This window comes from Lacibacter sp., from assembly GCF_057361365.1.
The window spans coordinates 1-57,671 of sequence record NZ_JBMQSG010000010.1; the positions used below are offsets into that span (position 1 = coordinate 1).

Annotated in this window: 34 protein-coding genes (1 of these 34 running past the window's edge); 30 read left to right on the plus strand and 4 right to left on the minus strand. The window is 40.7% G+C overall.

Annotated elements, in window-relative coordinates; translation table 11 throughout:
- The 12 genes from ACO1QW_RS08575 to ACO1QW_RS08630 all read left to right on the plus strand — a co-directional run.
- Nucleotides 1-1,200, plus strand: a 1,200-nt coding sequence (locus ACO1QW_RS08575) for an exo-alpha-sialidase (protein ID WP_486257561.1), incomplete at its 5' end; no start/stop codon positions are given.
- A 104-nt stretch (nucleotides 1,201-1,304) separates the two neighbouring features.
- Nucleotides 1,305-2,807 (plus strand): MGH1-like glycoside hydrolase domain-containing protein, encoded by a 1,503-nt coding sequence (locus ACO1QW_RS08580; protein WP_486257563.1) that lies wholly within the window; start codon nucleotides 1,305-1,307, stop codon nucleotides 2,805-2,807.
- 52 nt (nucleotides 2,808-2,859) lie between these two features.
- On the plus strand, nucleotides 2,860-5,637 hold the full coding sequence (locus ACO1QW_RS08585; RefSeq protein WP_486257565.1) for a glycoside hydrolase family 2 protein: 2,778 nt from the start codon (nucleotides 2,860-2,862) through the stop codon (nucleotides 5,635-5,637).
- Between the two features lie 2 nt (nucleotides 5,638-5,639).
- On the plus strand, nucleotides 5,640-9,431 hold the full coding sequence (locus ACO1QW_RS08590) for a family 78 glycoside hydrolase catalytic domain (RefSeq protein WP_486257567.1): 3,792 nt from the start codon (nucleotides 5,640-5,642) through the stop codon (nucleotides 9,429-9,431).
- Between the two features lie 159 nt (nucleotides 9,432-9,590).
- Nucleotides 9,591-11,147 carry a sodium:solute symporter family protein gene (locus tag ACO1QW_RS08595; RefSeq protein ID WP_486257569.1) on the plus strand — a complete coding sequence of 519 codons (1,557 nt, stop codon included), beginning with the start codon at nucleotides 9,591-9,593 and terminating at the stop codon, nucleotides 11,145-11,147.
- Between the two features lie 82 nt (nucleotides 11,148-11,229).
- Nucleotides 11,230-12,207: a dihydrodipicolinate synthase family protein gene (locus ACO1QW_RS08600; RefSeq protein ID WP_486257571.1), complete on the plus strand. Its 978-nt coding sequence runs from the start codon at nucleotides 11,230-11,232 to the stop codon at nucleotides 12,205-12,207.
- Nucleotides 12,208-12,217: 10 nt separating this feature from the next.
- Nucleotides 12,218-13,369: an iron-containing alcohol dehydrogenase gene (locus ACO1QW_RS08605; RefSeq protein WP_486257573.1), complete on the plus strand. Its 1,152-nt coding sequence runs from the start codon at nucleotides 12,218-12,220 to the stop codon at nucleotides 13,367-13,369.
- On the plus strand, nucleotides 13,369-14,271 hold the full coding sequence (locus tag ACO1QW_RS08610; RefSeq protein WP_486257575.1) for a dihydrodipicolinate synthase family protein: 903 nt from the start codon (nucleotides 13,369-13,371) through the stop codon (nucleotides 14,269-14,271). The genes ACO1QW_RS08605 and ACO1QW_RS08610 overlap by 1 nt, the downstream gene beginning before the upstream one ends.
- Before the next feature lie 5 nt (nucleotides 14,272-14,276).
- Nucleotides 14,277-15,305 carry a 4-hydroxythreonine-4-phosphate dehydrogenase PdxA gene (gene pdxA / locus ACO1QW_RS08615; protein ID WP_486257577.1) on the plus strand — a complete coding sequence of 343 codons (1,029 nt, stop codon included), beginning with the start codon at nucleotides 14,277-14,279 and terminating at the stop codon, nucleotides 15,303-15,305.
- A gap of 6 nt (nucleotides 15,306-15,311) precedes the next feature.
- Nucleotides 15,312-16,487, plus strand: a complete 1,176-nt coding sequence (locus ACO1QW_RS08620) for a four-carbon acid sugar kinase family protein (RefSeq protein WP_486257579.1) — start codon at nucleotides 15,312-15,314, stop codon at nucleotides 16,485-16,487.
- A 54-nt stretch (nucleotides 16,488-16,541) separates the two neighbouring features.
- On the plus strand, nucleotides 16,542-18,083 hold the full coding sequence (locus ACO1QW_RS08625; protein WP_486257580.1) for a sodium:solute symporter family protein: 1,542 nt from the start codon (nucleotides 16,542-16,544) through the stop codon (nucleotides 18,081-18,083).
- Between the two features lie 10 nt (nucleotides 18,084-18,093).
- Complete coding sequence (locus ACO1QW_RS08630; RefSeq protein ID WP_486257582.1) at nucleotides 18,094-20,436, plus strand: TIM barrel protein; 2,343 nt, start codon at nucleotides 18,094-18,096, stop codon at nucleotides 20,434-20,436.
- Nucleotides 20,437-20,463: 27 nt separating this feature from the next.
- Here the strand turns inward: ACO1QW_RS08630 and ACO1QW_RS08635 are convergent, their stop codons facing one another.
- Together ACO1QW_RS08635 and ACO1QW_RS08640 are read right to left on the minus strand one after the other, a co-directional pair.
- Nucleotides 20,464-21,405, minus strand: coding sequence for a hypothetical protein (locus ACO1QW_RS08635; protein WP_486257584.1), 942 nt, complete (start codon nucleotides 21,403-21,405; stop codon nucleotides 20,464-20,466).
- Nucleotides 21,392-21,670, minus strand: coding sequence for a hypothetical protein (locus tag ACO1QW_RS08640; protein ID WP_486257585.1), 279 nt, complete (start codon nucleotides 21,668-21,670; stop codon nucleotides 21,392-21,394). Before ACO1QW_RS08640 ends, ACO1QW_RS08635 begins: the two co-directional genes overlap by 14 nt.
- A 181-nt stretch (nucleotides 21,671-21,851) precedes the next feature.
- Here ACO1QW_RS08640 and ACO1QW_RS08645 point away from each other — a divergent pair, with 181 nt between their 5' ends.
- From ACO1QW_RS08645 to ACO1QW_RS08715, 15 genes are all read left to right on the plus strand, one after another.
- On the plus strand, nucleotides 21,852-24,365 hold the full coding sequence (locus tag ACO1QW_RS08645) for an L-rhamnose mutarotase (RefSeq protein ID WP_486257586.1): 2,514 nt from the start codon (nucleotides 21,852-21,854) through the stop codon (nucleotides 24,363-24,365).
- 35 nt (nucleotides 24,366-24,400) lie between these two features.
- Complete coding sequence (locus ACO1QW_RS08650) at nucleotides 24,401-25,480, plus strand: Gfo/Idh/MocA family protein (protein ID WP_486257588.1); 1,080 nt, start codon at nucleotides 24,401-24,403, stop codon at nucleotides 25,478-25,480.
- Between the two features lie 133 nt (nucleotides 25,481-25,613).
- Nucleotides 25,614-27,203, plus strand: a complete 1,590-nt coding sequence (locus ACO1QW_RS08655) for a sodium:solute symporter family transporter (protein WP_486257590.1) — start codon at nucleotides 25,614-25,616, stop codon at nucleotides 27,201-27,203.
- Between the two features lie 8 nt (nucleotides 27,204-27,211).
- Nucleotides 27,212-28,579 carry an MFS transporter gene (locus ACO1QW_RS08660; RefSeq protein WP_486257592.1) on the plus strand — a complete coding sequence of 456 codons (1,368 nt, stop codon included), beginning with the start codon at nucleotides 27,212-27,214 and terminating at the stop codon, nucleotides 28,577-28,579.
- A 63-nt stretch (nucleotides 28,580-28,642) separates the two neighbouring features.
- Entirely contained in the window at nucleotides 28,643-30,775 is a 2,133-nt protein-coding gene (locus ACO1QW_RS08665; protein ID WP_486257594.1) for an alpha-L-rhamnosidase-related protein, read from the plus strand.
- Between the two features lies 1 nt (nucleotide 30,776).
- A complete protein-coding gene (locus tag ACO1QW_RS08670) occupies nucleotides 30,777-32,783 on the plus strand; it encodes an aceric acid hydrolase (protein ID WP_486257595.1) in 2,007 nt (668 codons plus the stop codon).
- 86 nt (nucleotides 32,784-32,869) lie between these two features.
- Complete coding sequence (locus ACO1QW_RS08675) at nucleotides 32,870-34,114, plus strand: ribulose-bisphosphate carboxylase large subunit family protein (protein WP_486257597.1); 1,245 nt, start codon at nucleotides 32,870-32,872, stop codon at nucleotides 34,112-34,114.
- Entirely contained in the window at nucleotides 34,114-35,403 is a 1,290-nt protein-coding gene (locus ACO1QW_RS08680; RefSeq protein WP_486257598.1) for a four-carbon acid sugar kinase family protein, read from the plus strand. Before ACO1QW_RS08675 ends, ACO1QW_RS08680 begins: the two co-directional genes overlap by 1 nt.
- Nucleotides 35,404-35,587: 184 nt before the next feature.
- On the plus strand, nucleotides 35,588-36,247 hold the full coding sequence (locus ACO1QW_RS08685; RefSeq protein WP_486257600.1) for an aspartate/glutamate racemase family protein: 660 nt from the start codon (nucleotides 35,588-35,590) through the stop codon (nucleotides 36,245-36,247).
- 18 nt (nucleotides 36,248-36,265) lie between these two features.
- The gene (locus tag ACO1QW_RS08690) at nucleotides 36,266-37,561 is read left to right on the plus strand and encodes a bile acid:sodium symporter family protein (protein ID WP_486257602.1); all 1,296 of its coding nucleotides are present in this window, start codon (nucleotides 36,266-36,268) and stop codon (nucleotides 37,559-37,561) included.
- A gap of 11 nt (nucleotides 37,562-37,572) precedes the next feature.
- The gene (locus ACO1QW_RS08695) at nucleotides 37,573-38,784 is read left to right on the plus strand and encodes a glycoside hydrolase family 88/105 protein (RefSeq protein WP_486257604.1); all 1,212 of its coding nucleotides are present in this window, start codon (nucleotides 37,573-37,575) and stop codon (nucleotides 38,782-38,784) included.
- A gap of 1 nt (nucleotide 38,785) precedes the next feature.
- Nucleotides 38,786-42,139 carry a glycoside hydrolase family 2 TIM barrel-domain containing protein gene (locus ACO1QW_RS08700; RefSeq protein WP_486257605.1) on the plus strand — a complete coding sequence of 1,118 codons (3,354 nt, stop codon included), beginning with the start codon at nucleotides 38,786-38,788 and terminating at the stop codon, nucleotides 42,137-42,139.
- The gene (locus ACO1QW_RS08705) at nucleotides 42,093-43,256 is read left to right on the plus strand and encodes a glycoside hydrolase family protein (RefSeq protein WP_486257607.1); all 1,164 of its coding nucleotides are present in this window, start codon (nucleotides 42,093-42,095) and stop codon (nucleotides 43,254-43,256) included. Before ACO1QW_RS08700 ends, ACO1QW_RS08705 begins: the two co-directional genes overlap by 47 nt.
- Nucleotides 43,257-43,274: 18 nt before the next feature.
- A complete protein-coding gene (locus ACO1QW_RS08710; protein ID WP_486257609.1) occupies nucleotides 43,275-46,571 on the plus strand; it encodes a glycosyl hydrolase in 3,297 nt (1,098 codons plus the stop codon).
- Nucleotides 46,572-46,580: 9 nt separating this feature from the next.
- Nucleotides 46,581-48,866, plus strand: a complete 2,286-nt coding sequence (locus ACO1QW_RS08715) for a DUF5703 domain-containing protein (protein WP_486257611.1) — start codon at nucleotides 46,581-46,583, stop codon at nucleotides 48,864-48,866.
- 147 nt (nucleotides 48,867-49,013) lie between these two features.
- Here the strand turns inward: ACO1QW_RS08715 and ACO1QW_RS08720 are convergent, their stop codons facing one another.
- The gene (locus tag ACO1QW_RS08720) at nucleotides 49,014-50,447 is read right to left on the minus strand and encodes a sialate O-acetylesterase (RefSeq protein WP_486257612.1); all 1,434 of its coding nucleotides are present in this window, start codon (nucleotides 50,445-50,447) and stop codon (nucleotides 49,014-49,016) included.
- A 141-nt stretch (nucleotides 50,448-50,588) separates the two neighbouring features.
- Between ACO1QW_RS08720 and ACO1QW_RS08725 the strand changes: the two genes are divergently transcribed.
- Nucleotides 50,589-51,512, plus strand: coding sequence for an AraC family transcriptional regulator (locus ACO1QW_RS08725; protein ID WP_486257614.1), 924 nt, complete (start codon nucleotides 50,589-50,591; stop codon nucleotides 51,510-51,512).
- A gap of 5 nt (nucleotides 51,513-51,517) precedes the next feature.
- Here the strand turns inward: ACO1QW_RS08725 and recN are convergent, their stop codons facing one another.
- On the minus strand, nucleotides 51,518-53,170 hold the full coding sequence (gene recN / locus ACO1QW_RS08730; protein ID WP_486257616.1) for a DNA repair protein RecN: 1,653 nt from the start codon (nucleotides 53,168-53,170) through the stop codon (nucleotides 51,518-51,520).
- Between the two features lie 568 nt (nucleotides 53,171-53,738).
- Between recN and ACO1QW_RS08735 the strand changes: the two genes are divergently transcribed.
- Complete coding sequence (locus ACO1QW_RS08735) at nucleotides 53,739-56,663, plus strand: SusC/RagA family TonB-linked outer membrane protein (protein ID WP_486257618.1); 2,925 nt, start codon at nucleotides 53,739-53,741, stop codon at nucleotides 56,661-56,663.
- A gap of 41 nt (nucleotides 56,664-56,704) precedes the next feature.
- Nucleotides 56,705-57,671, plus strand: the 5' portion of a protein-coding gene (locus ACO1QW_RS08740) for a RagB/SusD family nutrient uptake outer membrane protein (RefSeq protein WP_486257620.1). It continues 602 nt past the right edge of the window; 967 of the gene's 1,569 nt are visible here — the first part of the coding sequence; its start codon is at nucleotides 56,705-56,707; its stop codon lies beyond the right edge, outside the window.

Consider the following 57,671-nt stretch of genomic DNA (forward strand, 5'->3'; position numbering starts at 1 on the left):
CCATTTTACAAATCATCAAAAGACAAAGGCTTTGTGGCAGCTTGCGAAGAAATTCTCAGCACTCCATTACTGATGATGCAAACAGTGGAAGAAGCTGATCGTAATGATCCGTTGATCCCTTTACAAAAAGATTTCAAAGCATTCAACTATTATCATCTGCCCAATGGCAATGTAGTGGGGCTTTGGAAGTCCGCATTAACAAGTATTTCAAAAGATGAAGGAAAAACCTGGCAATACAATCCAACAAGAGCGCCGGGCTTTGTGAACTCCAATGCAAAGATCTGGGGACAGAGAACCAGCGATGGAAAATATGCAACAGTATACAATCCTTCTGAATTTCGCTGGCCTTTGGCCGTTAGCGTAAGTGATGATGGATTAAAGTATAAAAATCTTTTGCTGGTAAATGGCGAGATCACTTCGATGCGTTATGGCGGTGCGTATAAAAGTTATGGCCCGCAATATGTACGTGGTATACAGGAAATGGATGGTAAGCCTGCAGATAATAACATGTGGGTGACCTATAGCATGAACAAAGAAGATATGTGGGTGAGTCGTGTTCCTGTTCCAGTAAATAATAAAGTAACTGCACATGTAAATGATGTCTTCAACAACATGGCTGCAGGCAAAGAATTAAATGAATGGAATATTTATAGTCCGTTATGGTGCCGAGTGAACGTGGAAACAGTGAACAATCAAAAAGTAATAGCCTTGCACGACAGCGATCCATTCGATTATGCAAAAGTGGAACGCATTTTTCCTGAATCAAAGAACCTGGTAGTTGAGTTTACAATATCAGCTCAACAAACAAATACAGGTAACCTTGAAATTGAATTGCTCGATAAAAAAGGAACCGCTACGCTTCGTGTAATGCTCGATTCAACCGGAAGTATTTTAACCAAGCAAGGTTATCGGAATAAGAGCATTGGTAAATACAATGCGGGTGAACAAATTGCTATCAAAATTGAACTAAACACAACAACCCGTTTCTATACTGTTACGATCAATAATGGTAAACCTAACCTCAATCTATTTTTCCAGCCGGTTGAATCGGTAGAACGTTTGTTGTTCCGTACAGGTGTTACACGTCGCTTTCCTGATGCTGATACACCTACCGACCAGGATTATGATTTGCCGAATGCAAATTCAAGAGCGAAGGAAGCGGTTTATTTTATTCATTCAGTAAAAACAAAAAATCTGTGACGAATAGAATGAATAGGACATTCACTGTAAGTAATTTTTTTTTGAACCACCAAGGCACTAAGGCACGAAGGTTCACAAAGGCTTTGTGCGTCTTAGCGTTCTCTATGTCTTTGTGGTACAATGCTTCTGCTCAATTAAAACCTTTAGTACTTAAACAGGATCAATTCAAACACTACGTTGATTATTTCAACACAATGGAAGAGCCGAATATTGAGCAAGCCATTCCCAATGCAAAAAGCTGGGAGTGGATGAAGAAAAATATTCCGTTGTTCGAATGTCCCCAGCAAAATTTCGAAGAGATCTTTTACTATCGCTGGTGGACGTTACGTAAGCACATCAAGAAAACAGAAAAGGGATTTGTGTTTACTGAATTTTTGATCCAGCGGAGTTATGCTGATAAATACAATCTCATTTCAAGTGGTCTTGGTCATCATATTTATGAATCAAGATGGTTGCATGATAAAACCTACATGGATAACAACCTGCATGTATGGTATCGGGGTAATGATGGCAAGCCATTGAAGCGTTTACGTTTTTACAGCAGTTGGAATATTGATGCGATCTATAACCGTTACCTCGTAAATGCTGATAAACAGTTTTTGTTGAACATGCTTCCTGATCTGAAAGAAGATTATGCAGCATGGGAACAGGAAAAGAAAGCTGCCAATGGTTTGTTCTGGCAATTTGATGTGCGTGATGCAATGGAAGAAACGATCAGTGGTGGAAGAACCGAAAAGAATCCACGCCCTTCTATTAATGGTTATATGTTTGGCAATGCAAAAGCCTTGTCTGCAATTGCACAATTAAACGGCGATCAAAGTACTGGACAATTATACAATCGCAAAGCAGATTCTATTAAACAACTTTCACAACAACTGCTCTGGCATCCGCAGCACCAGTTCTTCGAAGTAAAAAAAGAGAAAGGAGATACACTGTCGAATGTAAAAGAAGAGATCGGTTTTATTCCCTGGTATTTTAATATGCCCGATAATACGTACAATGTTGCATGGAGAAGCTTGATGGATACAAAAACATTTTGTGCGCCATTCGGGATTACGACAGCAGATCGCAGTCATCCGGAGTTTCGTACACATGGTTGTTGCAAATGTGAGTGGGATGGTGCGGTATGGCCATTTGCCACTGCACAAACATTAACAGGCATGGCCAACCTGTTGAATAATTACAAACAGGATTATGTAGCTGACAGTAATTACTTCAGCTTGTTGAATACTTATGTTGAATCGCAATACTATCGTGGCCGTCCTTACATTGGTGAATACCTTGATGAGAAGACGGGCTTTTGGTTGAAAGGTGATGAAGAACGCAGCCGTTATTATAATCACTCAACATTCAATGATCTTATCATCAGCGGGCTTGTTGGTTTACGACCAAGAGCAGATAATACAGTTGAAGTAAATCCATTGTTACCGGAGAATAAGTGGAACTGGTTCTGTCTGGATAATGTGTTGTATCATGGAAAGATCGTTACCATCATTTGGGATAAAGACGGGTTGAAATATAAAAAAGGAAAAGGATTGAGTGTGTGGGTGAATGGAAAGAAAGTGGCTTCGTCGTTGAAGCTTGAAAAAATTACTGGTAAAATGTGAATGGTCAATGGTCAATTGTGAATTATATACAAGCAACTTTACAAGAAGCAAGATGTTTAAATACATTCTTGTTTTTGCGTTTTTCATTCACCATTCACTATTAACCATTCACCTCTCTGCGCAAACAACAGAAAAACTTTATCTCTCCGGAACAGGCAGCGATCAAACCGTGCAATGGGATTTCTTTTGTACGGGAGGCATGAATGCCAACAAGTGGACAAAGATCGCTGTGCCGAGTTGCTGGGAGTTGCAGGGCTTTGGCAAATACGATTATGGTTTTGCAAAGGATAGTGTACGTGGAAAAGAAAAAGGTTTGTACAAACACCGTTTCAACGCACCTGCCAACTGGAAAGGCAAAGTCATCAACATTGTATTTGAAGGAGTGATGACAGATGCAGAAGTGAAAGTAAACGGCAAGTCTGCAGGTGCAATTCATCAGGGAGCTTTTTATGCATTCAAATATGATATTAGCAAGTTGCTTAATTATGGAAGAGAAAATGTACTTGAAGTAACTGTTGCCAAACATTCAGCCAATCAATCGGTGAATGAAGCAGAACGAAAGGCAGACTTCTGGATATTTGGTGGCATCTTTCGTCCGGTGTGGCTGGAAGTACTACCTGCTGTGCATATTGAACAGGTAGCGATTGATGCAAAAGCAAATGGAAACTTTACTGCAAACATCAAAACAAATGCAGCTCCAGAATCTGTATCGGTACAATTATATTCGTCAGTAAATGAAAAGTTTGGCAACCCCATTGCCATGCAGTGGGACAAAGCAAACAATGCAATTGTACTAAACAATCAATTCACTTCGCCCAAACAATGGAATCCGGAATCACCGGTATTGTACAAAGCTGTTTTTACGATTTATAAAAATGGAAAAGAACTTCACTCTGTAACAAAGCAATTCGGTTTCCGCACAGTAGAAGTAAAGCAACGTGATGGTATTTATGTAAATGGCGTGAAGGTAAAAATGAAAGGAGTGAACCGTCATGCATTTCGTCCGGAAACAGGAAGAACCACCAGCGAGCAGATCAGTATTGAAGATGTGTTGTTGATGAAAGAAATGAATATGAATGCAGTGAGGATGAGTCATTATCCGCCTGATGATCATTTTCTTGATGTATGTGATTCGCTTGGTTTGTTTGTGATGGATGAACTCGCAGGCTGGCATGGTAACTATGATGAACCGACAGGAAAGAAGTTGCTGAAAGAAATGATCGATCATGATGTGAATCATCCCTCCATCATTATTTGGGCAAATGGCAATGAAGGCGGTCACAATTTAGATCTCGACAAGTATTTTTCAGAATTTGATATTCAAAAGCGTCCTGTTGTACATCCCTGGCAATTGTTTGGCGGGTTCGATACTCAGCATTACCGTGAATATAATTATGGAATCGGAAACTATGAAAATGGGAAAGAGATCGTGATGCCAACTGAGTTTTTGCATGGACAGTTTGATGGCGGTCATGGTGCAGGTATTGAAGATTATTGGGAAAAAATGTGGCATAATCCGTTGAGTGCGGGTGGTTTTCTCTGGGACTTTGCAGATAATGCGGTTGTACGAAAAGACAAGAACGATTCACTCGATACCGATAAGCATCGTGCAGCCGATGGTATTGTTGGTCCGCATCATGAAAAAGAAGCAAGCTTTTATACCATAAAAGAAGTGTGGAGCCCGGTGTATTTTGAACGCAGAGAAATTGCTGAAGGGTTTGATGGTAAACTGAACATCGAGAACCGCTATCATTTTACCAATACAAAAGAATGCAGTTTCACCTGGAAGCTGAAACGTTTTGAAATAACGACTTCAAAAGAAACAGAAGGCAAAACAACTGCTCCAGATATTCAACCCGGCGCTAAAGGAGTTGTACAAATTCCGTTACCCGCCGACTGGAAAAATTATGATGTGTTGTATGTAACGGTGAAAGACCGTGCTCAAAAAGAATTGTTTACCTGGAGTTTCCCCATCAGCAGCCCGGCAACAACAGGTGCAAGAATGATTGTGAAAGAAGGCAACAATACCATCAATACTTCAGAAGCAGATTCATTGCTGACTATTAATGTAAAAGATGTAACTGTTGTGCTGAATAGGAATAATGGCTTACTTGTTTTAGTGAAAAATGCAAAAGGCGAATTGCCTTTCAACAACGGCCCGGTATTGCAGGAAGGCGTCAACAATTTTAAATCATTCAAACAATTCAAAGAAGGAAATAACTTCATCATTGAATCAACTTTCAATCAAAAAGAAAGTTACAACACACTCAAGTGGACGATCTATCCTTCCGGTTGGGTGCAGTTGCAGGTGAACTATTTTCCTGCTTCTTACTTTACCAACTTCGCCGGTATTAATTTTTCATTTCCGGAAAAGGAAATACAATCGGTAACTTATATGGGCGATGGGCCATACCGTGTCTGGAAAAACCGGTTAAAAGGAAACCAATTCGGTGTGTGGAGTAAAACCTACAACAATACAGAAACAGGTGAAGCGCCGTGGATCTATCCGGAGTTTAAAGGTTATCATTCTAATTTCTATGGTGGTTACTTCTTCACCAAAACAAATCGCTTCACCGTTGTAACAGAAAATGAAGGTTTGTTCCTTCGTTTGTTTACACTAGCATGGAAAACCGATCAGTGGCATAATTATGAACCGTTGTTCCCTTCAGGTGATATTTCATTTATGCAAGGTATCAGCAGTATCGGCAGCAAAACACAGCGTAACGAAACAACAGGCCCTATGGGTAGCAAAAATATTTTCTACGATTACGAGAAAGATCCGGCAAGGGCGCTGCACATCAACTTATACTTTAACTTCTCTGCACAATAACAATGAAAAAAATAGTAACGATACTTGTTCTGCTCCTTTTTCTTCAACAAATTTCTGCACAAGTAACGGTGCAGAATCTTCGTTGCGAAATGCGGGTGAATCCTTTGGGCATCGAAGCAAAGCAACCTCGTCTCAGTTGGCAGCTACAAAGTAACCTGCGCAATGTTGTGCAGACAAGTTACCAGGTCATCGTAAGCAGCAGTCCACAAAACCTGCAACAGAACAAAGGCGATGTATGGAAATCGGCTGTGGTAAACAGTAATCAAACATTGCATGTGCCATACAATGGTCCAGTATTACAACCCGCCAAAAAATATTTCTGGAAGGTAATTGTCCAAACCAATAAAGGTGCAGCACAAACAACACAAACAGCTTTCTTCGCAACCGGACTTACTAAAGAACAATGGAAAGCAAAGTGGATCGGTTATGATAAAGCATCAGCTTGGGATAGCGTAACACAATGGAGTAGACTAAGCGCAAGATACCTGCGTAAAGAATTTGCAAGTAAGCCGGCAGTGAAAAGAGCAACGGCCTATATCTCTGGTTTGGGTATGTATGAGTTGTATATCAACGGAACAAAGATCGGTGACCAGGTGCTGGCACCTAATCCAACCGACTATCGCAAAACTTATTTCTATAATACGCATGATGTAACGGCACAGATCAAAGCAGGTAATAACGCCATTGCTGCAGTGCTGGGTAACGGACGTTTCTTTACCATGCGTCAGAATTACAAAACACAAAAGCATAACACATTCGGTTTCCCGAAATTATTGTTACAGTTAGAAATTGAATACACGGATGGAACAACAAAAACAGTAGTAAGTGATGAAAGCTGGAAGTTGAATGTAGATGGTCCGATCAGAACGAACAATGAATATGATGGTGAAGAATATGATGCGACAAAAGAATTCAATGACTGGACGAAAGCTGGCTTTAACGACAGCAAATGGATGCAACCTGAGTTAGTGGAAGCTCCAACAGGAAAACTGGTCGCCCAAACCAACGAGCCGATGAAAGTGATGCAGACCATCAAACCCATCTCTATCAAAAAAACAGCAAGCGGAAAATATATCCTTGATATGGGACAAAATTTTGCAGGCTGGGTGAAACTGCAAAACATCAACGGGAAGAAAGGAGATAAAGTCACACTTCGTTTTGCAGAGAGTTTGCAAGCTGATGGAGAAGTGTTTGTCAAAAACCTAAGAGATGCAAAGGTGACAAACATTTATACATTAAAAGGAACAGGTAACGAAAGCTGGCAACCCTCTTTTGTGTACAACGGTTTCCGTTATGTGGAAGTATCAACTTTTCCCGGTACTCCAACACTCAACCAGTTTGAAGGCAAGTTGGTGTACGATGCTATTGAGACAACAGGATCGTTTCAAACAGCAAACGATGTACTGAATCGAATTTATAAAAATGCATGGTGGGGTATTGCATCGAATTACAAAGGCATGCCGGTTGATTGTCCGCAACGCAACGAACGTCAACCGTGGTTAGGCGATCGGACAGTTGGATCACAAGGCGAGAGTTATATTTTCAACAATGCAAGCCTCTATGCTAAGTGGATGCAGGATATTGAAGATAGTCAAACAGAAGAAGGAAGTATTCCTGATGTGGCACCTGCTTTCTGGAATTATTACAGCGATGATGTAACATGGCCTGCGGCTTATTTCTTCATCACGAATAATCTGTATAACCAGTTTGGCGATGTAACACCCATTCAGAAACATTATCCTTCGATGAGGAAATGGATGATGTACATGAAAGGGAAGTACATGAAGAATTATATTGTTACCCGTGATAAATATGGCGACTGGTGTGTACCGCCTGAAAGTTTAGAACTCATTCACGCAAAAGATAGCAACCGTTTAACCGATGGTAAACTCATTGCAACGGCTTACTATTATAAGTTGCTTTCTTACATGCAACGTTTTGCCGACATCACCGGCAACAAAGCAGATGCAAATTATTATGGTTTGCTGAGTGATAGTATCCGCACTGCATTTCAGGAAACATTTTACAATCCGAAACTGAAGCAATACAGCAACAATACCGTTACGGCGAATTTGTTGCCGTTGTATTTTGGCATTTGTCCTGATTCCTTACGCACTGCAGTATTTGAAAAGATCCGCATTAAAACACATGTAGAAAATCATGGACATATCAGTACAGGTTTGATCGGCTCACAATGGATCATGCGTGGATTAACGGAGTATGGTTATCCTGATCTGGCCTATATCATGGCATCAAACAAAACTTATCCAAGCTGGGGTTATATGGCTGAGAATGGTGCAACTACTATTTGGGAATTGTGGAATGGTAACACTGCCGATCCCGGCATGAATAGTCAGAACCATGTGATGTTGTTGGGTGACTTGCTTACTTGGTATTATGAAAATCTTGCTGGCATTCGTACGAATAAAACCGACGTTGCTTTTAAGAAGATCATCATGAAACCAACATTGCCTGCTGGGTTAGATTTTGTTAAAGCATCGTACAATAGTTTTCATGGCTTGATCAAAAGTGAATGGAATAATTCAACTGATAAATTCGAATGGAAAATCAGTATACCAGCCAATACATCAGCCACAATTTATATTCCTGCGAACAGCATTGAAGAAATTACAGAAGGAGGGAAAGCGGTAACAACTAATAAGGATGTCAAATTCATAAAAGAAGACGATGGTTCTGTTATTCTTGAAGTGCCATCTGGCAATTATACATTCGTCCGTAATAAGAAATGGAGAAAAGGAATTGTAAAAGATGAATTTATTTTCGACCGTGCATCGTTTCCCGAAAGTCATGCAGCAACCATTGCAGAAACTCCGGAAGGTTTGATTGCTTCCTGGTTTGGTGGTACAAAAGAAGGCAACAAAGATGTGTGCATCTGGACAAGTCACTTTAAAAACGGACAATGGACTGCACCCGCAAAAGTTGCTGATGGTGTAATGAATGACACACTTCGTTATTCAACGTATAACCCTGTTTTGTTCTATGCACCGAATGGCGAGTTGTTATTGTTTTATAAAATAGGGCCCAACGTTGCAGGCTGGACAGGTTGGATGATGCGCAGCAAAGACAACGGACATACATGGAGCAAACGTGAAGCATTACCCGAAGGATTTTTAGGGCCGATTAAAAACAAACCGGAACTTATCAATGGAGTGTTGCTTTGTCCAAGCAGTACAGAAAAAACCGGGTGGAAAGCGCATATTGAATTCACAAAAGATTTCGGCAAAACATGGACAAAGACTGAAGCCATCAACGATCCGAAAATATTGCAAGCCATTCAACCAAGTATTTTGAAATATGCAGATGGGCGTTTGCAGATTCTTTGTCGCAGCCGTAACACAACTCTCAACGAAAGCTGGAGTAATGATGGCGGTAAAACATGGAGCGAAATGAAAGCATCTGCTTTACCGAATAATAATTCAGGAACAGATGCAGTAACATTGAAAGATGGAAGACAGTTGCTGGTGTACAATCATAATCTTCCGAATGCATCATGGGTAAATGGAAAAGGTCCACGTACGCCGTTGAATGTTGCCATCAGCAAAGATGGAAAAATTTGGAGTGCAGCGTTGGTGCTGGAAGATTCACCCATTAGCCAGTATTCCTATCCATCAGTGATACAAACAAAAGATGGATTGGTGCATATTGTTTATACGTGGAGAAGAGAAAAAATCAAACATGTGGTAGTTGATCCAAACAAACTGGAGTTGAAAGAAATTGTGAATAAGCAATGGCCGGGTGTGAAAGAGAATACAGGAATAACATCTGACGATTAAAGCCTCCTCCCAACCTCCTCCGAAGGAGGAGGCCATCCGTTCACAGCCCTTGCTTTTCTAAGATCAAAATTGAACGATAGCAGAATTAATTTTATAAGATGATTTAATTACTAATGTTGATATAAGCCCCTCCTTCGGAGGGGTTTGGGGAGGCCAACGATGCACAATTTGCCATTTATTGATCTTGCGGTGATTGCCGTGTACATGCTTGCCATGATCGGCATCGGCATGTATTTTTCACGCAAGAATAAAAACAGCGATCAGTTTACAAAAGCATCAGGAAAAATTCCGGGTTGGGCAATTGGTCTTTCTATCTACGCAACATTTTTAAGCAGCAATACATTCTTAGGTGTGCCGGGCAAAGCATTCGGCAGTAACTGGAATGCATTTGTGTTCAGTATATCGATGCCGTTAGCCGCATGGATCGCTTCCAAATATTTTGTGCCCTTCTATCGCAACACCGGCGAAATATCGGCCTACACACATTTAGAAAAACGTTTCGGGCCGTGGGCACGCACCTACGCAGTGATCTGTTTCTTGTTGACACAGTTTGCACGTATGGGTTCCATCTTTTTTGGTATTGCATTAAGTCTGCAGGCACTTACAGGTTTCAGTATGCAATCCATCATGATTGTAATGGGCATTTGTATCATTTTCTATACAGTGCTTGGTGGTATTGAAGCAGTGATCTGGACAGAAGTGGCACAGGGCATTATTAAAACATTGGGAGCATTATTGATTTTGTTTTTGGTGGTGAAAGAAATTCCCGGTGGGTTCTCAACAATCATTGATGTGGCAACAGCTGATCATAAAACAAGTCTTGGCAGCTTCTCGCCCAATTTTACTGAATCGACTTTTTGGGTGGTACTGTTCTACGGTTTCTTTATCAACCTGAATAATTTCGGGATGGATCAGAATTATATTCAACGTTATCATACCGCACAAACATCGAAGCAGGCAAGCAAGTCGGTTTGGCTTTGCGTGTGGATCTATGTGCCGGCTTCATTTTTATTCTTTGTGATCGGCACGGCATTGTATGCATTTTATCAAACGCAACCGGGATTGATCGATCCGGTAAAGTTACAGGTAGCTGCAGAGCGGTTAGGTGCTGCCGTTACTTCACCCGAAGTAAAAGAACTGGCTGCTTCATTAACGGCTGCAGATTATGGTGATAAAGTGTTGCCGTTTTTTATGGTGAATAATATACCAACAGGTTTGGTTGGTTTGATCGTATCTGCTTTGTTATCTGCCGCCATGAGCACCATCAGCAGCAATATGAATGCATCGGCAACAGTATTCACAGTCGATATTTATCAGAAATATATTAAACCGGATATCACAGATAAACGCAAACTGTATCTGTTGCATGTATCAACCATTGCATTTGGTGTAGTTGGTTTGTGTACGGGTTTGGCAATGATCGGTTCAAAAAGTCTGCTCGATATCTGGTGGGAGCTGAGCGGCATTTTTGCTGGAGGAATGCTGGGTTTGTTTTTGCTGGGGCTTATCAGCCGGCAGGCAAAAAATGCTGCAGCAATAACGGCCGTTATCATTGGTATTATCGTTATCTTATGGATGACGTTCTCCGGCAGACTTGATGAGAACTACGCTTTCCTGCGAAATCCATTGCATAAGAACATGATCATTGTGGTGGGAACGTTGAGCATTTTCCTTACGGGGTTGTTTGTTACTAAACTCCGGCCTTCGAAACAGTAAAATTGTACAGCAGAATAGTTAAATGCAACATTTTATAAGGAGTTGAATGATTGCACATTTATGCACTCAAAAATTGGTTGTTATGCCTGATAAAAAGTTTGTTCCGGTTATGATCACTCCCTACAACCTCAAAGCCGAGGTTGACCTGGATGTGGTAAGCACATTGATCGAATTTTATTTAGCTGCCGGTGTAAAAGGTTTCTTCGCCAACTGTCTCAGCAGCGAAATGTTCAGCATTACGGAAGATGAGCGTTTGAATTTAACGTCGCATATTGTAAAACAGGTGAGAGGTCGTGTGCCTGTTGTTGCAACGGGATCGTTTGGTTTAACCATTGCAGACAAAGCACTCTTCACCCGACAGATTTTTGATACAGGTATTGATGCTGCAATTATGATCACAGGTCATTTCGCAAAAGAAGAAGATAGTGATGATGTGTTGCTGCGCAATTTCGAACAGATGTTCCAGGCAACAGGAAATATTCCGTTGGGTATGTATGAATGTCCTGCACCTTATAAACGGATCATCAGTCCTGCCGTATTTAAACAATTACTTTCTGCCAATCGTTTGATCTATCACAAGGATACTTCTATCACACATGAAAATGTGCAGGCCAAGCTTGATGTTTTAAAAGACACGCCGAATAACATGGAGTTTTATGATGCACATACACCTAATGCAGCATTCAGTTTGCAATCAGGTGCAAAAGGCATGTCATCGATCTCCGGTAATTTTTATCCTGAAGTGATGGTGTGGATGGTGAACAATGCAACTAATCCTGACAAACAGGAAGAAGTAAAATGGTTGCAGGAAGAATTAACAAAAGTTGATCCGCTTATTCATATTGCATATCCCATGAGTGCAAAATATTTTTTGCAGAAACGTGGATTGCCTGTGCGTACTATCAGCCGTGCCGTTGCTAACAAATTAACACCCGATCAACGAAATACACTCGATGATATTCATAATCGTTTTGAACATTGGTGCGAACGTTTAGGAATTCAAAAAGTAGATGTGCCATCAATTGCCGGTTCTGGCTTTAATGAAGAATCTGTGTTTTAATCAATCGTTTATGTCTGTTCCTGTTTTTAAAATAATGTTTCCGGGTAAGTTGGTAGTTGGTAACGGCACTTTGCCACAATTAGCTGATGATATTCTGGAAATGAAACCATCGAAAATATTTATTGCAACGATTGCTCCATTACAGAAAACAATTGATGCATTTATATCTCCCTTCAAAGAGAAATCCATTGAAGTGTTGATAGATACTTCCATTGTTGCCGAACCATCTTTCAGCGATTTTGAACAATTAATGAAGAAGGTGGCTCCATTTAATCCGGATGTGGTGATAGGTATTGGTGGCGGCAGTGTATTGGATATTTCAAAACTTGTTGCAGCACAGTTGGGGAATAAACAACAGCTGAGAGATTATGTCGGTATCGGTTTGCTGAAGGGAAGAAAGAAAAAACTCATTTGTGTGCCTGCAACATCGGGCACAGGTAGCGAAGTTTCGCCCAATGCAATTTTGGTTGATGATACAGATAATCAGAAGAAAGGTATTATCAGTCCGTTCCTTGTTCCTGATATTGTATATGTTGATCCTTTGCTGACTGTTTCAGTTCCACCAGCAATTACGGCTGCAACAGGGATGGATGCACTCACACATTGCCTGGAAGCATACACAAACAAATTTGCACAACCGTTTATCGATCTGTTTGCATACGAAGGCATGCGTCTTATTGCAGCAAATATTATAACTGCAGTAAAAGACGGTAGCAATATTGAAGCAAGAGAAAAAGTTGCAATGGGCAGTTTGTACGGTGGTTTTTGTCTGGGTCCTGTGAATACAGCAGGCGTGCATGCATTATCATATCCGTTGGGAAGTATGTATCATTTGGCACATGGCTTATCGAATGCTGTGTTATTGCCTTATGTGATGGAGTATAATATTGTGGCTTCAGCAGATCGCTATGCTGATGTTGCAGTTGCATTGGGCTGCAAAAGAGAAGAAGATGTATGGACTACAGCCAAAGCAGGTGTGGAGAAAATAAAAGAACTCAACAAGGCTTGTGGCATCCCGACAACATTAAGTGAAGTTGGTGTGAAAGAAGAAACCATTCCGCAAATGGCGAGTGAAGCAATGAAGATCCAGCGTTTGTTGAAAAATAATCCAAGAGAAATTACAGAACAGGATGCGGTGAGCATTTTTAAATCGGCTTTTTGATGAAGAAGAATAAAAAATTTAGTGGAGTAATTGTGCCGGCAGTAACACCGCTCACCAAAGCGTTGCAGATTGATGATGCCGCTGTCGGAAAACTATTTGATCAGTTTTATAAACATAACATCTCTCCGTTTATACTCGGTACAACAGGAGAGTCGGCTTCATTGCCTGCTGATGTAAAAGAGCAGTACGTAAAATCAGCAGCAAAACATAAAAAAGCAGGAACAGTTTTATACGCCGGCATTTCATCGAACGTAGTAGCTGAATCAATTGAGTTTGCAGCGTTTTGTGCTGATCATGCAGTAGATGCAGTGGCAGCAACATTGCCATCGTACTATGCGTTGACAGAAACGCAGATGAAAAATCATTTTGAAACATTGGCTAATGCATCACCTTTACCGGTGATCATTTACAATATTCCTGCAACCACTCACATGAGTATTCCGTTGCAGTTGATTGATGAATTAAGTCATCACCCAAACATCATTGCGACAAAAGATTCAGAACGCAGTGACGAACGATTAGCACAATCATTAGCTTTATGGAAAGACCGTGAAGACTTTGGTCATTTTCTTGGCTGGGCGGCAAAATCAGCAGATGCATTGATTGGCGGCAGTGATGGCTTGATCCCAAGCACAGGCAATCTAATGCCGGAGATCTATGATGAAATGAAAAAAGCTGTTGCAGCAGGTGATCATACAAAAGCATACGAGATGCAGAAGCTGAGTGATGTCTATGGCAATATTTACCAAAGTGGAAAAACATTGGGCGAAAGCTTATGGGCATTAAAAGTATTGATGCAGCATAAAGATTTATGTGTAGATGTGGTGATGCCGCCATTGCAATCGCTGAATGAAGACGAGAAACAAAAATTAATTCAAGCATACTCAGAAATAAAAGGATAGTAGATATGAGTTCATTACCGGTTTTAGCAATTACAATGGGCGACCCTGCCAGTATCGGGCCCGAGATTGCAGTAAAAGCATTGTTGCAAAAAGAGATTCATGCCATCTGCAAACCATTACTGGTTGGCGATGCAGTGGTGTTTCAGCAGATCATTGATTTATTGAAGCTGAATGCAAAAGTGAATGCTGTTTCAAAAGTAGCAGATGCAAAATTTGAATTGGGAACGATCGATGTGTATGATCTTGGTATTACTGATATCAATAAACTGGAGTTTGGAAAGATCAACGCCATGTGTGGCGAAGCCTCGTTCCAGGCGGTGAAGAAAGCGATCGAATTGGCGTTGGCAAAAGAAGTAGATGGAACAGTTACTGGCCCCATCAATAAAAAATCGATCAACGAAGCCGGGCATCATTACGCCGGTCATACAGAAATTTATGCGCATTATACCGGCACGAAGAAATATGCGATGTTACTGGTGGAAGATTATATCAATGTTATTCATGTCAGCACACATGTATCACTCAGACAAGCATGTGACCTGGTAAAGAAAGAACGGATAGTACAGGTGATTGAATTGATCGTTGACGGATTGAAACGTTTAGGCAAAACAAATTTGAAAATAGGCGTGGCTGGATTAAATCCGCATGCAGGTGACAGTGGTTTGTTTGGTACAGAAGATGATGAAGAAATTTTACCGGCAGTTCTTGAAGCAAAGCGATTGGGTTATGATGTAGAAGGTCCTGTACCACCTGATACCATGTTTGCAAAAGCAGCGATGGGAGCATATGGAGGCGTAGTGGCGATGTATCATGACCAGGGACATATCCCCTTCAAACTTGCAGGCTTTAAATGGAATGCAGAAAAACAACAAATGGATAGTGTGAAAGGTGTGAACATCACGTTGGGTTTGCCCATTATCCGTACATCGGTTGATCATGGAACTGCATTTGAAATTGCAGGTAAGGGAATTGCAAGCGCCGATGCAATGGTGTTGGCGATTGAAAGTGCGGTGCAATTGAGTAAACACAAATAATGAATGATGAGTAATGAGTGGCCCACTCATCACTCATCACTGATCACTCATCATATGATTGCAGTAATAGCCGACGATTTTACAGGAGCAGCCGAATTGGCGGGTATCAGTCTGCGTTATGGACTGACTGTAGAGTTATATACGGCTGAAGTTGCTGCAACAAGTGCAGATGTGTTGATTGTTTCAACCGATAGCCGCTCTTTGAATAAGGCAGATGCATTAAAAAGAACCGAGGCAGTACTTAAATCTGTGCTGCAGTTAAAACCTTCTTTCATTTACAAGAAGATCGATTCGGTGCTGCGTGGTTATGTTGTCGATGAATTGAAAGTGCAAATGCAGTTGATGCACAAATCAAAAGCATTTATTCTGCCTGCCAATCCATCACTTGGAAGAACCATCAGCAATGGGAATTATTATGTACAGGGAAAGCTCATCAGTGAAACAGGTTTTGCAACCGATCCTGAATTCCCTATCAGCCATTCATCGGTGCAAATGATACTAAAACATGATGAAGTGCAAGTGCTCAAACATACTGATGCATTGACTGAACATGGAATTGTTGTTGGTGAAGCAGAAAATGAAACAGATGTACAGGCATGGGCAGAGAAGCTGGATGAAAGTTTTGTGGTAGCAGGTGCAGGCGATTTTTACAGTGCATTGCTGAACAAACAGTTCAAACGAGCAAATCAAAAGCAGCATGAGTTGCAGCTTCCTTTTTTGTATGTGTGTGGTACGGCTTATGATCAATCGGTGAATTATATAAAACAGGTTGATGAAAAGAATAAGATGGTTTTGTATATCACCAAGCAGATGATTGAAAACGGAATTAATGATGAAGTCTGGTTGCAGCAATGCAAGGGAGTGTTAGAACAAAGACAGAAAGCCATCATTGCATTTAACAGTGAAACATTACCTGCGGATACATCAGCTGCCGATTTACGCTACATCATGGCGCACGCACTAAAAGCGGTGGTTGAACAAAATAAGATCCGTGAACTGTTTATCGAAGGGGGATCAACAGCAACTGCCATTTTGCAGGAGCTTGGTATCAATCATCTGTCACCTGTAAATGAATTAGCAAGAGGAGTGGTGCGGATGAAAGTGGAAGAGTTGTATATCACGGTTAAACCCGGCAGTTACGAACTTAGCAAAGAAATAAAACAACTGTTTGCGTACGAATAAAACAAACAATCTGTGTTCATCAGTAAAATCTGTGAGCACCCATAACGATTCGCCATGGACCATTTACATTTTATAGATTATTTCATCATCCTGGTTGTGCTGGGTGTTACGCTCTATCTCGGCTTCCGGTTTGCCAACAGGCAAAACACAACAGAGAAGTTTTTTCTTTCAAAGGGAAATTTTCCATCATGGGCATTAGGTTTGTCGTTGCTTTCTACACTCATCAGCAGTGTAACGTTTCTTGGTTATCCTGCACAAGGTTATGCCAGCAACTGGATATTATTGGTGCAGGGTTTAATGGTGCCGATCGTTTTGTTAGGAACCATCTGGTTCATCGTTCCACTCTTTCGAAAAGTAATTGGCTTAAGTACCTATGAATATTTTGAAAAACGTTTTGGCAGCTTTGCCCGTTATTATAGTTCGTCTTCTTTTATCATTCGCCAGTTTGCAGGTATGGGCACTGTGTTGTTTTTAATTGCAGTAGCCATTCATGAAATAACCACTATCAGTCCCTTTCTTGTTCTTGCAGTTGTTGGTTTTGTATTGGTAATGGTGAATTTAAAAGGCGGCATGCAGGCCGTCATCTGGCTCGATGTATTTCAAGGGTTCATGTTATTTGCAAGTGGTATCATTTGTTTGGTGGTGATTTTATTATCCATCAAAGGTGGTATTCCCGAAGCAATAAAAGTAGCTACTGAAAATAACCGCACTGGTTTCGGTCCTTATGATTTTAAATTTACAGAACTCACATTGGTGGTGATGATCATTAACGGATCATTCTATGCCATTCAGAAATACGGAACCGATCAAACAGTTGTGCAACGTTATCTCACGGCAAAAACAGATAAGGCTGCCGAGAAAGCATCACTGCTTGGCATCAGTTTAACTGTTCCTATCTGGACTATCTTCATGTTTATTGGTACAGCGCTATTCGTTTTTTATAAACAAAATCCATTACCCGATGGCATGAAAGCCGAAGCTGTATTCCCGCATTTTATTATGACGCAGTTGCCAACAGGTGTTATCGGGTTTATTGTTGCAGCGTTGATCTCTGCTGCTATCTGTAGTCTCAGCGCCGATCTCAATTCATTGGCTGCTGTTGGCATGGAAGATTATTATAAAAAGTTTCGCCCCGGCAAAACAGACAAACAATATCTCTACACCAGTAAAGCCTTTGTGGTGTTTTCTGGTTTGTTGTCGATCGCCATCGGTGCGTTTTATTTGTTGGCAGGTAACGAAGGTGTGCTCGGTGTCATCTTCACCATCTATGCAATCTTCTCAGGTGGCATCGTTGGTATTTTTTTATTGGGGTTGTTTAGTGCAAGAGCAAATCGTCAAGGTGTGAACATCGGTATCATCACCTGTATTTTGTTTACAGCATGGGCTTTCTTAACCAGTACACCCGTTGGTGTAAAGAATCCCAAACTCTTACTCGATTTAGGTAATTTTAATTTCACGCATCACAAACTCATGCTTGGTGTTTACAGTCACCTCGTCGTGATTGTGGTGGGTTATATCGCCAGTTTATTTTTTTCGAAACCTGTGTTGCAACCAAACTTGTTGTACAGTAGTTGGAAAGCAAACAGGCATCAATAAAAAACGAATTATGATACGAGCTTCAGTTTTTCATAGCTTCATCGTTGCGTCGCACTCTTGTACGGCATCTCACATTGCATCTTTTTTTGCACGCAAAGGCGCAAAGAAAATAAGAACGCAAAGTTTTTCCTTTGTTCCTTTGCAGCTTTGCGTGAAACCCTTTCTTCTTCTCTGTGCCTTCGTGTCTCTGTGGTTCAACTCATCAGCGCAACTCAACACCGATAATCAATACAGCAAACCATTAAAAGAAGTACTCAACGATGTGCAGAAGAAATATGGTGTTACCATCAAGTTTGTTGATAGTATGGTGAAAGGTAAAAACGTCACCTATGCCGAATGGAAATATCGCCCCGATGTAGAAATAACACTCGATAATATTCTGAAGCCGCTTGAATTAAAAGTGAAAAAAGAAAAAGACAAACAATATAAGTTAAGTGCTTATGAATATTACCGCTGGCCGGTAGAAGAAGGCTGGGCAGAAATGGATCGCATTGCTGCACAATACAAAACAGTAGAAGAATGGGAAAAGCGTAAAGCTGAATTAAAACCTTGTTTAAAAGAAGCGCTGCAATTGGATCATCTTCCTGCAGCACCAAACAGTAAACCTATCGTTACAGCAAAGCGCATCTTTGATGGTTATACAGTTGAAAATATAGCAATCGAAATTCTACCCGGCGTGTGGATCAATGGTTCATTATACAAGCCAAGCAAATTCAAGGGCAAAATTCCTGTTATTTTAAACCCGGATGGGCATTGGGAAAAACAACGTTACCGTGCCGATTGCCAGTACCGTTGTGCAGCAATGGCAAAAATGGGAGCAATGGCATTCAGTTACGATCTGTTTGCATGGGGAGAATCATTATTGCAATTCAAGACCGAAGATCATCGCAGAAGTTTAGCCATGACCATACAGGCATTAGGTGCTATTCGTATTCTTGATTATTTATTAGCACAGAAAGATGCAGATACAAATCGTGTAGCCATCACTGGTGGTTCAGGTGGTGGAAGTCACACTGTGCTAATGACTGCATTGGATGATCGTATTAAAGTATCTGCACCTGTCGTTTCGCTTTCATCTTATTTCTATGGTGGTTGTCCATGCGAAAGCGGCATGGATATTCATGCATGTGGCGGCAGAACAAACAATGTTGAAATTGCAGCCATGGCAGCACCACGTCCGCAGTTAGTTGTAAGTGATGGTGGCGACTGGACAGATAAAATGCCTGAACATGATTTTCCTTATCTGCAAAAGATGTACAGCTGGTACAACAAAAAAGAAAATGTTGTGAATGTGCATTTGCCAAATGATAAACATGATTTCGGTATTACGAAGCGTACACCATTATATGAGTTCATGGCAAAGCATCTCGGTTTAAACATAAAAGCAATCCAGGATGCCAACGGAAACATTGATGAATCAAAAATTACCATTGAACCAGAGAAAAGTTTATTTGTGTTTGGTGATAATGGAGAAAAATTACCGACACATGCAGTAAAAGGTTTTGAAAATTTAGAAAGGGTATTTGCAAACGAAATAGAAAAAGCCAAAACCAATCAACGTTATAAAATTGGTTTGATTGATCTGATGTTGCTGAAGCGTCAGAAGCTTGGCGCCATCACCTTAACTGCACAACTCAAAGCAGATGGTGTGGAAGTAGATATGGGCGGACTTGGTACACGTCCAACATTCGATAATCAATTATTGATCGATAGTGTGCGAAATCAATTCATACAAACAGCCAAAGAAAATAAGGTGGAGATCTTTTGTTTGGCCATGACAGGTTATTATGCACAATCGTTTTGCGGAAGAACGGAGTATATCCGCAGCATTGAAGATTGTATCAAGACCATGCAGCTCATGAATGTAAAACATGCCTTTCTGCCGTTGGGTGTGCAGTGTGATATGAAAAAGAATCCTGCTGTTCGTGATTCTGTAATTGCTCGTTTAAAAGTTGCAGGTAAGTTAGCAGAGAAAGCAGGTGTCGTGATCGGCATTGAAACATCACTTACAGCAAAAGAAGAAGTGGAACTGTTGAAACAGATCGGTTCGCCGGCAATTAAAATTTATTTCAACTTTTCCAATCCACTCAAAGAAGGGAGAGACCTCATCAGCGAAATAAAAATACTCGGCAAAGATCGCATCAGCATGATCCATGCTACTAATAAAGACAGTGTGTGGTTAGAGAACGATCCGCAAATAGATATGTATAAAGTGAAAAGGACATTAGATGAAATTGGCTGGAGCGGATGGCTGGTGATTGAACGCAGCAGAGATGCAAAGAAGCCTTCCGATACAAAATTTAATTACGGAGCGAATACAGCCTATTTGAAGAAAGTGTTTCAGGGCGAGTAAACAAATAGGCTTATTCTTTACGTATTTTCAATACCCTAAATTTTTGAAGGCATTTCTAATTTCCTTTAATTCATTTTTTTCTTCATTTATTTTTTTAATAGTAAAACGAAGTATTGCATCTAAGTCAATTGCTTTTTGTAAACATATTTCCTCGCTATCACTATGAATACCTCCCGAAAGATGCGCATACAAAGCTTTGAGAGGGTTAATTCCTAATGATTTTAAACTTATTGGAAGAAATTGGAATATGCCTTCAATCAAGCTATTCATTTGTTTGTTTTGTTTATACGTTTCGTATAGTTGACCAGTTTTCTTTCCATTTTCATCTTCTATTGCAGATAGAGTTTCAACAATTCTGAGAATCTCATTTTCAGTAATCCGTCTAAGGTATGCATATGCTGCAATCCCAAAGCTTTGTGATAAGCAAATCAAAGACTTTTTGTAATACTCTTTGTCTTCTTCCTGAAGGAAACTAATAATATCTTTTTCAGGATTTATTTCAAAGGGTGGAAACTGACCAATTTTTCGAATATATAACTTGTGATCTTTCGATTCATCTTTTGCTTTCTTATTTCCAGTATTTCTGCTTTCAATAAATTGAAGTCCATTATAAAGTCTTAAGTTGGGCATTGGGCCATCAGAAAAAACATTAAGCAAAAAATCTACTTTATAGTTTTTACAAAATTGACATTCTCCGGAAAAATGTTGAGTAAAAGAAATTGATTCGTCCTTTTGATATGGGTCAAACATGTCTGTAAATCTATCTGACGACATATGTCCGAGCGCAAAAATTGCTTTTTCTGGCTCAAGTACAAGCATAAAGGTTTGCATATTCCCTTCATTCGGACAAAAAAATTGAAACGTTAGCTTTTCAAATCTTTCGGGGTGGAAGTATGTTTTATCAATCTCAATCTTTGAATAAAGTGGTGATTTTTGAAGAAAACTTGCGATAACCTTATTTGCTGACATTCTTTTTCTGATTATAATCAAATTTATACAAACATTTTCCAATCCATTTGTCGGACTCTTTGTTGGCCTGATCGTTATCAATGGTTTGTCCATTTTGCGCCTGTTGTATTCCTTTCTCAATTGATTTTTTTTGAGCGGGGTTAACCTTGTACAATGTGTCAGGCTCATGAGTTTCAAACAGATTCGACACTTCGGCCAACAAGGCGGGGTCTTCAATTTCACGAAGCTTATCAATGAGTTTATCTTTTAAAGAAGGACTGGGCATAACCTGTTTTTATAAAGTTACAATTTGTTCAGAATGAATTCGGCCGATATTACCCTTAAAACAGGAAAATCGTCCATCATTATAGCAAATACGCACATTTTTAAGGGCGGCAAACAAGACTACATTTATCAACCTAAATGCCTGCTTTTGAGGCAGGTTCTGTAGCTTCAAGCTGAATAAAATGATGAAACGATTGCTGTCTTGCCAAATGCTTGTTTTTATCCTGTTTGCTCAACTGAGCATGGCAGCAGATATTTATGTTTCCCCCACAGGTTCTGATCTCAATAATGGTTCAAAAGAAAAACCTTTTGCAACGCTTAACATGGCGTTACATAAGGCAAGAGAATTGCGAAGATTGAATGATGCAACGATCAAAGACGGTATTCATATTATTTTACGGGGTGGTCATTACCTGGTTTTAGAAACCATTGTTATAAAGCCGGAAGATAGTGGCATCCGTGAAAGCTCCACTTTTATTGAAGCTGCGCCTAATGAAACACCTGTTTTAAGCGGGGGTGTACAAATCAATAATTGGAAAAAAGTAACAACTGCTGTCAATGGCTTGCAAAAAAATATCCAGTCAAACATATGGGTGGCTGATGTGCCAATGGTGAACGGGAATGTTTTCAATTTTCGTCAATTGTGGGTGAATGAAGCGAAAGCAGTAAGAGCAAAATCTTCCATCGGCGATGCGATGCTTCGCATTTTAAACTGGAACAAAGCAGAAGCTGCTTGTGTAATACCAACATTACCCTTTATCAATTTAGATAAAACAAACGGGTTGGAATTGTTTATTCATCAATGGTGGGAGATTGCGAATCTCCGTGTGAAGAAAGTGCAGGTAATGGGTGACAGTACAAAATTATTTTTTCATCAACCTGAAAGTAAAATACAAACCGAGCATCCCTGGCCTGCACCCTGGTTGAGTAAAGAAACCGGTAACTCTGCTTTTTATTTAACCAATGCCATTCAATTTTTAGATGAGCCGGGTGAATGGTATCTGGATGCAGCCAATAAGAAAATTTATTACTGGCCACGCAGCAATGAAAATTTAGCAACCACAAAAGTGATTGCGCCATTTACTGAAACATTGATCAGTGTGGAAGGGACGATTGATAACCCGGTTAAGAACCTCGTGATCGATGGAGTTTCTTTTCAGCATACAGGATGGCTGAGACCATCGTTACAAGGACATGTGCCACACCAGGTGGGATTGTTTATGACAGAAGCATACAGATTAAAGCCGGCAGGTACAAAAACGAAACCAGGTTTGGATAACCAGGCATGGGTTGGCAGACAAACTGCAGCAATTGAAATGAGTTATGCTGTGAGAACAAGAATTAAGAATTGTTCTTTTCTTCATTTAGCCGCAACAGGTATTGATTTAAAAAAAGGTGTGCAGGATAATATGACCAAGAATAATTTGTTCAGCGATATTGGTGGTACAGCCATCTTAGCAGGCAATTATGGTGATGAAGGACGAGAAATTCATTTGCCTTTTCATCCGAAAGATGAAAGAGAAAAGTGTGATGTGATTTTTATAGAAAATAATTTTATCACTAATGCTACTAATGAAGATTGGGGAACGGTAGGTATCGGCTGTGGTTTTGTCAGCAGAACAAGTATTCGTCACAATGAAATTGAAAATGTATCATACAGTGGTATCAGTTTAGGCTGGGGCTGGACACCTGAAGAGAATATGATGAAAGGTAACAGGATCGTAGCCAACAAAATTCATCACTATGGCAAATGGAATTACGATTGTGCAGGTATTTATACCTTAAGTGCACAGCCCGGTTCTATCATTGAAGACAATTATATTGATAGCATTTATAAATCTCCGATTGCCCATTTGCCGTCGCACTGGTTTTATATTTATAACGATGAAGGCTCTTCTCACTTCTCTGTAAAAAACAACTGGACGCCTTCACAAAAATATTTGCAGAATGCAAATGGCCCTGGGAATGTGTGGAGCAACAATGGTCCGCAGGTGCATGACAGTGTAAAACAAAATGCGGGTTTAGAAAAACGATTTCAATATTTAACAGCAAATAAAACTCCAAAGTCCGGTGTAATTAACGAAGAACACAACGAAGTAATTGAACTGGTGGTGAAGGATGGACAAACACTGGATGTTACCAAACTCAAACAGGTACTTGCACAAAACAATATGGATAGCAACGCTATCTATCAATGGCAGAATCATTATGTCATCTTTGATAAAGTGCAGGACGTTGGCGTTATGCAGGGACGTTTGCAAAATCGTTTTCCGGAGACAGAAGTTCGTGTGTACCACGACCTGTTTTATGAATACAGCAAGAAGAAACATTGTACCGATAAAACAGTAGCAGAAGAATGGGATCACATTCTGCTCACAGCCAATCTTGTTGGAGATGAAAAATTGCAGAAAGAATATCTCGATTATCATGCAACACAGTTCGAAAAATGGCCGGAGATAGCGAAAGGTTTTTGCAATGCCGATTTTCAGCAATTGTTGTTGTTCAGAAATCGAAGACAGTTGATGTTGATCATCAGTATTCCAAAAGGCGAGAGTTTGGATAAGCTTAATCCAAGAACAACGGCAAACAATCCACGGGTGGACGATTGGAATAAGATCATGAAAAAATACCAGGAAGGAATTAAAGGAACAAAGCCGGGAGAGACTTGGGTTTTTTTGAAACAGATGAATGACTAGCCTCCGGATTTATCCGGTGGCAATAAAAAATGAATATGAAGACAATCGGAATTTTAGGCGTTGGTGAAGGCCGCAGTACCATGAGTGCAGCTTTACAAAGTAAAAAACTGCGACTAAAAACTATTTGCGACCGCAATGAAGAGTTGTGTAAACAACGTCGCAAGGAATTTGATTTTGCAAATTATACAACCAATTATGAAGACCTGCTCAACGATGCAGAGATCGACATTATAGCTATCTATACACCCGATCATTTGCATGCCCACCACATCAAACAGGCATTGCTGCATGGCAAACATGTGGTGTGTACCAAACCATTTATTGATGATCTCAGCAGAGCAAAAGAATTATTGGAGATACAACAGCAAACAGGCAAAAAAGTATTTGTAGGACAAAGTTCCCGCTTCTTCGAACCATATAAACGCCAGCGTAAGGATTTTGAAGCTGGAGAGATCGGTGAACTCATCACCATCGAAAGTCATTACAATGCTGATCATCGCTGGTTCCTTGAAAAGAAATGGGCATTGGAGAATTCTTTCAAATGGTTGTATGGCGGGTTAAGTCATCCTGTTGATTTCATTCGTTGGTATTTACCCAACATTGAAGAAGTGATGGGTTATGGTATGATCAGTGCAAACGGGAAAGTAGCAGGTTTGAAAAACGAAGACACGATGCATTTCATCTTCAAATCAACTGATGGAAGAATTGCAAGAGTGAGCGGAACATACACAAGTCCAACACAACCAACAAAACGTGACAGCGGCATGAGCTGTGTATTACGTGGCACAGAAGGTGCAAGCCAGGCAGATTACCATGAATTACGTTATGCCATTACCGATAAAACCGGTGAAGAAAAAATCATTCATTGGGGTGATGCAAAGCTGAAATACTTTTTCCGTTTTGAAGGACAAAGTCATCATGCAGGCGAGTACCAGAATTATCTTGAATACTTTGTTGATTCAATAGAACAAGATTTTACTGCATATCCTGATATGAAAGAAGGAATCGGCACAGTTGCGTTGTTGCAGGCAATGGATAAAACATTAAAGACAGGTGTGCCGGTGAAAGTTAAAGACATTTGTCTGAACCATGATTTATTGGATTTGTGGGATTAACAGGAATTAAATCCTATAAATCAAAATAATCCCATGAATCCCGGTTCAGATAATTGCTGATAGATAACAAGACGATGAAGTGAGTGACACAACAAAGATGCCACAAGTATAAAAGCAAGTAACCAAAAAATAAATGAACGAAATCTACAATAAACTCACAACGCTTGACTTTGCTATCGTCGCAATTTATTTGATTGCGTTGCTGGTGATTGGTTATGTTGCCAGTTTCCGAAACAAGAAAAAAGATGAAACACTTTTTCTTGCAGGTAATTCGCTCAACTGGTACAACATTGGTTTCAACATGTGGGGCACCAATGTGGGTCCATCATCGTTGCTCGCATTTGCAAGCATTGGATTTTCGGCTGGAATCGTTGGTGGAAACTTTGAATGGTATGCCTTTGTTTTTTTGTTGTTACTCGCCATGGTATTTGCACCAAGGTACATTGCAAGCAAGGTTAGCACCATGCCCGAGTTCATGGGAAAACGTTATGGAAAAAGCTCACAGGATATATTAGCAGGCTATGCACTCATAAAAATTTTGATCAGTTGGTTGAGTTTAGGTTTATTCAGCGGAGGAATTTTAGTTCGACAGATCTTAGGCATACCCATGTGGCAATCAACAATAGTGCTCGTCGCTTTCTCTGGTTTGTTCACTTACATGGGCGGTTTAAAAGCAATTGCAAAAGTGAATGTGTTCCAGATGATCTTATTGATCATTGTTTCATTGGCATTAACGTTTATCGGTTTGCAAAAACTTGGAGGCATCACTGCCTTAATTGATAAAACACCGAGTCATTTCTGGAATTTAATTCATCCAGCATCCGATCCGGGTTATCCATGGCATGCAATTTTGCTGGGTTATCCTGTATCGGCTGTTGCATTTTTTTGTACCGATCAAAGCATGGTGCAAAGTGTGTTGGGCGCAAAGAATTTAAAGCAGGGGCAGCTTGGAGTAAACTTTATTGGTTGGCTGAAAGTATTGGCGTTGCCAATGTTTATCCTGCCCGGTATTTTGTGTTTTGCGTTATACCCCGATCTGACTGATGATAAATTAGCATACATGACCATGGTCACCAATTTATTTCCGTCGGGTTTAAATGGGTTGGTTATTTGTGTATTGATCGCTGTATTGGTTGCAACTATTGGTTCATCGTTAAATGCATTGAGCACAGTTTTTACAAAAGATATTTATGTAAACAATATCAATCCGCAGGCAACAGTGAAACAACAGATCAATGTTGGACGTTACACTGTTATTGCTGGGTGCGTGTTGGCCGTATTAATGGCGATTGCATTTGATAACATCAAAGGCAAAACCTTGTTTGATATTTTTCAATCGATCTTAGGTTACCTGGCGCCACCGCTAGCAGTTACATTTTTGTTGAGTGTATTCTGGAAACGAACAACCAAGCTGGCGGTGAATCTGATTTTATCAGTCGGCTCTGCATTCAGTTTGTTTGTTGGTATGCTCAACTTATGGATAATACCTCCTGATGCTGCAACAGGAGCAAACATCTGGTGGCCGCATTACTTTCTCATTTCGTTTTACATTTTTGCAATCTTGTTTGCAGCGGCTATCATCATTTCCCTGCTCGATAAAAACAAAGTAACAGCAGCCATTGAAACAGCACCCATACCAAAAACCAGTAAGCAGGTAAAAATTCTGTTCGCATTATTAGGACTTGTTATACTAACTCTCTACATCATTTTTAACGGACATTAAATACACATATGGAACTAAAAAAAGGAAGTTTAAAAAGTACGATTGCTGTATCGCTTACAAATTATCTCGATGCAGGCGCAATTGTTGCAGGTGCAAGCGGGTTAACGCTTTGGCAGAACTACCTTGGGCTGAACGAAGGGCATCTCGGTTTGCTGAATGCAATCAGCGCCAACGCTTTTGGTGCGGCTATCGGCGCAATTTTCGGAGGTTTCCTGGCCGACAAATACGGACGAAAAACCATTTACACTTACAATATGCTTGTGTATATGCTGGGAATTGCCATCATCATGCTCACGGTTAATTTTCCGATGTTGTTGATTGGTTTCCTGGTTACAGGTATTTCAGTGGGCGTGGGTGTTCCTGCCTCATGGACGTATATTTCAGAAAATTCAGAAGTGGGTAACCGTGGAAAGAACATGGGTATTTCACAGTTCGCCTGGGGAGTAGGCCCAATGATCATTTTAATTTTAGGAATGCTCCTTGCCCCTGGCAATGCAGATGCTTCGTCTGGTGTTTTATTTGAGTATGTGCAAAAAATTGCTGCGTTCTTTATTGGTAACGATGCAAGTGTTGATGCAATCAATGTATTTAGCAGCCGTATTATTTTCGGGTCTTTGTTTGTTGTGGCGTTAATCGCATGGACTTTGCAGCGCAAGCTCAATGAATCGAAAGATTGGGAAGAAGCACAAAAAATACAAACCAAGCAAAAACAACCAAGCGTTTTTGCATCGTTTGGTACTCTTTTTACCAACAAGGTAAATATCCTGACCATGCTTTTTCTGGCAGGCATTTACATTAGCTGGAACATGGTTGCGTCGGTGATGGGTTTCTTTCAACAACATATTTATGAAACTGCAGGTGGTCTTTCCAATGGAGAGGCCAATATGATCACAGCAGTGCAATGGATCGTAATTATTGCAGTAACATATTTTGGCTTTGCCATGCTGGTTGATAAAGTGAATCAACGCTGGCTTTATGTTTTCGGTACATCAATAGGAATTGTAGCCTGGGGTATACTTATTTTTATAGGAATAAAAAATCATGTAGCACTTTGGACGTTCACCATTCTTTGGGGCATACATGCAGGCATAAGCGTACAGGCATTTTATGCGCTTTGGGCTTCGGAACTTTTTCCTGCAAAATACCGGGCAGGTGCGCAGGGTGTTATGTTCTTTGCAGTTAGAAGTATTGCAGCGGTATGGGGATTTGGTTTTGTTAATATTTATGGCGAAAACGGGGAAGGATTTTATACTGCAGCGTATATTATGATCGGACTGCTGCTTGTGGCACTGATCATTGGAACGATTTGGACACCCAAAACCCAAGGCAAATCATTACAACAAATAACGAAAGAAAGATACGGGGAAGATATTTAGGTGATTAAAGCTGTGCCTGAATAACGCAAAGCAAATAACAGCGAAGCAATTAACGTGAAGCGAATGAATAACTCTTTTTTACCGGATACTTCTTCTGCAGCAACCTGGATATGGTATCCCGGCGATTTTGAAATAGTACTGGCCAACAAAATGCAAAACCGCCGTACAGAACGTGGTACTTTCTTTCCGGTGTTCTGGAAAATGGATAACCATTATGTGTTGATGGATTTTCATAAAGTATTTGATGTGCCCGCAGCTGAAACCGTTGACATTTATGTGGAAGGAGAATACAATGTAAAACTTGATGGGAAAGCATTTGAAGGTAGTCCGAAGCAGATTACAGTTCCTGCAGGTAAACACAAGATCAACATTAAAGTATTTAACCAGGCCTACGTGCCTGCCATCTATGTAAAAGGAAAAACAATTGTATCGGATGAAACCTGGCTGGTAACATTTGAAGACAAAGAATGGATCGATGAAACAGGAAAAGCATCCGACATCTCCGCCACTAAATGGCTTAATGCAGGAAGCTGGAATTTTGATTCGCCCACACAGTTGCCTTCCCAGTTTGCATTGCCTGTAAAAGAACAAACAGCAGTATCGACTGAAAAAGGAACAAACTCCATGCTGGTTGATTTTGGGAAAGAAACATTTGGTTTCATCAAACTGCACGGATTAAAAGGCAAAGGCAAGCTTTCTGTTTATTATGGTGAATCAAAGGAAGAAGCATTGTCAACAGAGCATTGCGAAACATTGGATAGAGTAGAAGTAAGCAGCACTGAAAAGAAAGATCAAACGATGGAACTGTCGAAAGCTTATCGTTTTGTGAATGTGCAATACGATGACGGTGTAACACTCGATTCGGTTTCGATGCTGTATGAATATGCAGATGTAAAAGAACGAGGCAGCTTTACCTGCAACGATGAAGAGATCAACCACATCTATGATGTAGCGAAATATACATTCGAATTAAACACGAGAGAATTTTTCATTGATGGCATCAAGCGTGATCGCTGGATATGGAGTGGGGATGCTTACCAAAGTTATCTCATGAATTATTATCTCTACTTCGATAGCGAAACAGTAAAACGTACAACGTATGCATTGCGGGGTAAAGATCCGGTGACAGGTCACATCAACACAATTATGGACTATACCTTTTTCTGGTTCCTCGGCATTAATGATTATTATCTCTACACTGGTGATAAGCATTTTATTGCACAGAATTACGATCGCATGAAAACGCTGATGGATTATGTGTTGGCAAGAAGAAACAAAGATGGTTTAATGGAATGGATGTCCGGCGATTGGATTTTTATTGACTGGGCAGCAGGTCTTAGTAAAGAAGGTGAAGTGAGTTTTGAACAGTTACTGTTTGCACGCAGTCTTGAAACAATGGCTCTTTGTGCAAATATTGCTGATGATAAAGATGCAGCAACACAATACAGCACTCTTGCTGCTGATATGCGCACAAAATTGTTCGACATTTACTGGAACGATCAGAAACAGGCATTGGTGCACAGCAGAGTTAATGGTAAGCAAACAGAAAATGTGACACGCTATGCCAATATGTTTTGCATCTTCTTCGATTATTTTAATCAGCAACAAAAGAACCAGGTGAAAACTTCGGTGCTGTTGAATGATGATATTCAAAAGATCACAACACCCTACATGCGTTTCTATGAACTTGAAGCATTGTGTGCTATGGGCGAACAGAATTATGTATTGAAAGAAATGAAAGATTACTGGGGTGGCATGTTGAAACTTGGTGCAACATCTTTCTGGGAAGAATATAATCCCACTAAAACCGGAACAGAACATTATGCGATGTATGGCAGAGAGTTTGGGAAAAGTTTATGTCATGCATGGGGAGCAAGTCCGTTATATCTTTTGGGTAAATATTACCTTGGTGTAAAACCAACGGCACCCGGTTATGCTACATACAGCGTTGAACCAAATCTTGGTGGCTTGCAATGGATGCAGGGCAAAGTTCCAACGCCGAATGGAAATATTGAGTTGCATGTAACCAAAGAACAAGTGAAGATAAAAGCAGCGGCCGGCGCAGGAAGAGTTGTATTGAAAAGTAAAACACAACCCACAGGTAATAATATTTCAGCAGTATCAAAAGGAAATGATCTGTATGAGATAACAGTGAAGCCAGGTGTTGAATATATTATCAACTATAAAGCAGAGTAAGATGAAAAGAATCAGTGGTATTTTATTGTTGACTGTTTTATTGCTGAATCAAACAGCAGCACAGACAAGTCTTGTGAATACGCAAGGCAGCAGCTATGCAAAACTCACCGGCGTCGGCATCAGCGATGTTAGTTGGACAAAAGGATTCTGGGCCGAACGTTTTGCAGTTTGTCGTGATGCTATGTTGCCGCAGTTGTGGCAAACCTATACCAGTAAGGATATCTGTTATTCATTTCAGAATTTCAGAGTGGCTGCAGGATTAGATACTGGTCGTTTTCGTGGGCCATCGTTTCATGATGGTGATTTTTACAAGACACTGGAAGCGGTAGCAGCGATGTATGCATCAACCAAAGATCCAAAATTAGAAAAGTGGATGGATGAAGCGATAGATGTAATTGGCAAAGCACAAAAGCAAGATGGTTATATCTATACCAAAAACATCATCGAACAAAAGAAAACAGGGAAGGATAAAATGTTTGATGATCAGTTAAGCTTTGAAGCTTACAATTTTGGTCACTTAATGACGGCGGCCTGTGTGCATTACCGTGCAACAGGGAAAACAAGTTTACTCAATATTGCTAAGAAAGCTGCCGACTTCCTGATCGGTTTTTATAAAGCAGCAACACCTGAACTGGCACGTAATGCCATTTGCCCTTCACATTATATGGGGTTGACAGAACTCTATCGCACAACAAACGACAAAAAATATTTAGATCTTGTTATTCATCTCATCAACATTCGTGGTACGGTTGAAGGAACAGATGATAACAGCGACCGTGCACCTTTTCGTGAAATGAATAAAGTGGTTGGTCATGCAGTGCGTGCCAACTATTTGTTTGCAGGTGTTGCTGATGTGTATGCAGAAACAGGTGATGCAACCTTGATGAACACCTTAAACAAAATGTGGAGCAATGTCATCAATACTAAAATGTATATCACCGGTGGTTGCGGTGCTTTGTATGATGGAGTGAGTGTGGATGGTACAGCTTACAAACCTGACACCGTGCAAAAAGTGCATCAATCATACGGAAGAGATTATCAGTTGCCCAACTTCAGTGCACACAACGAAACCTGCGCCAATATTGGTAATGTGTTGTGGAACTGGCGCATGTTTTTGTTAACCGGCGAAACCAAATATGCAGATATTGTTGAACTGGCTTTATACAACAGTGTGTTGAGTGGAGTAAGCATGGATGGTTCAAAATACTTCTATACAAACCCTCTTGCTGCAACTGCTGATTATCCTTATCATCTGCGTTGGGAAGGTGGACGTATTCCTTATATCAGCAAATCGAATTGTTGTCCGCCAAATGTGGTGCGTACGATAGCAGAAGTAAATAACTATATGTACAGTGTTGGCGAAAAAGGGTTGTATGTAAACATGTACGGAGGAAATGTATTGGCAACTGCGCTGCACGATGGAACAAAAATTAAACTGGAACAGACAACGAATTATCCATGGAGTGGAGCCGTTGCAATGAATGTAAAAGAACTGTCGAAGAAAAATACAAAACTGTTCCTGCGTATTCCGGGTTGGTGTAAGAATTATACCATCAAACAAAATGGAAAGTTGGTTACGGCAAAAACTGTAAATGGGTTTGTTGAAGTAGCGATCAACACAAATGATAAACTGGAACTCAACATGGATATGCCTGCAACACTGATCGAAAGCAATCCAATGGTGGAAGAAACAAGAAACCAGGTAACGGTGAAGCGTGGTCCCGTTGTGTATTGCCTGGAGTCAAATGATTTACCACAACAAAAAGTATTTGATGTGGTGATTCCTGCAAGCATTAAACTGCAACCTGTAGCAATGAAAATCGACGGTGGCAATGTAATGGCCTTGACAGGCGAAGCAAGATTGCTCGATCAAAATCAATGGAACAATACATTGTATAAAGAAGTGAACACAAAACTCAAACCGGTAAGCATTAAACTCATTCCGTATTACGCATGGGCTAACCGTGGTAAATCGGATATGACAGTTTGGTTGCCGCTTGCAAGATAGAACCACGAAGACGCAAAGACACGAAGTGTCACAAAGTCTTTGTGTTCCTTTGTGTACTTGGTGACTTAGTGGTTCAAAAAAATACTATGGAACGGATAACAGCAACATATTATATCGAAACACCGTATGCACCGGAAAAGGCCGCAGCTGTATTGGCAGGTGAGCAATCATCCGGCACATTTGTAGCAGTGCCCGGTGAAACAGAAGAATTGAAACAACGTTTTGCTGCAAGAGTGGAATCGGTGGAAGTATTGGAAACAGTGAATGAACCAGCGATTCCCGGTGCAACAAGTGAAGATGGCAAGTATCATCGTGCCATTGTGAAAGTTTCGTGGAGCATTGAAAATTTCGGAACGAATCTGCCGGTGATGGTTTCAACACTGCAGGGAAATCTATATGAGATCACACAGTTCACCGGTTTAAAGTTGATGGATATTGAATTGCCTGCATCGTTCAGCGAGCAATTCAAAGGCCCAGCATTTGGAATAGAAGGTTGCAGACAGTTAACAGGTGTGCAAGGTCGTCCTTTGATTGGTACCATCATTAAACCATCTATTGGTTTAACGCCTGATCAAACTGCTGCAATGGTGAAAACATTGGCAGAAGCAGGAATTGATTTTGTAAAAGATGATGAATTGCTATCATCTTCAGGCAACTCCAATTTTAATGATCGTGTTGACGCAGTAATGAAAGTGATCAATGCGCATGCAGATAAAACGGGCAAGAAAGTGATGTATGCATTCAATATCAGTGGAGACGTAGATGAAATGCTGCAACGTTACGAAAAGATCGTCAACAGTGGCGGTACCTGTGCCATGATCAGCATTAACAGTGTTGGATTGGCTGGCGCAAAAAAAATCATGGATCAACGACAACTCGCCATTCATGCACATCGTAATGGATGGGGTATGATGACAAGACATCCGTTGCTGGGTATCGATTACAAAGCCTATCAGAAAATATGGCGACTGGCAGGTGCTGATCAAATGCATGTCAACGGTATACAAAATAAATTCTGGGAGAGTGATGATAGTGTGGTGGCATCCATTGAAGCATGCTTAACAAAGATGTTCGATCATAAAACTGTGTTGCCAGTTGTATCGTCTGGCCAGTGGGGCGGACAGGCATTTGAAACATACCGCCGTACAAAAACAGTTGATCTGTTATACATGGCCGGTGGCGGCATCATGGCGCATCCGATGGGAGCAGCAGCAGGTGTAGTGGCATTGCAACAGGCATGGAAAGCAGCGGTGGATGGATTGACATTGGAAGAAGCAGCGAAGCAGTATAAAGAGTTTGCAGCAGCGGTTGAAAAATTTGGAAAGAAATAGTGAATAACAAACAAAACATATTACTCGCATTTTACGGTGATGATTTCACCGGCAGTACTGATGCATTGGAGTTTATTACAAGAGCCGGTGCAAAAGCTGTATTGTTTATTGAACCGCCGACTGCAGAACAACTGCGACAGTTTCCGGATATTGATGTGATTGGTGTTGCTGGTAAAACAAGATCATTATCACCTGCACAAATGAAAGAGATATTAATTCCTGCATTTGAACAGTTGAAAGCAAGTGGCGCAAAGCAGGTGCATTATAAAGTGTGCTCTACGTTTGATTCATCACCTGCTGTTGGGAGTATTGGTAAAGCGATTGATTGCGGAGCAGAGGTTTTTCAAAATAAGCTGATCCCTGTGATTGGCGGTATGCCTGCATTGGGTCGTTATTGTTTGTTCGGCAATTTGTTTGCACGCATGGGTATTGGCAGTAACGGGAGAATTTATCGACTGGATCGTCATCCATCCATGAGTAAACATCCTGTTACACCTGCAGATGAAAGTGATCTGCGTTTGCATATCGGTAAACAAACAACAAAGAAGATCGGATTAATTGATATCACACAAATAGAACAACCTGTTGAACAATGGAATGAAGGATTGACTGATGAAGTAGTGGCATTGGTTGATACCATGTATGAAGCGCAATTGATCAAGATCGGAGAGTGGATGCATGGATTGGAAGAAGATAAAACCTTATTCAGCGTAGGAGGTTCAGGTGTGGAAGCAGCATTAGGCAATTACTGGATTGAAAAGAAAATACTGAATCCTGTAACAGAATGGAAACAGCCGGGTAAAGCAGAATCCTTATTGGTGATTTCAGGAAGTTGTTCGCCTGTTACAGCTGCACAGATCGAATGGGCGAAACAAAATGGTTTTGCAGAAGTGGTGCTGGATGCAATGCGAATTGTGAATGAGGATGCGGTTGATGCTGCAATCGGCGATCATGTTGCCAAGTTGTTACAGCAACAGAAGAAAGTAATTGTTCATACAGGCGCAAAAGAAACGGAAAATCTTTCTTCTGAAAAATTGGGAACCGCATTGGGCAGTATTGCAAAACAAGCAGTGATGCATTCCAATGTAAAACGTGTGGTGATTGCTGGTGGTGATACAAGCAGTTATGCTGCAAGAGCGATGGAAATTGATGCAGTGGAAATGATTGCTCCGTTGGTGAGTGGTGCGCCGTTGTGTAAAGCTTATTCAACAAATGAAAAAATAAACGGACTGGAAGTGAATTTTAAAGGTGGACAGGTGGGAGGAGAGAATTATTTTGGACTTTTTTGAATAGTTAGTATTTCACGCAAAGCTACAACGGAGCAAAGACGCAACGAAAACTTTGCGACTTATAATCTTAGCGCCTTTGCGTGAAAAGATAAATTGAAATGCAGAACGTACAAGAGTGCGACGCAACAGAAGATAAATAGTAGTGGTGTAGTTGACAACAAAAAACAAAACGTAATTAAATAATATGGCACAGAAAACATTAGGATTGATTCATACATCGGCAACATTAGTGCCCGTGTTTGCAGACTTGTGCAAGAAGTATTTGCCAAATGTAAAAGTATTCAACATTGTAGATGACAGTTTGATCAAGAACACCATTGCACGTGGAGCGCTTACACCCGATACATCACGAAGAGTGGTGAACTACGCAGGCTCTGCACAGGAAGCTGGTGCCGATTATATTTTGTTCACCTGTTCATCTATTGGCCCCGCAGTGGAAGCAGCCGCTGCATTAACACAAGTACCGGTATTACGAGTTGATCAGCCAATGGCCGACAAAGCCGTGCAGTTAGGAAAACGTATTGGTGTGGTAGCAACTTTGTCAACCACATTAAATCCAACAAGCGATTTAGTAAGAAGAAGAGCAGCCGTAGCAGGGAAAGAAATTGAATTGAAATCTGTTTTATGCGAAGGCGCATTTGAAGCGTTGATGAGTGGCGATGCAACAACGCATGATCAAAAAGTAGGTGATGCATTAAAACAATTAGCCAACGAAGTTGATGTGATTCTGTTGGCGCAGGCAAGCATGGCAAGAGTGGTGGATACACTAACTGAGGCAGAAAAGAAAGTGCCGATTCTGGCGAGCCCGCCTGTTGCAATGGAATATTTAGCATCGATCTTATAAGAACGCTGATTGTTTGTCATGAAAAAACCGAATAAACTTTTTTTGATTCTTAGCGCTGTTGCTGCAGTAGTACTGCTGGCAGGGATTGTGATGCAGAATGCTTCGTTATACAAACCGTTTGCCATTGCAACGGCGGTTTGTTTTGCAATTGGGTTGGGTTCGGTACCATCGCTGAAAGGTTATCAGTATACAGCATGGATCATTGCAGCAGTTGTTGCAGGAATGGTTTTCCCGGAAGCATTTAAAAATTGGGGCGGTGTTAATCTGCGGGATAAAACATTGATCCTTGTCATTATTCAATTGGTGATGTTTGGCATGGGCACACATATGAGCTTGAAAGATTTCAGCGGATTGGCATCAACAGGCAAAGGAGTGCTGGTTGGTTTATTTTGTCATTTCTCCATTATGCCATTGATGGGTTTGTTGCTCACAAAAGTTTTTCAGTTTGAACCGGAGATAGCTGCTGGTATTATTTTGATCGGCAGTTGCAGCAGTGGTTTGGCAAGTAATGTAATGGTGTATTTAGCAAAAGCAAATTTAGTATTGAGTGTAATTGTAACAGCGATGGCTACATTGGTTGCTCCGTTACTTACACCTTTATTAATGAAAACATTGGCAGGTACGTTGATCGAAATAAAATTTGTCGATATGATGATGGAGATCATCAAGATTGTGTTGGTACCGATTGGTGCAGCATTGCTGCATGATTTTTTGAAAAGGGCATCGGCAACGCAAAAGAAAAAAGTAAACATCATCGCAATCGTTGCTGCAATATGGATCGCTGTGATCGTTTTGTTTTTGCAAAAAGTTATTACTGATCATGCGTTGATACAAAGCATGAATCTCTCTGGCTTTTTTGCAGGAGCGATTATTGCTGGTTTGGTTTATCATTGGCTATCGCTGAAGTTTCCAAAGCTTGACAGTATGATGCCGTTGATCTCGATGTTTGGTATTATTTATTTTACAACCGTTACAACAGCGGCAGGCAGAGAGAACCTGATGAAAGTTGGTGTGCTGTTGTTCATTGCATCGGTGATACATAATGCTGCGGGTTATTTCTTTGGTTACTGGCTGAGCCGTTTGTTTGGGATGGATAAAAATTCAAGTCGCACCATTGCGTTTGAAGTGGGTTTGCAGAATGGCGGCATGGCCAGTGGCATTGCAGGAAGTATGGGTAAATTGGGAACGGTTGGTTTAGCTGCTGCAGTGTTTAGCCCGTGGATGAATATCAGTGGAAGTTTGTTGGCGAATTATTGGAGAAGAAGACCTGTTGAACCACAAAGACACGAAGTCGCAAAGGAACACAAAGTTTAAAGTCAGAGTATATGAAAAAGTTACTTGTTTTCACGTTGCTGATTGTTGCATGTACTGCTCATGCGCAGATAGAGTATGCCAAACAAATGGCTGCTACCATTATGAAACAGTACAAGGATTCAATGGTGGTGAAAAAATATGCAAGCCACCTGGAGCAGGATAAACTGCCTGAAGGTAATCGACCTGCCAACTGGAATTATGAAATTGGTGTAGTGCTCATTGGCTTTGAGCGACTGTGGAAGATGACCAATGATCAAACCTATATTGATTATACCAAACATATCGTTGATCATTTTATTACGGCTGATGGAAAGATCCGTACGTATGTGATGGATGAATACAACAGCGACAATATTCCTCCCGGCAGACAGTTGTTGCGTTTGCATCAATTGTATAAAGACGAAAAATATAGAATCGCTGCACAAACATTGCGTGACCAGATCAGCATTCAGCCACGCAACAAAGCCGGAGGCTTTTGGCATAAGCTGAAATATCCTTCGCAGATGTGGTTGGATGGTTTGTATATGATCGAACCATTCTATGCAGAGTATGCAGTTGTTAATAAACAATCGCAGGATTTCAACGATATCATCAACCAGTTTGTATGGATGGAAAAATATAGTCGTGATGCAAAGACAGGTTTATTATATCATGGATGGGATGAAAGTAAACTGCAAGGCTGGGCGAATAAGCAAACCGGAGTATCACCTGAATTCTGGAGCCGCAGCATGGGTTGGTATATGATGGCTCTTGTTGATGTGCTGGATTTTATTCCTGCAACACATCCAAGACGAAAAGAGCTGATCACTATTTTAAATCGGCTATCAACTGCTATTGTAAAATTCCAGGATGCAAAGAGTGGCGTGTGGTGGCAAGTAACTGATAAAGCGAATAAAGAAAAGAACTATCTCGAATCATCAGGCACAGCCATGTTTGTATTTGCATTGGCAAAAGCTCTGCGACTGAATTATATACCTGCAAGTTTCAATGTGCCGTTACAAAAAGCCTATAAAGGAATGATCAACGAATTTGTAACAACAGATGCAAATGGTCAGTATCATTATATACAGGCTGTGGCAGGTGCAGGTTTGGGTGGCATCCCTTATCGTGATGGTACCTATGAATATTACGTAAACGAACCGAGAAGAGATGATGATCTGAAAGCCATCGGTCCGTTTTTGCAGGCATGTATTGAAATGGAGTTGTTGAAAAAGAAAAAATAAAATGAAAGAAAGAAGAAATATAACCACGGAGACACAAAGACACAGAGGTGTAATAAATATTTTCTGGGTATTTCTCAGTGTTCTCAGTGTCTCTGTGGTGCAACCTGTATTTGCACAGTTGGTTGATAAAACACCAGCTGCTGTTCCTGTAGCGCCAAGCATCTTTAACCGTGAGCCGTATGAAGATCCCTATGTGAGCGGTATCAACAGAGATCAATCAAGAGTAACTGCTTATTCGTTTGCAACTGTTGCAGATGCTTTGACTGGCAACAGAAATAAAAGCGGACGTTATCTTTCATTAAATGGTGATTGGGATTTTTCATTTGCGCTAAAACCCGGTGATGAACCCAAAGATTTTTATAAAAGCAAAGTGAGTGGATGGAAGAAGGTCGTTGTTCCTTCCAGTTGGGAAATGCAGGGATATGATAAACCCATTTACAAAAGTGCGGTGTATCCGTTCCGCCCTGTAAATCCGCCGCATGTGCCGAAAGATTATAACGGTATTGGTTGTTATCAAAAAACATTCACTGTTCCTGCTAACTGGAAAGGCATGAATGTTACGCTGCATTTTGGTGGTGTAAGTTCTGCCTATAAATTATGGATCAATGGAAAGTTTGCCGGTTATGCCGAAGATAGTTTTCTGCCAAGTGAATTTAATATCACACCGTATTTGCAGGACGGAGAAAATGTGATTTCTGTTTGGGTGATCCGCTGGAGCGATGGCAGTTTCCTTGAAGACCAGGATCAGTGGCGCATGAGCGGTATTCATCGTGAAGTGTATCTGCAGGCAGAACCTTCCTTGCGTATTGCTGATTTCTTCTATCAGACAAAACTCGATAAAAATTATAAAGATGCGTTGCTGAGCATACGTCCGAGAATTGAAAATTTAACCGGTAAGGATATGCCGGGCTATGTGTTGAAGGCGCAAGTATATGATGCGAACAATCAGCCCGTATTACAGCAATCACTTTTGAAAAAAACAGATGAGATCATCAACGAAATTCATCCACGTTTGGATCGAGTGAAATTTGGCTTGATGGAAACAACCATCAGCAATCCAAAAAAATGGAGCCCTGAAGAACCGAACTTGTATAAGCTTGTGTTGACATTGGAAGACAGTACAGGTAAAGTGCTGGAAGTAAAAACATGCAAACTTGGTTTTCGTTCTATTGAATTCAGAAAGGCTGACAGCAAATTACTCATCAATGGTAAGTTGACTTATTTGTATGGTGTCAATCGTCCGGATCATCATCCAACAAGAGGGAAAGCGTTGACAAGAGAAGATATTCTGCAGGACATCAAGACCATCAAGCAATTCAATTTTAATTGTGTTCGCCTAAGTCATTATCCAAGCGATCCTTATTTGCTGGACTTATGTGATGAGTTTGGTGTCATGGTGATTGATGAAGCAAATTTGGAAACGCATGGTTTGGGTGGAAAGCTTAGTCATGATGCAGCATGGGCCGGTGCTTATGTGGAGCGAATCAGCCGCATGGCTTTGCGTGATAAAAATCATCCCAGCATTATCATGTGGAGCTTGGGTAACGAAGCAGGCAGTGGCCCCAATCATGCAGCGATGGCTGCGTGGATCAAAGATTTTGATATGACAAGACCATTGCATTATGAACCTGCGATGGGCAGTCCAAAGGAAGAAGGGTACGTCGATCCGAGTGATACACGCTATTTAAAAAGCAATGATCATTCGCATCGTATTCAGAATCCGCTTGACCAATATTATGTGGATGTCATCAGCAGAATGTATCCATCTGATTATACAGCACCGCTACTTGTCAATCAAAACAACGGCGATCATCGTCCTATTTTCTTTTGTGAGTATGCACATGCCATGGGCAACAGCGCAGGTAATTTAAAAGAGTTTTGGGATCAGTGGCGCAGCATACCAAGAGTGATTGGTGGTGCCATCTGGGAATTTAAAGATCAAGGGCTGTTGAAAAAAGATTCAGCAGGAGTCGAGTTCTATGCATACGGTGGTGATTATGGTGAACGTTATTTCGACAATTTCACCATCAAGGGTGTTGTGAATGCTGATGGGAAACCCAAAGGCGTGATGTATGAATGTAAACGGCTCTTTCAACCGATACAGGTTGAGTGGAGTGATTCAATAAAAGGATTGATTCGTATCATCAACAGGAGTGAAGTAAAGAATGTAAATGCATACACAGCTTATATTGTTGTGAAGGAAGATGGAAAGATCATTTCCAATCAACAGATAGGCGGTATTGATGTAGCGCCTGCAACAACAGTTGAGTTTCCTGTTTCGAGATGGTTGCCGAAAACAAAAGCAACATCAGAGTATCATGTTGAGTTGAAGTTTGTGTTGCAGAAAGCAGAAGCATGGGCAGAGGCAGGGTTTGAGATCGCAAGTAATCAGTTTCAGTTTGCGAATGATTCCAGACCATTGAAGCAACAAAACTTTACAGCAGCACTTTCTTTTAAAGAAGACGATGTATCCATTCAATTAAAAGGGAAGGGTTTTGCGATCAGTTTCAATAAAGTAAATGGTGCATTGAGTTCTTATGTTCAAAATAACAAGGAGCAATTGAAAACTCCTTTGCTGCCACATTTTACCCGTGCACAAACCGACAATGATAAACGTGGCTGGAAAACACATCGTGTATTAAAACAATGGTATGAAGCTGTTCCAAAACTGGTCAACATCAGTACAGGAAAATTTGATGGAAAAAATGGAAGCAGCATTCTTGTAAAAAGTATTTATTCGCTCCTTCATGATAGTGCAACAGTAACTGTGAGTTATGAAGTTTATGGGAATGGTATCATTCAGATCAACTATGATTTAAAAACGAAACCGGGCTTGCCAAATATTCCAAGAGTAGGGATGCAACTGGGGGTTGAAAGAAGCTATGATCAAATCGAATGGTTCGGCCGTGGCCCGTTTGAAAATTACATTGATAAAAATTATGGAGCTGATGTAGGTATTTACAATTTACCCATCAATGATTTTATGGAGAACTATGTGGTGCCACAGGAAAACGGTAACCGTACCGATGTGCGTTGGATGTATCTCCACAATCAACAATCGAAAGATGGGTTGTTAATTGTTGCTGATAGTTTACTCAGCATGAGTGCCTGGCCTTATACCGAAGAGAATATTCAGAATGCAAAGCATACCAATAAATTGAAAGATGCAGGCTTCATTACACTCAATATTGATCTCATTCAAATGGGTGTGGGTGGTAATGATAGCTGGAGCGAAGTGGCAGCGCCATTGGAGCAATACCAGATCAAAGCAAAAAATTATCAATACAGTTTTTATTTAGTTCCGTTCAATGCAAAAAAGAAATCAGCAGGTGAAAGAGCAAAAGAAATTAAATAGTAGTTTGAACTACAAAGGCAGAAAGGCACAAAGATGCACAAATTTTTTCTTCGTGTTCCTTAGTGCGCTTAGTGCCTTCGTGGTTCATGCGCAAGTGCCACAGGAGGTGATGCAACAGATTTATGAAGAAGTAAAAACGCCTTTCAAATACGGTCTCGTGGTTACACCTGATAACGATACGAAGAAAATTGATTGTCCATCTGTGTTTCGCAAAGGCAAGTATTGGTACATGACCTATATTCAATTCGATGGCCGTGGTTATGAAACATGGATCGCAAAGAGCAAAGACTTGTTAGAATGGAAAACATTGGGCAAGATCATGAGTTTTTCTGATACAGCTGATTGGGATAATAATCAGAAAGCAGGTTATATCGCTTTGCAGAATACAAAATGGGGGGGCAATTACAAGCTGGAAAAATATCAAAAGAAATACTGGATGAGTTATATCGGTGGTAAGGATCGTGGATATGAATCAGGCCCTTTGGCAATCGGTATTGCCAACACAACCAACGATCCAACCAAACCACATGAATGGAACAGGTTACCACAAGCCGTATTAGGTTCAACTGATAAAGATGTGCGTTGGTGGGAAAATAGGAAATTATATAAGAGCACTATCATCCGTGACAAAAACAAAATACTCGGCAGCGAATTTATCATGTACTATAATGCCAATGGCGACAGCAGCGGCAACAAACCCAAGTGGCGTTGGTTTGAACGTATAGGCATGGCCGTAAGTGATGATATGGTTACATGGAAACGTTATAATGCCGATCCGGTGATGGAACACGGCGTAGGCATTACCGGCGATGCAGTAATTCAAAAAATCAACGATGTGTGGGTGATGTTTTATTTTGGTGCATTCTGGGAAAGCAGACCAAAAGAGACTTTCAATCGTTTTGCCTGCAGTTACGATTTAGTGAACTGGACGGATTGGAAGGGAGATGATCTTATCAAGTCATCCGAACCTTACGATGCCAAATATGCGCACAAGAGTTTCGTGGTAAAATGGAAGGGTGTTGTTTATCATTTCTATTGTGCCGTTAATAACAAAGATCATCGTGGAATTGCGGTGGCTACTTCGGTTGACAAAGGAAAGAGTAAATTGCAATTCTAAACAGGCGGTTGTTGCTATATGCGAAAAAAAATCCTTCATACATATTTTCTGTTGTTTGCATTGGTTGCTTCAGTGCAACTATCTGCGCAAACAATAGAGCAACGCTTTCTCAATCCACCTCAATCAGCAAAGCCCTGGGTGTTTTGGTACTGGATGCATGCCGCTGTTTCAAAAGAAGGCATTACTGCCGATCTTGAAGCAATGAAAGAAGTGGGCATTGGTGGTGCATATTTAATGCCCATCAAGGATACAGCACATCGTATCCCTTTTCAACCAACCGTTCGTCAACTATCTCCTGAGTGGTGGGCCATGGTGAAGTTTGCCATGCAGGAAGCCAAACGTTTGGATCTACAGTTAGGCATGCACGTGAGCGATGGCTTTGCGTTGGCAGGTGGCCCATGGATCACACCCGAGCTGAGTATGCAAAAACTTGTTTGGACGAAAACCTATGTTGCGTCAGGTTCAAATGAAAAGATCAATTTATCACAACCCGAAGGCAAAGAAAATTATTATAAAGACATTGGAGTGTATGCTTACCCTGCTGTAAGCAGTGCTGCATTTTCCGAAGTAGTATTAGTGCCATCTGTTACTACAAGCAATGGCACCAGAGCATCTTTTCTTTCATTTGAAAGCAGCGGTAATCAAAGTTTTAAAAGCGACAGCAGTTGCTGGATACAGTATAAATATCCAAAACCGTTTACCTGTCGTTCGCTGCGCATTAAAACAGGCGGCAATTCTTACCAGGCACATCGTTTATCCGTTTACGTAAGTGATGATGGCGATGAGTTTAAAAAAGTGCACCAACTGCAGGCGCCACGCCATGGTTGGCAGGATGCTGATGAAGATGTAACACATACTATTCTTGAAACAACAGCTCAATATTTCCGATTTGTATATGAAAAGCAGGGAAGCGAACCTGGTTCAGAAGATCTTGATGCGGCTAAATGGAAACCATCGTTGAAAGTGATGGGAATTTATTTGAGTGATGAACCGATGATAAATCAATATGAATCGAAGAATGGTTCTGTGTGGCGTGTGAGTGCTGCAACAACAAAAGAGGAAGTGCCTGTTGGTGCGGCTGTTCAACTGAAGAACATCATCAACTTAACAGGCAAGATGGATGCAGATGGTAATCTTAACTGGAAAGCACCTGCGGGTAATTGGGTGATCGTTCGCATTGGTCATACATCAACCGGTCATACAAATTATACAGGAGGTGCAGGTTTAGGTTTGGAAGTTGACAAGTTCAATGCAAAAGCAGTGAAGCTGCAATTCGATAACTGGTTTGGAAAAACATTTGCACAAGATCCTGCGCTGGCGAAACAAGTATTGAAAGTGTTTCATGTGGATAGTTGGGAGTGTGGCAGTCAGAACTGGGGAGCAAACTTTGCTGCAGAGTTTAAGAAACGAAGAGGATACGATCTGATGCCTTACTTATTAGTGATGGCAGGCATACCAATAGAAAGCGCAGATAAGTCAGAAAAAGTATTGCATGATGTACGTACCACAATTGCTGAGTTGGTGAATGATGTGTTTTACAACACGTTGAAAAAGGAAGCGCATGAATTGGGTTGCAGTGTAAGTGCAGAAGCGATTGCACCAACGATGGTTAGTGATGGTTTGATGCATTATAAACACAGTGATCTGCCGATGGGTGAATTTTGGCTGAATAGTCCCACACACGATAAACCAAATGATATGCGTGATGCCATCAGTGGTGCACATATCTACGGTAAGAAAATTATCCAGTCCGAATCGTTTACAACTGTGAGGATGGATTGGAGCGAACATCCCGGCAGTTTGAAAGTAGTGGGCGACCGCAATTTTGCATTGGGCATTAATAAAATGGTGATGCATGTATTTGCACATAATCCATTTCTTGATCGTAAGCCCGGTGTAACACTTGATGGAGTGGGTTTGTATTATCAACGTGATCAGACATGGTTCAAACAAAGCAAAGCTTGGATCGATTATATTACCCGTTGCCAGGCGTTGTTACAAATGGGCGATCCTGTTGTAGATGTTGCGGTGTTTACAGGTGAAGAAGTCCCCCGTCGTTCGGTATTGCCCGATCGTTTGGTGAACACATTGCCCGGCATTTTTGGTAAAGAAAAAGTTGAAGCGGAAAAGAAACGATTGGAGAATAAAGGTCAGCCGCTGCGACAAATACCCGATGGTGTAACACATTCGGCTAACATGGCCGACCCCGAAAACTGGATCGATCCGTTGAATGGATATACCTACGATTCGTTTAACCCCGATGCATTGATGATGATGCAGGTGAAGAATGGAAGAGTTGTATTGCCGGGTGGAGCAAGTTACGGTGTGTTGGTGATTCCGGGTAAGATGTTATTGAATCCAAACCCAACGATGAATGCTGCTGTACAAAAGAAATTACAACAACTTGCTAAAGCAGGTGCAAAAATTGTGATCGATCAGCAATGGATGAAGTTGTTTGGTAATAATAAGAATGTTGTTGCTGCGCCGTATATGGATAGCACGTTTGAAAAACTGGGAGTGAAGAGGGATGTGGAGATATTGAAGGGAAGAAATTCAATTGCATGGACGCATCGGAGAACTGCTGAAGAAGATATCTATTTTTTTTCGAACCAGACTTCGAAAGAAGTTATTGTTGAAGCAGCAGTTAACGAAATAAATAAACAGCCATTTCTTTTTGATCCGAAACATGCAGCTTCGTTCAAATTCCGATACGGCCAAATGAAAAACAATAAAACCCAATTGTTATTGATATTACCGGCGCATGGATCCACATTTATTGTTTTTCGTAAAACAGACAAAAGGGTATTGCTAAGCAATTCTTTGCCTGAAGGAGTTTATCAGGAGGATACTTTGAAAACCGGTTGGCAAATTCAATTTGATAAAAGTTATGGAGGTCCGGAAGAAAAAATTAAACTTGATAGTTTGAAAAGCTGGACTCAATTCTCTGACCCGGCAATAAAGTATTATTCAGGTACAGCGATTTATTCGAATACCTTTCAATGGAACCGAAATCCGGAAAACAGTTATGTAATACTCCAGATAGATTCTGTGTACAGTTTAGCAACTGTAAAAGTGAATGGGATTGACTGTGGTACAATCTGGACATATCCTTATTCTGTTCAGATTTCAAAGGCACTCAAACAAGGAACCAATAAGATTGAAATCATCGTGACAAATACCTGGCATAATCGTTTAATAGGTGATGATCTTGTTCCGGTTGAAAAAAGAATTACATGGACAACAGCACCATTCCGATTAAGGGGAAAGCATTTGCAACCGGCAGGTCTTGTAGGAACTATTCAATTACGCTATTGATCATAATCAATGAAAAAGTTTTTTCTGTTCTTTTTTCTTTTAATCACTGTTTCTGTTACTGCACAACAGAATTACGATGTTGTTTGGACTACACAAAGCAACAATGCATCCGAATCGATGCCCTGCGGTGCTGGCGATATTGGTATGAATGTATGGGTAGAAAAAGGCGAACTTTTCATTTATGTTGCACGCAGCGGAAACTTTGATGAGAACAATGCATTGATGAAGAGCGGAAGAATCAAAGTAAAACTTTTTCCTAATCCATTTTTCGGAACAAACTTTAAACAGCAATTGCATTTACAGCAAGGATATGTAACAGTAGAAGGAGAAGCGAATGGCATCCAGGCAACAGTCAGAATTTGGGCTGATGTATTCAAACCAGTTGCACATATCGATATCAATAGCAACAAAAAAATAAACGTTGAAGCGGCATACGAAAGCTGGCGGTATCGTGATCGCATAATAACTACACGTGAAAATTGGGGTAACTCCTGGAAATGGGGAGCATCCAAAAACAATGTGTACAAAAAGGATCTGATCGACTTCAACGACAACAACGTATTGTTTTACCATCACAACAGCAGCGAAACCATTTTTGATGCTGTGGTGAAGCAGCAAGGAATGGAATCTGTGAAAGAGCAGTTGTATAACCCAATCAAACAACTGGCATTTGGTGGTTTGTTTGGCGGAAAGAATTTTATTACTGCGGGAACGGATACAGGGTCGTATACTCAAACTGATTTCAAAGCATGGATATTAAAAAGCAGATCAGCAGCAAAACAACATGCATTGCAACTTGTGTTGTACAATGCACAAGTGAACAACATAGATACATGGAAACAATCAGTTGATTCGTTACAACAAAAAGTAAAAGCCGATAAAACTGCTTTTCAACAATCGCAACAATGGTGGAAGCAATTCTGGAGCAGAAGTTTTATTGAAGTTGATCCTGCAAAAAAAGATCAACGTTCGTGGGAAGTTGGCCGTAACTATCAAATTTTCCGTTACATGCTCGCTTGTAATGCGAAGGGCGAGTGGCCAACGAAATTCAACGGCGGGTTGTTTACAGTTGATCCTGGTTATACTGATTCAGTCAACAAAAGACTGACGCCTGATTACCGCAACTGGGGAGGAGGTCTGCATACTGCACAAAATCAACGCCTGGTTTATTTTCCTATGATCAAAGCGGGAGATTGGGATCTGCTGCAACCTCAACTCAACTTTTATTTACGTCTTCAAAAAAATGCTGAGTTAAGAAGTAAAGTGTATTGGAATCATGCAGGTGCTTGTTTTACGGAGCAGATGGAAAATTTTGGTCTGCCCAACTTCGCTGAGTATGGAACAAAACGTCCCGATTATTTTGATAAAGGTGTTGAATACAATGCATGGCTCGAATATGAATGGGATACGGTGTTTGAATTTTGTTTGATGATGTTACTGGAGGAAGAGTACACCGGCAAAGACATCAGCGATAAAATTCCTTTTATCATCAGTTGCCTGCAATTCTTTGATGAACATTATCAATTACTCGCCAAGCAAAGAGGAGCAAGGACGTTTGATGCGAATGGACATTTAGTATTTTTTCCCGGCAGTGCTGCGGAAACATTTAAGATGGCGAACAATTCAGTAACAACTGTTGCCGCATTGCAAACAATCATCAAACAATTGCTTCCCAAAAATTTATCGGTTGAGCAAAAGCAATACGTTGAGTCGTTACAAAAACGTATTCCACCACTTAGCTATCAGCAATTCAACGGTAATACAACCATTGCGCCTGCAAAAACATGGGAACGAATCAACAATGTCGAATCGCCGCAATTGTATCCTGTATTTCCGTGGGGAATATTTGGTGTCGGCAAACCGGGTCTGGATACCGCATTGAATACATGGCATTACGATACATCGGTAATCAAATTCCGTACTCATATTGGCTGGAAGCAGGATAATATCTGGGCTGCACGGTTAGGCCTAACCGAAGAAGCATGGCGATTGACTTCATTAAAACTGCAAAACAGCGAACGACGTTTCCCTGCTTTCTGGGGACCGGGTTATGATTGGGTACCCGATCATAACTGGGGCGGTAGTGGTATGATTGGTTTGCAGGAAATGTTATTGCAGACGGATGGTCAAAGGATTCTCTTATTTGCTGCATGGCCCAAAGAAAAAGATGTACACTTTAAATTACATGCACCTAACAACACAACGATTGAAGCGGAATTGAAAGATGGAAAACTTGTTAAACTGATCGTGTTACCTAAGGAACGAAAGAAAGATGTGGAGTTGATGTTGAAGTAAACACAGCATCTGACGTCCTCGTCTGATGCGTTATAGAAATAAGAAACGCTGACAGTTTTATAAGCTGTCAGCGTTTCTTTTATTCGTCATACAGGGCGTCAGACGAGAAACATCCTCTGAGCCTCTGTGTCTCTGTGGTTCAAGCTATCACCAATCATCACTTCTAAAACTGCTAACAGGAAATCCTTCCACACTAAACAGATCACCCACCACAAAATCTTTAAACGCATAACGCACAGCAACCGGTTCTTTCACATCCGGAGATGAAACAACAATTGTTCCTCCGCTGATCAATGCTTTTGCAGGACGATAAACTTTATTACTGCCAGACACTTCAAACAAAAGCAATGGTTTTCCATAAGCTGTTAAACCATTAGCAGCATTGCTGAATTTGATGGTAACAGTGTTGCCACTGATTGAAATTGATTCGTAAGCCGGGCTTTCACTGGCAAAACCTTTCAATCCATATGTTTTTGCTAACGCCATATACGCTAAGCGTTTACTGCCTGCTTCTTTGTCCATCGGGTGAATGCCAAACTCTTCGCCTATATCCATCAATACCGCCATGCCGCTGTTGGGAATTTTTGCTACAGCTTTGCGTTGCGCATCACGGAGGTAAGCGGAGTTGTTATTGTTGATATTTACTGCTGCGAAGTTGTTATAATTATAAGGTGCTATCTGGCAGAAGTAAAAAGGAAAATCACCTTGTCCGCTCTGTGCACGAATCTGTTTTACAAATGCAGGAAACAATGTTTCATATTGCTGCGGGCGATCATTATTACTTTCACCCTGGTACCACAAACAACCTTTAATAGCGTAACCAAGAAACGCACCTAACATACCATTATATAAAACAGTCGCATTACGATTATTCAATCGTGCAGTGTCCGTTGCAGCAGATACTTTAATTTCAGGAAATGCTTTTAATGTTTCTGCATCCATAAATGCCTCAACCGGTGAACCTCCATAGCTGATGTTTACAATACCAATTGGAACCTTCAAACGTTCCTGCAAAATTTTTGCAAAGTAATAAGCGGTTGCGCTGAAATTGCTTACTGCTTCAGGCTCTGCCGATTTCCATACAGAAGCTTTCGTTGTATCCTGCGCCGTGCGTTGCACTGAACGGGGCACAGTGTATAAACGTATCTGGTCGTTCGTAGAGTTGAAGATGGCATCGTTGGCGCCAAGAATCGGTTGGTCACGAAAGCCTTTCATCGGCATTTCCATATTGCTTTGGCCGCTGCATAACCATACTTCACCAAGCAATACATTTTTCAGTGTTACAGCTTCACCATCGCTAACTGTAATAGTATAAGGGCCGCCTGCCTGTATTGTTTTTACTTTCAATTTCCATTTGCCGGTAGCATCAGTTTTTGCACTGTAGCTGGCTTTGTTCCACGAAGTATTCACTTTTACTGTGCTCCCGGCTTTAGCCCAACCCCAGATAGCAGCATCGGTTTGTTGCTGCAAAACCATGCCATCGCTGAAAAAATAAGGGAGTTTAATGGCTGCGTTAACGGTTACTTGCTGAACTAACAGTACAGCTAAAACGAAACAAAAGCGAAGTGTATTCTTTATCATGGCAAATAATAGATTGTTGAAACGAATATACTGTTTTAGCTTTTTTGCCCGTCATGCACTTACATGACAATCGTTAGCTTTATAAACGGTTGAGTTGGAAAATTTCTTTTTAGTAATTTTCCGGAAGTTATACGCTTGCACATGAAAGAAAACAAAGAAGGTTCACATAAGAATATTTGGTACGGCCTCGGCAGGCAGCGTATTGAAATACCCAAGACCATTTTGAAATCGAGGGTGATGGGTAACTCTTTGCTCAGGCATTTGCATGTTTGTTCCATTGGCTATTATCCCAAGGCAAAAGATCATTATACCTATCGTAAAAAGGGATTGGCTGAAAATTTTTTGTTTTACTGTGTGGATGGGCATGGCTTTTTTCAACTGGGTAAACAACGTTACGAAGTAGGGCCGAATGAGTTTTTTATTCTTCCGCAAAATGTAGAGCATTCATACGGCAGCAGTCCCGATCATCCATGGACGATTTACTGGATTCATTTTGGCGGAGATTCTTTACCGCAGTTTAATGAAGTGCAGGAAATACAGAAGCATTTTAAGCCGGTGTATGTAAAAAATAACGGCGAAATACTTCCCATCTTCACCAAGATTTATAAAACACTTGAATTAGGTTATAGTATCGATAACCTGTTGTTTGCAAACATGTGTTTATCGCATTTTCTCACTTTGTTTGTTTATAATTCAAGACATTATTCAGGCACCAATACTGATAAGATCGACTGTGTTGATAGTGCCATTCTCTTTATGCAGGAGCATATCAATAATAATATTTCATTGAATGATTTGAGTAAGCAATACAATTATTCTGTTTCGAGGTTTTCAAACCTGTTCAAACAAAAAACAGGTTATGCACCTATTGATTATTTTTTGCAGATGAAAATGCAGAAGGCTTGTCAGCAATTAGATTTCAGCGATCGTTCAATAAAAGATATTGCTTTCAGTATGGGTTTTGATGATCCGTATTATTTCTCGAAAAGGTTTCGAACCATCATTGGCATGTCGCCAAAGAAATACCGTACCAGAAGAATTGACGAAGCGAAAGCAAATATGTAAGGGTTTTATCCCATCACCATTTCCTTTGCAGTAACAAGCGACGAGTCGGTTGGCTTTTCGCCACTGAGCATTTTTGCTACTGCTTCAATTTGTTCTTCTCTATTCAGTAAGCGGATCTTTGTTTTGATCACTGATTTTTCTTCCTGCTTGTAAACAAAATAATGAGCGGTTGCTTTTGCCGCAATCTGGGGAAGATGTGTAATGGTGATCACCTGTTGACGATCGGCCAGTTCTTTTAATAAGATACCTACTTGTTTTGCCGCTTCACCACTGATACCTGTATCGATCTCATCAAACAACATAGTCGAAAGTGAAATCTTTTCAGCAACAAGCGATTTAATGCATAACATCAACCGACTTAACTCACCCCCACTTGCAACTTTGCTGATGAGCTCAAAGCGATTGCTTTTATTCGCATCAAATAAGAAGTCGATATTGTCAATGCCATATTGGTTAAGCTTTGTATTTGCAAGCTCAACTTTCAATCGGGCATTGGGCATGCCCACACGCCCAAGCAAATCATTTACCTGGCGTGTAAACGGCTCTATATGTTTTTTGCGCTCTTCATGAATCACAGCCGCTTCTTTTTCTAATTGCTTCTGTTGAGCGGCAACCTCTTTTTCTTTTGTCGAAATATTAGTGCCAAGATCAGCAACCGATTGCTGTTGCAGTTGTAATTGTTCAAGCAATACCAGTAATTCATTGGTAGTGTGCAAGCCATGTTTTTTCTGCAGCTTGTAACCCAGTTCCACACGTTCGTTCAACTGCTGTATTCTTGCTTCATCAACACTGATGCTGTTCTGCAAGTGATCAAGTTCCGATGCAATATCACTCAATTCAATTTGTGCTGATTGTAAACGTTCGCTGATAAATGAAAGATCAGCATGCATGTCTTTGTACTGCTGCAACCGTTGCAATACAATTTTTAATTGCTGCACCACCGGTGTATCACCTTCTTTTAAGAATTGCACCGATTCTGAAAGTACAGATGCGATGTTTCCTGCATTGCTCAACAATTTCAGTTCCTGCTCAGCATCTTCCAGTTCGTTTTCTTTGAACGATGCCTGTTCTAATTCATCCAATAGAAACTGGCGGTAGTCCTCTTCTTTTTGTTGCTGTTGTTGCAGTTCTTTTAATTGATGCAATTCACGTTGCAGCTTTGCAAAGCGGAGATATTGCTGGCGGTATTGCTCTACACGTGAGCTATTGTCAGCTAATGCATCCAGCACTTCACGTTGAAAATCTTCGTCACCTAATTCCAATGTGTCGAATTGCTGGTGCAAATCAACTAAAGCTGAAGTAAGTTCTTTCAGCTGTGTAAGATTAACCGGCGTATCATTAATAAATGCCCTCGATTTTCCGTTTGGCGAAAGTTCACGGCGAAGGATCAATTCATCTTCTTCATCAATTTCATTTTGCTGCAACCAGTTTTTAATGAGGTGGTTATTTTTATTGAACAAAGCTTCCACCACACATTTTTTGTCGGCGTTACGCAACGCACTGCTATCGGCCCGGTTGCCCAACACCAATCCCAAGGCACCCAGGAGAATAGATTTACCTGCACCGGTTTCGCCGGTAATGATATTTAATCCCTGTTGAAATTCAACGTTCAACTGGTCAATGATCGCAAAGTTTTGTATGGAAAGTTTCGTCAGCATATACCAGTCAAAACTAAATGAAATAGGGCAAACTAAAGCGGCAGGTTTATAAATGAACGAACAGCTTCCGGGCATTAAAAAAACTGTGACAAAAACGACAAGTTGTAACGCCTGAACAATCCTTTTTTACCAAAAGCAATTGAAAATTTCCCGTTTCACATAAAATCAAAAAAAATGAACAACCGTTTGCGCACTGTTTTCAACCGTTTGCGCAGTATGTGCACAGTTCCGGGGGGTTGGAGAGATAGTAACACAACTCTAAATTTGGTTAACAAGCATCAGAGAACAACACAAATGTTTTGTGATGCTAAAAAAGATAACGATTAACAACGATTGCGCTTTCTCAGATGATTTTTTGGTTAACTGCTGCATGCTTGCAAAAAAAATCAACTGCATTGTCAACAGTTGATTTGCGAAAGGAGAGGAAGGTTGCGTTGACTGTTTTTCGAAAATTAATCGAATGAATTCTCTTACATAACAAGTGTAAGAACGGCTGATGGAGATAGCAGAGGATGTTTTTATAGTAAGCAATTGCTCTGCGGTTTTAAACCTAACTAACTAATTAAACATGAACAAGCGAGTGACTCTGGCTGCACAAGCCCAGAAGTGCGTCCTTTCTGTATTAGCATTCATCACAGTATTGGGTGCAACAGCTCAAACCGATACATCTTCTGCTTTAAAAGATTCAGTAATTGTTATTGGTACAAACGGCGTAAAACTCCAACAGGCTTCAGCTGGTCTTAGTGATATAAACCAGGTGCCACTTAAAATCATTCAAAAGCAACCGGTGCTGTCGGTGCAGCAAATGTTGAAAGGAAATGCAGCCGGTGTTTATGTACAGGAGCCAAGCGGCGAACCCGGTACAGAACAGAATATATTTATTCGTGGAATTTCTTCACCACTGTTAAGCAAGCGTGAGTTGTTCGATCAGCAGGCGGCTGTATTTTTGAATGGTATTCCTCTTGTGCAGGATAACCCTTTCGCTTACGAAATTCAGAAATATGATTTTAACCGTATTGGGCCTGCCACCAATCTACTTTCTTCAATCAATTTGGATAATATTGAATCGATTGAAGTAATAAAAGATCCTGCAGTGCTGGCTAAACTTGGGCCAATAGCAACAAACGGTGCAATCTGGATCACCACTAAGAACGCACATTCAGGTTACAGGGAAATTTCGTTCAACAGTTATTATGGCTTTGCACAAACGCCTTCAGTAACTCCGGTTAATGCTGCATACGAAAATAATTTCCGTAAACCGTTTTACGATCGTTTTGGAACAATTGCCGACAGGTTAAATTATCCTCCTTATTTACGTGATTCAACAAACGCCGATTATTATGGTCCTGCCAACTGGATCGACAATTATTATAAAAATACACCCCTTTATAATGTTGATTTGAGTTTAACCGGTGGATCAGAAAGAGCCAACTTCCGTTTTTTTGGTGGAGCTACAAAAAATGCATCAAGTGCCGATGAAACTTCGATCAACCGTTATACAGGTTCATTCTTTATTAACGCTGCACCTATTAAATGGCTGATGGTTTCAAGCATGATCACTTACAATCGCCTGGAACGTACACGCAACCGTAATATTCGTGACCGCCTCGCTGAACAACGTTATCTCCCTGATCTTACCAATCCGCTTACACCCAATAAGTCTTTATACAGTTCTTACTTAAATGAATTCAATAAAGCGATTGACGATAATATATCAAATGTTATCCAGGGTTACTTCGCTCTATCGGCCGATCTCAACAAGTTCGCCTACAATGGTCGTATTGCTTTCGATTATAATGAAGGTATACGTGATGCATTCTGGCCAACTACATTATTGGAGAAGAACAATTTCGTGTCGAATTATTTTGGCTATAACCAACGTGTTGTTGTCAGCAATACTCTATCGTATAAAGTGAACATAAGTAGCAAGCAGAAATTAGTACTTGAAGCTGGCCAGAATTTTATGGCTGACACTTACAAGTATGATTATGCTTATGCTTACAATGGTCCTAACGATTTTGTAAAGATCAATGTAGTTAATGGAGATCCCAATGCTGCTGATTACTTATTGCCCGCAGCATTCAGAGTTAATTACTTCCCCAGTAAGATGCGTTCAGCATTAGCCTCTTTCTCCGGTAATGCAATCTATTCATTTAATGATGTATTGAAACTGCATGCTGTTGTGAGCAGGGATGGTTCTTCGAATATGCAACCTGATAATCGCTGGACAACAAATTTTTCAGGTCGGGCAGAATGGGATATTAAAAAACAATTTCCTGGAAAGTTAAAAAACATCAATGTCTTTACTGCAACAGCTTCATGGGCACGCCTTGGAAGACTGTTAAATGACGACAGGTTTAATGCGGGAGCACAATACCGTGTAGATATGGGTTGGGGTAGCGAACCCACTTTGGGATCGTATGTAGGGATGCCTGGTATTTCAAGACCTTATACAAGCGGGTGGATTGGTTATGGCATGCCATGGGCTTACAGCGATCAATTGAATATTGCATTGCGATTAACAACACTACAAAACCGTTTAAAAATTGCACTCGACATTTATAACAGGGACGATAAAGAAATGTTGTTGCCTGTTCCTGTGCCTGTTGAGTGGGGCTACACAAGTGCCTATAAAAACGGAATGCATGTACGCAATAACGGAATTGATCTTACAGTAACTGCGGATCTTTTACCTGCTGAATTAAATACTGTAAGCTGGAATTTTGGAATCAACCTCAATTACAATAGCAATAAGCTGAAAGCTTTGCCCGGCGGTTTGCAACAACTGATCATCGGTAATAACAAACTGGAAGTAGGCAAACGCATTGATGCATTTTGGATTCTTTTAAACAATAAAAACGGATCAGCTTACCCACCGTCAGGTGTGGCGTTAACCTACAGAGGTGTTCCTTTGAAATCAGGTGATCCAAACTGGGTAAATGTAAATGGCGATGCGGTGATAAACGATGATGACAAAGTATTAAGAGGTAATTACATTCCTAATGTAAGTGGAGGCTTCAGTAATTCCATCGGTTATAAATCATTTACACTTGATGCACAGTTTTATTTCGTACTTGGTCGCAACGTATTAAACCAATATGCATCATCACGCCTCGATTTTATAAATGTTGAAGCAAGCAATAACATCAACTCTGTAAAAGAAGTTACGTTCTGGGAAAAGAAAATGGATCTGTCAACTTACCCTATGTATAATCCATGGAGTGCAGTTGTCCCTTATCGTTTGGAACAGGATCTATTCCTTGATGATGCTTCGTTCTTAAAACTTCGTTCTCTTTCACTCAGTTATAACTTAAAAACGAAGAGAAGCAAATCGCTCACAAGTTGTGTGTTTTATATAACAGGCACCAACCTGTTTACCATTACGCCGTTTAAAGGAGATGATCCTGAACTCGTGAATTACAATGGTATTTACACCGGCTATGGCTTACCACTGTCACGCACATTCATTACCGGTGTAAGATTAGGATTATAAGAAACAGAAATTGTTCAAAATAACCAGGAAACTTGAAGTTTATGTCAGTAACAACAAACAAGGTGATAAGCATTGGAAAAACACTAATGCTTGCAACAGGGTTGGTGCTTTTCATGGGAGCTTGTAATAAGCAGCTGGACATTCAATCGTCTCGCCAGGCCGATGAAAAAGGGCATTGGGATACTTATGAAGATGCAAGAAGTGGTTTAATTGGTTTATATGGATTATTGCGTGCAGCAGTTGCAGATAATAATGCGCACTGGATGTGGGGTGAATTAAGAAACGGCGATTTCCAATCGGTGGTTCGTCCCGATCTGAAAGCAGTGATTGAAGGAAATCTTAATGCATCTTTTCCAACAATTGAAGCTGTTACCAACTGGCGTCGTTTTTATGCAGTCATCAACGCAAGTAATTTGTTTATTGAACGTGTGGCAGGTTGCAAGGCCGATCAGCGTTACACTGAATCGTATTACAAACTTGATGTTGCGCAGGCAAGAGCTATCCGTGCATTCACTTATTTCTACATGGCAAGAATATGGGGCGATGTTCCGCTTATTGTAAATACAAAAGAAGGAAGCTTCGATGAACTTCCCCGCAACAGCCAGGCCGCAGTTCTTTCTTTTGCTGAGCAGGAATTGACGCAGGTTGCAGGTAATCTTCCTTTCCTTTATTCAGGTATTGATCCTGCACAATTATTTCCCAACAACTATTATGGCTATACATCATCACAATGGTTAAATGCACCCATTACAAGACTTGCAGCTTATGCAATACTTGCACATATTGCTGCATGGCAAGGTCGTTATATTGATGTGGCTGTTTATACAGAGTATGTGGTGAACAATGCAAGCAAAAGCAATCTTTCACTTGTATCAACATCAACACTTGTATCAAACTTGTTTAACAGCGGTGTAAATAATAACTATAACCAATTGATTGGTTTTGGGTTTAACCGCAACCTTGGTGAAACCACTTCAGAAGGACATATCGAGCAACTCACATTGGCAA

Bases quoted from the DNA above. Each gene is read 5' to 3' on its own strand.
- ACO1QW_RS08580 (WP_486257563.1), top strand. From the start codon at position 1,305: ATGTCTTTGTGGTACAATGCTTCTGCTCAATTAAAACCTTTAGTACTT.
- ACO1QW_RS08585 (WP_486257565.1), top strand. From the start codon at position 2,860: ATGTTTAAATACATTCTTGTTTTTGCGTTTTTCATTCACCATTCACTA.
- ACO1QW_RS08590 (WP_486257567.1), top strand. From the start codon at position 5,640: ATGAAAAAAATAGTAACGATACTTGTTCTGCTCCTTTTTCTTCAACAA.
- ACO1QW_RS08595 (WP_486257569.1), top strand. From the start codon at position 9,591: ATGCACAATTTGCCATTTATTGATCTTGCGGTGATTGCCGTGTACATG.
- ACO1QW_RS08600 (WP_486257571.1), top strand. From the start codon at position 11,230: ATGCCTGATAAAAAGTTTGTTCCGGTTATGATCACTCCCTACAACCTC.
- ACO1QW_RS08605 (WP_486257573.1), top strand. From the start codon at position 12,218: ATGTCTGTTCCTGTTTTTAAAATAATGTTTCCGGGTAAGTTGGTAGTT.
- ACO1QW_RS08610 (WP_486257575.1), top strand. From the start codon at position 13,369: ATGAAGAAGAATAAAAAATTTAGTGGAGTAATTGTGCCGGCAGTAACA.
- pdxA (WP_486257577.1), top strand. From the start codon at position 14,277: ATGAGTTCATTACCGGTTTTAGCAATTACAATGGGCGACCCTGCCAGT.
- ACO1QW_RS08620 (WP_486257579.1), top strand. From the start codon at position 15,312: ATGAGTAATGAGTGGCCCACTCATCACTCATCACTGATCACTCATCAT.
- ACO1QW_RS08625 (WP_486257580.1), top strand. From the start codon at position 16,542: ATGGACCATTTACATTTTATAGATTATTTCATCATCCTGGTTGTGCTG.
- ACO1QW_RS08630 (WP_486257582.1), top strand. From the start codon at position 18,094: ATGATACGAGCTTCAGTTTTTCATAGCTTCATCGTTGCGTCGCACTCT.
- ACO1QW_RS08635 (WP_486257584.1), bottom strand. From the start codon at position 21,405: ATGTCAGCAAATAAGGTTATCGCAAGTTTTCTTCAAAAATCACCACTT.
- ACO1QW_RS08640 (WP_486257585.1), bottom strand. From the start codon at position 21,670: ATGCCCAGTCCTTCTTTAAAAGATAAACTCATTGATAAGCTTCGTGAA.
- ACO1QW_RS08645 (WP_486257586.1), top strand. From the start codon at position 21,852: ATGATGAAACGATTGCTGTCTTGCCAAATGCTTGTTTTTATCCTGTTT.
- ACO1QW_RS08650 (WP_486257588.1), top strand. From the start codon at position 24,401: ATGAAGACAATCGGAATTTTAGGCGTTGGTGAAGGCCGCAGTACCATG.
- ACO1QW_RS08655 (WP_486257590.1), top strand. From the start codon at position 25,614: ATGAACGAAATCTACAATAAACTCACAACGCTTGACTTTGCTATCGTC.
- ACO1QW_RS08660 (WP_486257592.1), top strand. From the start codon at position 27,212: ATGGAACTAAAAAAAGGAAGTTTAAAAAGTACGATTGCTGTATCGCTT.
- ACO1QW_RS08665 (WP_486257594.1), top strand. From the start codon at position 28,643: ATGAATAACTCTTTTTTACCGGATACTTCTTCTGCAGCAACCTGGATA.
- ACO1QW_RS08670 (WP_486257595.1), top strand. From the start codon at position 30,777: ATGAAAAGAATCAGTGGTATTTTATTGTTGACTGTTTTATTGCTGAAT.
- ACO1QW_RS08675 (WP_486257597.1), top strand. From the start codon at position 32,870: ATGGAACGGATAACAGCAACATATTATATCGAAACACCGTATGCACCG.
- ACO1QW_RS08685 (WP_486257600.1), top strand. From the start codon at position 35,588: ATGGCACAGAAAACATTAGGATTGATTCATACATCGGCAACATTAGTG.
- ACO1QW_RS08690 (WP_486257602.1), top strand. From the start codon at position 36,266: ATGAAAAAACCGAATAAACTTTTTTTGATTCTTAGCGCTGTTGCTGCA.
- ACO1QW_RS08695 (WP_486257604.1), top strand. From the start codon at position 37,573: ATGAAAAAGTTACTTGTTTTCACGTTGCTGATTGTTGCATGTACTGCT.
- ACO1QW_RS08700 (WP_486257605.1), top strand. From the start codon at position 38,786: ATGAAAGAAAGAAGAAATATAACCACGGAGACACAAAGACACAGAGGT.
- ACO1QW_RS08705 (WP_486257607.1), top strand. From the start codon at position 42,093: ATGCAAAAAAGAAATCAGCAGGTGAAAGAGCAAAAGAAATTAAATAGT.
- ACO1QW_RS08710 (WP_486257609.1), top strand. From the start codon at position 43,275: ATGCGAAAAAAAATCCTTCATACATATTTTCTGTTGTTTGCATTGGTT.
- ACO1QW_RS08715 (WP_486257611.1), top strand. From the start codon at position 46,581: ATGAAAAAGTTTTTTCTGTTCTTTTTTCTTTTAATCACTGTTTCTGTT.
- ACO1QW_RS08720 (WP_486257612.1), bottom strand. From the start codon at position 50,447: ATGATAAAGAATACACTTCGCTTTTGTTTCGTTTTAGCTGTACTGTTA.
- ACO1QW_RS08725 (WP_486257614.1), top strand. From the start codon at position 50,589: ATGAAAGAAAACAAAGAAGGTTCACATAAGAATATTTGGTACGGCCTC.
- recN (WP_486257616.1), bottom strand. From the start codon at position 53,170: ATGCTGACGAAACTTTCCATACAAAACTTTGCGATCATTGACCAGTTG.
- ACO1QW_RS08735 (WP_486257618.1), top strand. From the start codon at position 53,739: ATGAACAAGCGAGTGACTCTGGCTGCACAAGCCCAGAAGTGCGTCCTT.